The sequence below is a fragment of the Dolosigranulum pigrum ATCC 51524 genome (assembly GCF_000245815.1).
Taxonomy (GTDB): Bacteria; Bacillota; Bacilli; order Lactobacillales; family Carnobacteriaceae_A; genus Dolosigranulum; species Dolosigranulum pigrum.
Window position 1 is genome coordinate 292,924 of the sequence record NZ_JH601104.1, and the last position, 45,686, is coordinate 338,609.

Annotated in this window: 33 protein-coding genes, 4 tRNA genes, 3 rRNA genes and 1 pseudogene (1 of these 41 running past the window's edge); 6 read left to right on the forward strand and 35 right to left on the reverse strand. The window is 41.8% G+C overall.

Annotated elements, in window-relative coordinates; all coding sequences use genetic code 11:
• The 7 genes from HMPREF9703_RS08305 to HMPREF9703_RS08340 all read right to left on the reverse strand — a co-directional run.
• Positions 1-648: the 5' portion of a YeeE/YedE family protein gene (locus tag HMPREF9703_RS08305; RefSeq protein WP_004637010.1), read on the reverse strand. Its footprint begins 378 nt before the window's first position; only the first 648 of its 1,026 coding nucleotides appear in the window; it begins with the start codon at positions 646-648; the stop codon falls past the left edge of the window.
• 181 nt (positions 649-829) lie between these two features.
• Positions 830-1,993, reverse strand: coding sequence for a glycine/sarcosine/betaine reductase complex component C subunit alpha (grdD, locus tag HMPREF9703_RS08310; protein WP_004637011.1), 1,164 nt, complete (start codon positions 1,991-1,993; stop codon positions 830-832).
• 11 nt (positions 1,994-2,004) lie between these two features.
• Positions 2,005-3,543: a glycine/sarcosine/betaine reductase complex component C subunit beta gene (grdC, locus tag HMPREF9703_RS08315; protein WP_004637012.1), complete on the reverse strand. Its 1,539-nt coding sequence runs from the start codon at positions 3,541-3,543 to the stop codon at positions 2,005-2,007.
• A 153-nt stretch (positions 3,544-3,696) separates the two neighbouring features.
• Positions 3,697-4,023, reverse strand: coding sequence for a thioredoxin TrxA (gene trxA, locus HMPREF9703_RS08320; RefSeq protein WP_004637013.1), 327 nt, complete (start codon positions 4,021-4,023; stop codon positions 3,697-3,699).
• Between the two features lie 27 nt (positions 4,024-4,050).
• On the reverse strand, positions 4,051-5,010 hold the full coding sequence (gene trxB, locus HMPREF9703_RS08325; RefSeq protein ID WP_004637014.1) for a thioredoxin-disulfide reductase: 960 nt from the start codon (positions 5,008-5,010) through the stop codon (positions 4,051-4,053).
• Between the two features lie 115 nt (positions 5,011-5,125).
• Positions 5,126-5,593 carry a glycine/sarcosine/betaine reductase complex selenoprotein A gene (gene grdA / locus HMPREF9703_RS08330; protein ID WP_077862897.1) on the reverse strand — a complete coding sequence of 156 codons (468 nt, stop codon included), beginning with the start codon at positions 5,591-5,593 and terminating at the stop codon, positions 5,126-5,128.
• Between the two features lie 142 nt (positions 5,594-5,735).
• Positions 5,736-7,157: an alanine/glycine:cation symporter family protein gene (locus HMPREF9703_RS08340; protein ID WP_050815211.1), complete on the reverse strand. Its 1,422-nt coding sequence runs from the start codon at positions 7,155-7,157 to the stop codon at positions 5,736-5,738.
• A gap of 280 nt (positions 7,158-7,437) precedes the next feature.
• Here HMPREF9703_RS08340 and HMPREF9703_RS09010 point away from each other — a divergent pair.
• Positions 7,438-7,535, forward strand: a tRNA-Sec gene (locus HMPREF9703_RS09010).
• A gap of 312 nt (positions 7,536-7,847) precedes the next feature.
• On the opposite strand, the gene pta is transcribed toward HMPREF9703_RS09010, so the two are convergent.
• The 6 genes from pta to HMPREF9703_RS08370 all read right to left on the reverse strand — a co-directional run bounded on the left by pta (position 7,848) and on the right by HMPREF9703_RS08370 (position 14,988).
• Positions 7,848-8,825 (reverse strand): phosphate acetyltransferase, encoded by a 978-nt coding sequence (gene pta, locus HMPREF9703_RS08345; protein WP_004637018.1) that lies wholly within the window; start codon positions 8,823-8,825, stop codon positions 7,848-7,850.
• Positions 8,826-8,966: 141 nt separating this feature from the next.
• Positions 8,967-9,398 carry an RbsD/FucU family protein gene (locus HMPREF9703_RS08350; RefSeq protein WP_004637019.1) on the reverse strand — a complete coding sequence of 144 codons (432 nt, stop codon included), beginning with the start codon at positions 9,396-9,398 and terminating at the stop codon, positions 8,967-8,969.
• 95 nt (positions 9,399-9,493) lie between these two features.
• Complete coding sequence (locus HMPREF9703_RS08355) at positions 9,494-11,278, reverse strand: L-fucose isomerase (RefSeq protein ID WP_004637020.1); 1,785 nt, start codon at positions 11,276-11,278, stop codon at positions 9,494-9,496.
• A gap of 95 nt (positions 11,279-11,373) precedes the next feature.
• Entirely contained in the window at positions 11,374-12,027 is a 654-nt protein-coding gene (locus HMPREF9703_RS08360) for an L-fuculose-phosphate aldolase (protein ID WP_004637021.1), read from the reverse strand.
• A gap of 1 nt (position 12,028) precedes the next feature.
• The gene (locus HMPREF9703_RS08365) at positions 12,029-13,504 is read right to left on the reverse strand and encodes a rhamnulokinase (RefSeq protein ID WP_004637022.1); all 1,476 of its coding nucleotides are present in this window, start codon (positions 13,502-13,504) and stop codon (positions 12,029-12,031) included.
• Positions 13,505-13,605: 101 nt separating this feature from the next.
• Positions 13,606-14,988, reverse strand: coding sequence for an MFS transporter (locus tag HMPREF9703_RS08370; protein WP_004637023.1), 1,383 nt, complete (start codon positions 14,986-14,988; stop codon positions 13,606-13,608).
• A 184-nt stretch (positions 14,989-15,172) separates the two neighbouring features.
• On the opposite strand from HMPREF9703_RS08370, the gene HMPREF9703_RS08375 reads away from it, so the two are divergent.
• Positions 15,173-16,093 carry an AraC family transcriptional regulator gene (locus HMPREF9703_RS08375; protein WP_004637024.1) on the forward strand — a complete coding sequence of 307 codons (921 nt, stop codon included), beginning with the start codon at positions 15,173-15,175 and terminating at the stop codon, positions 16,091-16,093.
• A gap of 84 nt (positions 16,094-16,177) precedes the next feature.
• Here HMPREF9703_RS08375 and fucO read toward each other — a convergent pair whose 3' ends face one another.
• The 6 genes from fucO to HMPREF9703_RS08405 form a co-directional block, all read right to left on the reverse strand.
• Positions 16,178-17,332 carry a lactaldehyde reductase gene (fucO, locus tag HMPREF9703_RS08380; protein WP_004637025.1) on the reverse strand — a complete coding sequence of 385 codons (1,155 nt, stop codon included), beginning with the start codon at positions 17,330-17,332 and terminating at the stop codon, positions 16,178-16,180.
• 191 nt (positions 17,333-17,523) lie between these two features.
• The gene (locus HMPREF9703_RS08385) at positions 17,524-17,751 is read right to left on the reverse strand and encodes a hypothetical protein (protein WP_004637026.1); all 228 of its coding nucleotides are present in this window, start codon (positions 17,749-17,751) and stop codon (positions 17,524-17,526) included.
• Positions 17,741-18,328 carry a hypothetical protein gene (locus HMPREF9703_RS08390; RefSeq protein WP_004637027.1) on the reverse strand — a complete coding sequence of 196 codons (588 nt, stop codon included), beginning with the start codon at positions 18,326-18,328 and terminating at the stop codon, positions 17,741-17,743. Before HMPREF9703_RS08390 ends, HMPREF9703_RS08385 begins: the two co-directional genes overlap by 11 nt.
• Before the next feature lie 201 nt (positions 18,329-18,529).
• Positions 18,530-19,981: an aldehyde dehydrogenase gene (aldA, locus tag HMPREF9703_RS08395; RefSeq protein WP_004637028.1), complete on the reverse strand. Its 1,452-nt coding sequence runs from the start codon at positions 19,979-19,981 to the stop codon at positions 18,530-18,532.
• Positions 19,982-20,288: 307 nt separating this feature from the next.
• Complete coding sequence (locus tag HMPREF9703_RS08400; RefSeq protein WP_004637029.1) at positions 20,289-20,606, reverse strand: helix-turn-helix domain-containing protein; 318 nt, start codon at positions 20,604-20,606, stop codon at positions 20,289-20,291.
• A gap of 88 nt (positions 20,607-20,694) precedes the next feature.
• On the reverse strand, positions 20,695-21,237 hold the full coding sequence (locus HMPREF9703_RS08405) for an NYN domain-containing protein (RefSeq protein WP_004637030.1): 543 nt from the start codon (positions 21,235-21,237) through the stop codon (positions 20,695-20,697).
• 96 nt (positions 21,238-21,333) lie between these two features.
• Between HMPREF9703_RS08405 and HMPREF9703_RS08655 the strand changes: the two genes are divergently transcribed.
• Positions 21,334-23,238, forward strand: coding sequence for a S8 family serine peptidase (locus HMPREF9703_RS08655; RefSeq protein WP_004637031.1), 1,905 nt, complete (start codon positions 21,334-21,336; stop codon positions 23,236-23,238).
• A 69-nt stretch (positions 23,239-23,307) separates the two neighbouring features.
• The gene (locus HMPREF9703_RS08420; protein ID WP_004637032.1) at positions 23,308-23,706 is read left to right on the forward strand and encodes a (deoxy)nucleoside triphosphate pyrophosphohydrolase; all 399 of its coding nucleotides are present in this window, start codon (positions 23,308-23,310) and stop codon (positions 23,704-23,706) included.
• A gap of 37 nt (positions 23,707-23,743) precedes the next feature.
• Here HMPREF9703_RS08420 and HMPREF9703_RS08425 read toward each other — a convergent pair whose 3' ends face one another.
• The 5 genes from HMPREF9703_RS08425 to HMPREF9703_RS08445 all read right to left on the reverse strand — a co-directional run bounded on the left by HMPREF9703_RS08425 (position 23,744) and on the right by HMPREF9703_RS08445 (position 31,715).
• Positions 23,744-26,635 carry a DEAD/DEAH box helicase gene (locus HMPREF9703_RS08425; protein ID WP_004637033.1) on the reverse strand — a complete coding sequence of 964 codons (2,892 nt, stop codon included), beginning with the start codon at positions 26,633-26,635 and terminating at the stop codon, positions 23,744-23,746.
• A 205-nt stretch (positions 26,636-26,840) separates the two neighbouring features.
• On the reverse strand, positions 26,841-27,413 hold the full coding sequence (locus HMPREF9703_RS08430; protein WP_004637034.1) for a DNA-3-methyladenine glycosylase I: 573 nt from the start codon (positions 27,411-27,413) through the stop codon (positions 26,841-26,843).
• Positions 27,414-27,436: 23 nt separating this feature from the next.
• Positions 27,437-28,522, reverse strand: coding sequence for a hypothetical protein (locus HMPREF9703_RS08435; protein WP_004637035.1), 1,086 nt, complete (start codon positions 28,520-28,522; stop codon positions 27,437-27,439).
• A 179-nt stretch (positions 28,523-28,701) separates the two neighbouring features.
• Positions 28,702-31,173, reverse strand: a complete 2,472-nt coding sequence (locus HMPREF9703_RS08440; protein WP_004637036.1) for a heavy metal translocating P-type ATPase — start codon at positions 31,171-31,173, stop codon at positions 28,702-28,704.
• Positions 31,174-31,289: 116 nt separating this feature from the next.
• On the reverse strand, positions 31,290-31,715 hold the full coding sequence (locus tag HMPREF9703_RS08445) for a CopY/TcrY family copper transport repressor (protein WP_040377077.1): 426 nt from the start codon (positions 31,713-31,715) through the stop codon (positions 31,290-31,292).
• A 306-nt stretch (positions 31,716-32,021) separates the two neighbouring features.
• Here HMPREF9703_RS08445 and HMPREF9703_RS08450 point away from each other — a divergent pair, with 306 nt between their 5' ends.
• Entirely contained in the window at positions 32,022-33,218 is a 1,197-nt protein-coding gene (locus HMPREF9703_RS08450) for a M20 metallopeptidase family protein (protein WP_004637038.1), read from the forward strand.
• A gap of 240 nt (positions 33,219-33,458) precedes the next feature.
• Here HMPREF9703_RS08450 and HMPREF9703_RS08455 read toward each other — a convergent pair whose 3' ends face one another.
• The 5 genes from HMPREF9703_RS08455 to HMPREF9703_RS08475 form a co-directional block, all read right to left on the reverse strand.
• On the reverse strand, positions 33,459-35,243 hold the full coding sequence (locus HMPREF9703_RS08455) for an ABC transporter ATP-binding protein (protein ID WP_004637039.1): 1,785 nt from the start codon (positions 35,241-35,243) through the stop codon (positions 33,459-33,461).
• Positions 35,243-37,036 (reverse strand): ABC transporter ATP-binding protein, encoded by a 1,794-nt coding sequence (locus HMPREF9703_RS08460; protein ID WP_004637040.1) that lies wholly within the window; start codon positions 37,034-37,036, stop codon positions 35,243-35,245. Before HMPREF9703_RS08460 ends, HMPREF9703_RS08455 begins: the two co-directional genes overlap by 1 nt.
• Positions 37,037-37,217: 181 nt before the next feature.
• On the reverse strand, positions 37,218-38,012 hold the full coding sequence (locus HMPREF9703_RS08465; RefSeq protein WP_004637041.1) for an ABC transporter permease: 795 nt from the start codon (positions 38,010-38,012) through the stop codon (positions 37,218-37,220).
• Between the two features lie 2 nt (positions 38,013-38,014).
• Complete coding sequence (locus HMPREF9703_RS08470; RefSeq protein ID WP_004637042.1) at positions 38,015-38,770, reverse strand: ABC transporter permease; 756 nt, start codon at positions 38,768-38,770, stop codon at positions 38,015-38,017.
• Positions 38,767-39,699 (reverse strand): ABC transporter ATP-binding protein, encoded by a 933-nt coding sequence (locus HMPREF9703_RS08475; protein ID WP_004637043.1) that lies wholly within the window; start codon positions 39,697-39,699, stop codon positions 38,767-38,769. The genes HMPREF9703_RS08470 and HMPREF9703_RS08475 overlap by 4 nt, the downstream gene beginning before the upstream one ends.
• A 708-nt stretch (positions 39,700-40,407) precedes the next feature.
• Here HMPREF9703_RS08475 and HMPREF9703_RS09315 point away from each other — a divergent pair.
• Positions 40,408-40,662, forward strand: a pseudogene (locus HMPREF9703_RS09315) (tyrosine-type recombinase/integrase); the annotation flags it as partial.
• Between the two features lie 73 nt (positions 40,663-40,735).
• Here HMPREF9703_RS09315 and HMPREF9703_RS08485 read toward each other — a convergent pair.
• The 6 genes from HMPREF9703_RS08485 to HMPREF9703_RS08510 form a co-directional block, all read right to left on the reverse strand.
• Positions 40,736-40,809 (reverse strand) — tRNA-Arg (locus tag HMPREF9703_RS08485).
• 23 nt (positions 40,810-40,832) lie between these two features.
• Positions 40,833-40,905: transfer RNA gene (locus HMPREF9703_RS08490), tRNA-Lys, on the reverse strand.
• 9 nt (positions 40,906-40,914) lie between these two features.
• Positions 40,915-40,987, reverse strand: a tRNA-Val gene (locus HMPREF9703_RS08495).
• Positions 40,988-41,001: 14 nt separating this feature from the next.
• A 5S ribosomal RNA gene (gene rrf, locus HMPREF9703_RS08500) occupies positions 41,002-41,117 on the reverse strand.
• A 78-nt stretch (positions 41,118-41,195) separates the two neighbouring features.
• A 23S ribosomal RNA gene (locus HMPREF9703_RS08505) occupies positions 41,196-44,099 on the reverse strand.
• A 257-nt stretch (positions 44,100-44,356) separates the two neighbouring features.
• Positions 44,357-45,686, reverse strand: a 16S ribosomal RNA gene (locus HMPREF9703_RS08510); the annotation flags it as partial.

Genomic DNA, 45,686 nt, shown 5'->3' on the forward strand with positions numbered 1-45,686 from the left:
CCAAGCAATACCTGCTAATACTCCAATTAAAATCGCTACTGCTTCTTTAGACCATATTTTCTCGAAGAATAAGTGACGAAAACCTGAATACTCTGGAGGTAATGTCACTGGAGTAGGCCGTTCTTTTTTCTTCTTATACATCCGTCCAATCGCTACACCTGCTCCAATCACCGCTAAAATAATGGGTGAGAATGAGAACCAATCTGTTGCCGCGGGTGTTTCAACCACAGCAATATCACTTAATCGCTCTGATATAGGATGGATCATCCCTTGCTTTGCAGCGGCCGCCGTGAGAACAAAACCGAAGAACGTCATCCATCCCGTCAAGCGTCCATCTCCAAGTTTCACTAATGCAATCCCACAACAACCATTCGCGACTACTGCACCAAAACCAAATAATAAACTCCCTAATGCTACATTAAATAGCGAAAAGCTATCGGCTTCTGGTGCCGGAATGAAGTCAAAATTAACGAGCGTAAAATAAATAATCGCTTGAACAAATATCATCGTTAAAAAAATCCAAATATTTTCGAATCGATGCTCTAAATAAATATCTCGCAAAGTTCCTGTAAAACAAAATCGGGCTCGCTTCAACATAAATCCAAGTAAAAAACCAATGATAATCGGATAAATTATAGCAACGCTCATATAAACTCCTCCTATTTAGTTACTTATTTCACAATAATATGTTAGCTTTAGCCTCCTTCCTAACTATGTATAAGTAGTAGAGGCGAGACGTAGGCAATCTATCTTCTGTACGCTCGCCTCATTACTTTATTAAAATAGAAGTTAACGTTTCATCATTGAGAACGTATCATACATTGTTATGTTAGACTAACCCTTCTGCTTGCATTATATCACGGGCCTTAGCCACATTTGCTTCACTGACTAAGACGATTGGCCCTGCACAACCCATTCCGCTCTCTGCATAGATATCCGCTTTCCACAAGAGTTCGACGGCCAAGTCTAAATCGAGCACATCAATACCACTGATCGATTCAGTCACCACTTCTTTCTCTGGCATCTCAACTGTCTCATCACTCGTTGCAGCTTTTTCTTTTGGCGTTAAACCTTCTAGAATATCTCCTAATTTAGCTTTATGGGCTTTTTCGTACTCTGCCTGACTGACTTGTACAAGCCCACCTTTTGCCACTTGATAAGCATATTCCATCGCGTTGGCAATCACCGCTGCTCCACTTGCTCGAGAAACAATATGAATATTCTTATCGAAGCCTTCACCAATACCTGGTCCATAACCATAGCCCGTTGCTTCCACTCGCCCGCCAGTATTATACGCACTGAATAACTTCATCAAGATATTTCCCGTTAAACTGTCGGTTACAATAACATCGGTACTTCCCACCAGCAAGTCATTTCCACGTAAGACACTGCCCCCATCTGCTCGAATGGACTGACCAAATGTGATCTCATACCCATTATCAGCCAATGCTTTCAAGGCACGTTCAGTTGTGTTCGCTCCATCAACATTCAAGACACCAACAGTTGGCTCTTCAATGCCCGCTGCTTTCGCTGCAATGATCCCATTAATGGTATTTAATACTAACGCTTGATTGCGCACAGTAGCCGTTGTTCCGGTTGTTGTTGCAATAAAGACATCACGATTGGTCGCAGGGGCAAAGATACGTCCCACTGTCGATACACCAATCGGGAAGGCATGATGAAGTGTCACGCCCCCTTGCACCACATCTTCATCGAGTAGGCGGTCTAATGTTGCTTCGACTTCCTCTTCGCTGGTTGCTTCATAGAACTCATAATCAGCTATCCAGTCTTGCTCTTCACCGATTAGAACCACTTCGAACAATTCCTTTGCCCGAGCTTTTTCGGCAGCTTCCTTCATCACATCATAGCCATGTTCACTTCCGTTAATCGTCAGTGCAATTTTTATGTTTGGACCCATCGCACCGGTCTCCAGTGCAGTGGCTAATTCCTCAAATACATCACTTATCGTTTGTTTAATCTCTGCATTAGACACATTATCCCTCCTTACTCTACCTTGAAGTTCTGGGCAAATTCACGTAAGGCTTGAGCCACTTCAGAACGGACTAACTCTTTTGTATCCGCACTTGTGTTGTCTTCAGCACCTTTACCATCATTTCGTTCTAAAATAACGGAAATCCCATCGAATAAGTTGGTCATACGTCCTAAGAAGAGTGATCCTTTCCCGACAATCATGGCTCTATTGAAGTCACCTGTTGTCAAGTCATCGATCGCAAAGCCAAGGTATGGTACACCACTTGGAATATGACCTTGTGTCGGCGCCCAACCTGGAATTAACTTCTCTGATACGAAGGTTGGTAACTCTTTTCGGTCAATCTCTTTACGCATCACACCGATTGCACCGATCATCTTCAAGTTCGCTGTTGGCACATCACCCGCGCCAGCAGGTTTTGTAATATCAGGGTTCTGCATCTCAACAGAGTACGCATCGATTCCTTCAACCGTGATATCCGCTTTATCCAAGGCTGAACCGATTAAAGCTTGGGTAACCGCTTGTGGGCTAGAACCACTAGATACAGTATGACGCCCAATATAATCAGTACGGATCACAGGTGAATGACCATCATCTTGACCAACTAAGAACGCAACACCCGCTAGAGCATCTTCTAAGACTGGCATCTCTTTACCAATATGGCTCTTACCATTCATTCCTAATTTCGCTGTTGATCCACCTGCCACAACAATAACATTTTTGAACGTTTCTGCTTTTACGTGAGAGGCCGCTGTAACTAGTGCGTGCGTTGGTGCCGCACAGAATCCACGCAAGTCTGATCCATTGGCATTCGGCAAGCCAGATAATTCAGCGATCGCTTTTGCCAAGTTTCCGCCTCCACGTTGGTTAATGTCACCCACTGCCTCTTCAGAACATTCAATCACGTAGTCAATTTCTGCTGGATCAATATCATTATCTTTCAACAAGTGACGAACAGACAGAATACCGCTTGCCTTGCTGACTAAGTTCTCTAACATAATATGAGCAGATAAGTTCTCATCTGAATCATGTGCTCGAGTAACAACCCCAACAAGCTGCTCCCCTTCATAGAGCCCTTCTGCTTCATTCTCATCAATCTGTTTTTGTAGCCACTCTGCCGATTCCGTCTTCTTAATCTTGTCTACATCATCCTTGAACAAGTCACTTTCTGCTAGAATCTCCCGCACTTCTTCCGCATAGCTCTCTTCTAAATAAACAAGATCAAACACATCCACAAGAGACAGTAAGCCATAAAACTCTTTCTGAGGCATAATCTCGCCCCGGTTACTGTAGCGTTTCCCTTCGATTGGGTGTTCGTACCAAGGTGTTTGAACATCTTTTAGCTCACTATGATGAGTATTCCCGATATACGTCTGGTTTGGGGCATAATTAACGACTTCTTCATAACTTCTTAAGTGATTGGGTAATTGCTTCAGATAATCACTCTCAGGATTGGCTGCCCGCTCTTGTGTCTGGGTCGTTCCATTATGAATCACCATATCCGGTGTATGCACCAATACATAACTTGCTGCTTTCAAATTAGCAAAGCTCATAAAACTGCTCCTTTACTTTTCTCATCCGATTCATTTCGTGAAAAAGTTAACTTAACATTTTAACAAGTTCCCACAACCGCTTACGAAAAGAATAAACTTAACTCTTCAAGTAGCGGTTGGGAACTTGCCTCTATTGTTAGATGACATCGTGTTTTAAATATGCTTTTTCACGAATGCTTCGATCGCTGCTTCATCCATTTCTTCTTTCGTCAATTCATCGACTTTTTCGCCGTTTTCATAGATACTAATAACCGGCAAGCCTAAGATACGGTGCTTGATGCAGAAACGACGGACACCTTTTTGTGAGGTGTTAAATTTTGTGAACTTTAAGTCATCTCCGTATTTTTCAGCCATCTTCTCAACAGTTGGCATTAAGGCAATACAGTCTGTACAGCTCTCGCCCCACCAGTCAACTAATACTTTCCCATCTGCTTCTACTACTTCTTGATCAAAATTGTCTAAGTTTAATTCTAACATCATCATTCTCCTCCATTTTAAAGTTATCTATTATCTGTGATGTTCAACATATTTTTGGGCTGAGTGAGCAGCTGTTGCTCCATCGCCAGCTGCTGTAATGACTTGGCGTAAGTCTTTTGGTCGAATATCCCCAGCTACGAAAACACCTAGAACGTTTGTCTTCATCGCTTCATCTGACTCCACATATCCCCACTCATCCAAGTCCACTAACTCTTCATAAATGTCGGACTCAGGGATATAACCGATAAAGACGAAGACACCAAATGTACCATCTTCTTCTGCTGCTTCAAACTCAGTTGTTTCCTCAGTTTCAGTATTCTTGATGGTCATCCCTTCCACCAAGCCGTCTCCTTTAATCTCAGTTACCACACTATTGTAGATAATATCGACATTATCACATTTATCTAATTGATCGATTGCAATTGGAGTGGCAGTTAGTTTATCCAAGTTTTGGATAATAGTTACTTTACGGGCCATTGTTGCCAAGAAAGTCGCCTCTTCTACGGCAGAGTTCCCACCACCAACGACATATACTTCCATATCTTCGAAGAACGCCCCATCACATGTTGCACAATAGGATACGCCTTTCCCGCTTAATTCATCTTCACCCGGACAACCAATTTTTCGTGGCACCGCTCCACTCGCAATAATAATTGCACGCGTCTGATATTCTGTGCCATCTTTCGTGCGAACCGTCTTAATATCACCCTCAGTGTCGAAATTAACAACAGTCTTACCCACTACAAGCTCAGCTCCATATTTTTCTGCTTGTTGTACCATACGATCCATTAACTCTGGTCCAGTGGGTTCATCACCTTCACCGAGAACAGCTCCAGGATAGTTAGCGATTTCATGTGTTAACGTAATTTGGCCGCCCAATTTTTTCTTCTCTAGGACGATTGTTTTTAAGTTAGCTCGTGCGTTGTAGAGTGCCGCTGTCAATCCAGCTGGCCCCCCACCGATAATGAGCACATCATAAATCTCAGTCATCGTATCACCTTTTTCTTGTTAATTTTTTAACTTAACTTCTTAAATAAATAAGCGCCAGTGTCTAAAGTAGACACCAGCGCCTGTTAGTGTATCATTTTTATATTGGTGTCAATTGTTAGTATTTACTAAATTGTGATCGGATAGTGGACATTTCCTCTTTAATCTCATCGACTTCTAGGATCATCTCCATCATCCCAATTTGATCCTCGTAGATACTCTCATCAACAAATGTCTTGAACTCATCTTCTAATGCGTGATAGACAGCTAATCCTAGCTGAACATTTGTTAATGGTCCAGCATACGTTGGATCCCCGTTCGAGACGGTCTCAGCGGCTAACCCAGCAGCTTCTGCCTCGGCACCACCTAATATCACAACAACATTCTCTTCTCCATATTTTTCCGCGGCATCTTTAACTCTACGTTGATTTTCCAAATCCATCGCTCCCGCGGCCGTTCAGACAAAACACTCCGTAGAAGAAAAGATAACCTCAGCGCTTGTATCTTCTAAACAAGCTTCAATTGCTTGACCGGGAATTCCATCACGGTCTCCAATAACAACAACTTTTTTATTCTCTAAGCTCATTGTTATCCCTCCAATATCTTTATTTTTTTACAAGCTTTTCACTTGTTAGGTTCATTATATCACATGAAATATCCATGTCAACCATAACCCTTTTTATCTACAAAAAACTTTTATTCGCAACAAAGAAACCGTTTAATCATTTTTAACCCAGCGTCTTCGTATCAGGGTTGATTGTGATATTGTAATCATACGTTAACTCCAACCCATTCTTCTCCTTATACTTGTAGTCGTTATATACTTCTACGACATCTTTGGTTAAGAAGAAGAGCGCTATAATGTTAGGCAGTGCCATCATTCCCATTGCCATATCTGCTAATTCCCAGACAAACTCACCACTAATATATTGACCAGCGAACAGCGCACCAAAAACAATAAGGCGGAACACACGCAACACCCATTTATTACTAGTGATGAACTTCACATTTGCTTCGGCGAAAAAGCTCCATCCTACAATTGTGGTCAACGAGAAGAACGCCAACGCAATCGACAAGAACGGTCCACCTAGCTGTCCGAATACATTGGAGAAACCTGTTTGCGTCATAATAATCTGGTTAATCTCACCATTGACATACTGTCCATAACTCCCAGACATTAAGTTCATCATGACCGTTGTTAAACAAATAACAAATGTACTCATAAAAACACCAATCATCGCAATAAATCCTTGCTTCACAGGGTGGTCAGTTTTTGCGATTGCATGTGAGTGTGGAGTTGAACCCATCCCTGCCTCGTTAGAGAACAATCCGCGTGCCAACCCAAAACGAATCGCTGTCTGCATTCCAATTCCGAGCGCTCCACCATAAATTGCTTCCGGTTTAAACGCCCCCACCACAATATCGCGAAGCACTGGAATTAACAAATCGATATTCAATACAACCGTAATTAACCCACCTAAAATATACAATACTGCCATCGTTGGAACAATCATCTCTGTAAACTTACCAATACGGTTCGCTCCACCAAGAATAACACCACTTACTATCCCGACCAGCACCACTGCTGAAATAAGTGGATTAATTCCCAGTGAATCTCTGAAGGAAGTCACTACCGCATTAGACTGCACCATAACCCCCACGACACCCAAGGCAAAAATACATAAAACAGCAAACGTGTAGGATAAAAACTTACTTACTTTTTTATTTTTAAGCCCTTTTTGAATATAGTAGGCTGGTCCTCCCACTACTTCACCCGCTCTCTCGCCACGGTATTTTTGGGCTAAGACTGCCTCAGAGAATATCACCGTCATTCCGAAGAACCCTGAGATAATCATCCAAAAAGCAGCACCTGGTCCTCCCATCGCCACTGCTGTCGCCACACCGATAATATTCCCTGTTCCCACTTGAGCGGCTACCGCTGTCGAGAGTGATTGGAACGGCGTCATCTCCCCTTCCTCCACCTCAACATCATTCTTAATATCACGAATCAATTGAGCCATCGCTGGAAATAATCGTGTAAATTGTGGGAATTTCAGCTTAATCGTTGTATACACCCCACATCCAATCAATACAATTAACAGAATATAGTTCCACAACACATTATTAAAGCTCTGTACAAAGTTCACCATGTTCATTCATATCCTTTCATATTATGCATTATGCTTAACGCTACTAAAAGAACGGAATAAACTAACCTAGTTTACATGAGAATTTTCTCGATCAAAATACTGTATAACGTCTCATCACGGCACCTCTTTCACTATTAATTTAATTCACTTTATTTGCTCATCAATTCACTAATTACATATTACCATATCCTTAGACTTTTTCCAATAGTCATCCTCTTTTTAAATCACATTTATTTATTTTGACATCTTGCTCACTATCTGATAAACTATTATTGTAGATGGGGATGGATGGGCTACTGGTGTACCCTCTGGTCTTCAAAACCAGTATGAGGAGTTAGGAGCTTCTTGGGTGAGTTCGATTCTCACACATTCCCGCCAGACATTAACCGCTGCTTCGGCAGTGCTAAACAGTTGGAGTCCAGCACTTGCTGGGCTCTTTTTTATCTCCTCATTCATGGCGTAAACATAACTCTTTTATCTAGTAAGGCTTGCCACTTATTCAGCTAGTTTTGCTTGATAACCCCTGCTCTCCTTTAAAGAAAAGGCTTTCATTCTAGTTAATATAAGTATACCATAATGATAATCAGACATGCAAGCTCCATCTTGAACCCCCCCTCTTGGATTCCATAAAAAAAAAGATGGCATCTCTACCTATTCAGCAGACATGCCATCTCTCTGTTATCTAACGTATTACTTACTCATCAATGCTTGGTTAGCCGTAATAATTGCTGTCTTGTAGACATCTTCTTCCACACAACCACGTGAAAGATCAGAGATCGGTTGGTTCAATCCTTGTAAAATTGGACCCACTGCCTCAAATCCACCTAAACGTTGTGCAATTTTATAGCCAATATTTCCAGCTTGTAACTCGGGGAAGACGAAAACTTTCGCTTGACCAGCCACATCTGAGCCTGGAGCTTTTGCCTGCGCTACTGCACTTACAAAGGCTGCATCAAACTGTAATTCTCCATCAATTGCTAAGTCAGGATTTTGCTCCTTCGCTAATTTTGTCGCTTCGATGACTTTATCCGCTTGCTCACCAGACGCTGACCCTTTAGTAGAGAAGCTCAACATCGCAACTTTTGGATCAATATCGAACATTTCAGCCGTACGCGCACTTTCTACCGCAATTTCAGACAATACTTGTGCATCTGGGTTCGGGTTAATCGCACAATCTGCGAACAAGTAACGCTCTTGACCACGCAGCATAATGAACGCTCCTGATGTGCGTGATACTCCTTCGCGTGTCTTAATGATTTGTAGCGCTGGACGCACGGTATCAGCCGTTGAGTGAGCCGCTCCAGATACAAGTCCATCTGCCTTACCCATGTAGACTAGCATTGTTCCGAAGTAATTCACATCAGTCAAGATCTCACGTGCCTGTTCTTCGGTTGCTTTCCCATTCCGACGCTCGACGAAGGCATCCACCATCGCATCAAATTCGGCATAATCTTTTGGATCAAGAATCTCGATTCCATCCAAATTAAAGCGGTAATTTTCCGCAGCTTTATGCACCTCTGCTTCATTCCCGATTAAGATAGGAACAACTAAGCCTTCACTGTGCAAACGCACAACCGCATTCAAGATTCGTGCATCGGTCGCTTCTGGGAAGACAATCCGCATGCCTTTGCCACTAACTTTCTGTTTTAAACTTTCGAATAAATCCAAATTTATCCCTCCATCAATTTATATCTTGCCTTTTCATTGTAACAAAATTCTCACTCAGAATACAGTAATTGCCCCTTTAATCCGCCATCCCGACCGACTAAAGGGGCTAATAGACCTAAAATAGTTTGTTTGGCAACAATATTAGTTAACCACACCTTTTTTCAGCAACAAGTTTGCATATAAGGCGGTCTCGCTCGTCTGAATAACGGCAAATGCCTCTTTCGTTCGATCATAAAAATCAAATCGATCGATATGAGTTAACTTACCCGCATATTCTGGGCTTGCTTGCAATGACTGATGATAGTCTTCCCAAATCTCTGGCTGATTCGCTTCATCTCCTGCTACAACTTGCATGAGAACTGCTTGATCGTCACTATAAGTGTCGAGTGGGAAAAACTCCAATATTGCTTCCAACAACTCTAAGGCACCATGACCCGAACAATCAATCACTTGCGCATTATGTGATGCACTTGGAAAATTTCCATCTGCAATAACAATTTCATCGCCGTGTCCCATCTGCATTAATACTTTCATTAACTCTGGGGATAAAATCGGTGGTATCTTCTTTAACATATTGACACTCCTTTTTATTCATTATTGTATCTCTAATCACCTTATCTTGTTTAAAAAAGAGAGGCTCTGTGCAAGCCTCTCTCTTTTTCTACCACTTAACGAATAGACTTGTATAATGGACCATATGCTTGGCAAGCACGGTAGTCACTACCTTCTTTGTCATCACCAAATTCGACCCATGAGTGAGGACGGAAAATATTTTCTTCATCAATATTGTGCAATGCTACTGGGATACGCAACATAGATGCAAGTGTAATCAGATCTGCGCCAATGTGACCATGTGAGATTGCCGCATGGTTAGATCCCCAGTTATTCATTACTTCATATGCTGAGCGTGCATTCCCTCGCTCACTGACTCGTGGCGCGAACCAAGTTGTTGGCCATGCTGAATCAGAGTTTTCCATCAACTTGTCGTTGACTTCTTCAGGAAGCTCCACAGAGTATCCTTCAATGATCTTAAGCGTTGGTCCAACCCCTTTAACAATATTTAGACGAACCATCGTCATCGGCATTTTATTCTCTGTGACAAAGTTTGAAGAGAAGCCACCGCCACGGAAGTATCCTTTGTTCGCTGGTGACCAGAGTGTCTCATCCAACTTGTCTTGAACATCTTCCTCTGTTACCTCGTAGAATGGTTTCACTTCTCGACTTCCCGCATAATCTAACGCACTTGAGCCTGAGTTGAGTAGTAAGATTAGACCATCTGCTTTTTTAGCGATATCATCTTGTAAGTCGTAATCTGCGACTCGCTTAATTGAATCTGTTGACCAGAACGTACGTAAGTCACTGAATAACTGTGCTTTATTCGTCAGCAAGTTATTAAACACCATACCTAACCCGTTCAAGATATCATTCTCCGTCGCTGTCACAAGCGGTTCACGCGTGCCATTCCAGTCGAAGGTTGAGTTTAGGATAGCTTCCGCGAAATCTGCATTTGGCCAGTGATCTGTCCATTGACGTTGACCTTGGAAGCCACTTGCAATTGCATTATGGCCTAATTGCTCTTCAGAGAATTTATTCTCTAAGTCCGGATTCCCTTGCATTAAGTCACGGATAATCATCGCTGTTTTAACAGAGAATTCCCACTGCTCGTCTTTTTCTTCTTCTGAGAAGCGGTGACCTTCTGGCGTCTGGTCTGGTCCTTCTTTACAGTTCTTACGTGTCCACTCTAATGCTCGCTTGAACTCTTCTTCGTCATAAATGCCTTCATTCATCCGACGAATAATCTCAATCATGTCAATTGATTCTACTCGCAGGCCGAAGTATTGTTCTAATAAGTCATAATCCATAGCTGAACCAGCAATCCCCATACTCATTGACCCAATTTGTAGGTATGATTTTCCTTGCATGGTCTTCACAGCTACTGCTGCTCGAGCAAAGCGTAGAATTTTTTCCTTCACATCAGTTGGAATACTTTCGTCATCTGCATCTTGAACGTCTTGACCATAGATACCAAACGCTGGCAATCCCTTCTGCGCATGCGCAGCAAGAACAGCGGCTAAATAAACAGCTCCCGGACGTTCCGTTCCGTTGAATCCCCAGACAGCTTTCATCGTATGTGGATTCATGTCCATTGTTTCTGAACCGTAGCACCAGCATGGCGTTACAGTTAATGTAATATCCACACCTTCTTTACGGAACTCTTCTTCACAACGCGCTGACTCTGGTACACGAGCAATCGTTGAATCGAAGACAACTACTTCAACGGGATCACCATTACTGTACTTCACTTCACTTCGAATAAGCTCTGCTGCGCGCTTCGCCATATTCATGGTCTGCTCTTCTAGACTCGCTCGTACAGAAAGTGTCCCTTCACGTCCATCAATCGTTGGACGAATTCCAATCTTTGGATAACTATCAGCAAATCTTCCTTTACCCATCGTTCATTCCTCCTATATTTTTTATGCATCATTTATATGATTCCTGTCATTCATGTGCTCTCTCTTACACACTTATCTCATTGAGTAAGATTGATCTAGTCTTTCGCCTTCCGTTGACCGTATGTTTCAAATCGTTCCAGCATATGCGTCATCTCTGCATCATCTAAGATAACCGGCTCTCCTACAGATTTCGCCTTAATATGCACCTCTGAACAGTACTCAACTTCTTCAACAATATTGAAAGCATTCAACAAATCTTGTGCCCCAGCAATAATCCCGTGATTCGCTAGCAGAACTGCTCGCCGATCTTTCATCGCTTCATATGCATTCTCTGCCAATTCCGGCGTACCGTATGTTGCATAGTCAGCTACACGAACATTCTTCCCTGCCACAGCTACCATATAGTGAGAAGGTGGCAAGTCCCAACGTAACGTCGCCATAACTGTTGCATACATCGTGTGGGCATGAATCATTGCATCAATATCTTCGCGATTCTCGTAAAAAATCTTATGCATCACCCACTCACTAGAAGGCGTCCGCTCCCCTTCTACAATATCGCCATCAAGCGTCATAATCACAATATCTTCTGGTTGAATCTCGAAAAAGTCAATCCCAGACGGTGTAATAGCCATATGACCAGCTTCGCGGTCAAAGATACTTAAGTTACCGCCTGTCCCTTTAGTTAAGTTGGTTTCAACTAATTTTTTCCCATACGCGATTAACTGATCGCGCGCTTCCTTCATTAACATATTACCGACTTCCTTTAGCTATAAATTCTTGGTACTTGACTTCCCACTGTGCATTATCTTGTGGCTCGTATATGGCTGAACCAGCTAATTCATCTTGTAGTAACGGTTCGACTAATTGACGCCCGTCCTCTAATGAAGCCACCTCTCCTAAAGCCACTAATTGGAGTAAAATATTCCCGACACCGGTTCCTTCACTAAGACCAATATGGACCGTCTTCTGTGTCGCATTCGCCGTTAATTGATTCAGAATAGTAGCTTTCGTCCCGCCACCAACAATATAGAGCACTTCACCGGTCTGATCATTGTCCAAGCGACTTTCCATCTCTTCCAATACTTGTCGATACGTCAAGGCTAAACTCTCGTATACCACACGGAAGATATCACCTGGTTCGGTAGCAACCGGTTGCTTGGTTTCAGCAAGATAATCTTGTACTTTTTGGATCATCTCCCCTGGTTCTGCAAATCGCTCGTCACTGACATCAATATACGCATGCAAATCTTCTGCTTCACTAGCTAACTGAGCAATTTCTCTATACGTATAATCTTGGCCTTGTTGACTATATGCCTCTCTTAACTGTTGAATAATCCACAATCCGGTCAAATTACTAAGTAGCGTAATATTGCCCGCACCATACTCATTAGAAAATAATCGTTCATCAGTGAGGAATGGTTTACTCAGCTCTTTTCCAATCAGTGACCACGTACCACTGGACAAGAATGTCGCCGGAGTATCGGACGGAATACTGGCGATTGCACTCGCTGTATCATGACTAGCACATGTGAGGACAGGTTTACCTGCCACACCTAACTCTGTTGCTCGGTCCGTATTTAGAACACCCACTTTTTCTCCAGCATCAATCAGTGGCGCAAATAAACTTGGTTTCAAGTCAAATGCTTCCCGGATGTTGTCACTCCATTCTAATGAATGTGGACTAAACAGCTGACTAGTTGATGCCATCGAACGTTCAGCATACTTCTCACCTGTTAGTAAGTAATGAATCAAATCTGGAATGTGCAGATAAGTTTCTGCTCGCTCGTACACATCTGGCTCGTGCCACTTCACCGCCAATAATTGATAGAGCGTATTAATAGCCAGAATCTGAATTCCAGTCTCTTCATATATCTCCGCATGGGATAAAATCTCTGCTGCTCGTTCTGGAATGCCATCCGTCCGCTTATCACGGTAATGCACTGGATTGGCGATTAAATGCCCCTCCTGATCTAACAAGCCAAAATCGACTCCCCACGAATCAACCGATAGACTATCAAACCCGTGAGATGCTTCAGCCTGAGCCATACTCTCATAAATATGATCCATAATAAGCTCAATATCCCAAGACAGATGCCCATCTCCATGATCGATTACATAATCATCGAAGCGATGAATCTCCGTGACAGATAACTCGCCATCATGATACTTACCTAACAGCGCCCGACCGCTCGATGCACCTAAATCAATCGCTAGTACATTGCTCATAGTATCCTCCTTCTATTTATAATGTCCTCACAATAACTTTATCACATAACCGCTTCCAAATAATAGAAAGCCTTTACGTTAATGTGGACATATTTTACGATTTAGTTCTCACCATCTTCTCCAAATAAATCATGAATAATATCTTGATAGATATCATCTAACTTATAGAAGTGAAGTAAGATCATAATAATTATCGCAATAATAATTGGAATATAAATGAACAGTAAGTCAATTACAAAAAATACACCATCTGGCTGAGCCGCCGTTCCACCACCACTAACATAGCCACCAGCGCCTAAAATCCAACCAATCCCTGCCGATCCTAATCCGTGACCAAGTGTAGTGGCAAAAGTACCACCACTGAACGTTAATCCTTCAATTCGCATACCGCTTTTCCATTCACCGTAGTCAATCGTATCAGCTAACATCGCATAAGCATTCCCCATAAGAGCAGAGAATCCAAAGCCTCGTAGAGCAGTGCTTGCTAAGACCAGTGGAACGTTCAGCCCATCAATAATAACAAGTGCACTACCAATAATCATCAGTGTTAACCCTAGATAGAGTGTCTTCATACGCCCAAACCGAGCATTAAAGTACCCCACTGATAAAAATCCAACTAAGAGTGGTATCGTAAAGAACATCGCTAATCGTCCCACAATACTGACATCTTTTAGAATATGTTCTGCATAGTACACATTAATTCCCATTAAGATATCCAACATTGCCCATCCTGATAAGATGATGAAGAAAATCATGACCCAATATTTATTGGTTACAATGGTTTTCAGTGACTCACCTAATGGAACATCTTCTCCGGCTGTTGAACCTTTTGCTGGTTTAACACGTTCAGTTGTCCCGAAGAAGGTGTATGAGAACATTGCAATCATAATCAGCCCATATAAGCCAGCTGTCCATTGCCATGCTGCTGTATCTCCACCGAATAATTCAACCAATGGAATTGTAACGTTAGATACAATCAACATAACGATGAAATAACCTAGCATACGCGCAATATTTAAATTACTTCGTTCCTTTTGATCCCGAGTAATTAATGTTCCTAACGTCCCGTATGGAATATTACTAATCGTATACATCAGGAAATAGAAGTTGTAAGCTAGCACAATATACAGAACTTGATTCCCTATCTCCCAACTGCTCGGAACACTAAAGAGTACAATTAACGAAGCTACTAACGGAATCGTGGCCCCTAATACCCATGGGCGTGCTTTCCCATATTTTGTACGCGTTTTATCTACAATATATCCCATCAGAACGTTAGTGATCCCATCTAACACACGTGAAAGCATCAGAATCGTCCCTAACAGTCCCGCTGCTACTCCGATCACATCTGTAAAGTAATACATGGCGAAACTTGTAACCATTACACCGGCAAAACCTGTCGCTCCATCACCAAAACCGTAAGCTAGCCGCTCCGAAAAATTCAACTTTGCATTTTGCTTGTCTACTGCTGCTCTTTGACCCATTTTATTCCCCTTCCTTTATTCATCAACAACACCTAACACAACTACCCTCCTTCTTTTTCGTTATCGCTTATACCTATTATCTGTTGTAATCGGTTTATTATCTAGTGATTTATTTCATAATACTAGACATATTTTTTGATTATGGGTATACTTAAGACGAAAATTAAAAAAAGGAGATTCCGTTATGGATGCATTTTTTGAGACTAGACAATATGATTCAGGCATTAAGGTATGGCACAAGTCCTATAAGGATTTACACTTTATTCCACATTGGCATCCGGAATATGAATTAATCTATGTCATGAAGGGCCAGGCGAAGATAACCGTGGATGAGAAGACAGTTTTCGCTGAAGCAGGTGATCTTGTGCTATGTAGTAGTGGTGATATTCATTATAGTGACAGTGATTATATGAACAATGAACTAGCTTTTCTAATTTTTGATCCATTAATTATTCATGATAGTTTTAACACGTACCAGCTCACCAGCCCACACCTTTCTCACAAAAAACTTCAACAACTTGGATTAGACGGACTAATTCAGAATACCTTCCAAATGATTGGCCGAGAATTAATGGAGCAACGTGACTACCACGAAGAACTCATTCGATCACAGCTTCAGAAACTATGCTTCAGTTTAATCCGCCAGACGAACCACCTCGTCTTAGATGAACCTAGTCAGAATAAGCATAAAGATAATCTCTTTAAGTTCCAGGAGTTACTATACTATATCGAACAACATTACAATGAAGATATTTCCCTCGATGATGCCGCTGAGATGACAAACTTTAGCCCAAGTTACTTCTCGACGCTCTTCAAGCAACATACTGGCTATACATTTGTGAAATATGTGAATGCGATCCGTATCGAGCGCGCCATTAGTATGTTGCACAAAAATTACAATATGACGGATATTGCCTTTGAGTGTGGGTTTAATAATAGTCGCAACTTTAACCGCGTATTTAAAGAATTTACCGGTGTCACACCGACTGCATACCTGAAGACTTCTGCCACGAACCAAATTACCATCAAGTCCAACATTCGCACGTCAGCTATCCAAGCCCATACAGATAACTTCGTAAACAAAACACTCGTCTCAAGAAACTAATCCATCCCTAATGAGCTGAATAATAAACTATCTCCCTGATAAACGACTTGCTGTAGTCGTCTATCAGGGAGATTATATAATCTATTAGCTAGATAACATGGAGCGGTATAACTCTTTTATGTCTTCCAATGTTGGGTCTTTCGGATTTCCTGGCGTACAAGCGTCATCTAGTGCTGTCTGAGCTAAGAAGTCGATATCTTCTTCCTTCACAATGCCGTCAAGAGTTTCTGGAATACCTACTCGCTTGGCTAAGTCTTTCACCGCTTGAATGGCTGCTTCACGATACTCTGTCTGTGACATCGCATCTACATTCTCAACACCCATAACTCTCGCAATTTCTCGATATTTTTCACCAGTAACATCAGCATTATAGGCCATCACGGTCGGTAATATAATCGCATTAGCTACCCCATGTTGTGTATTGTATACGGCGCCTAATGGGTGAGCCATCGAGTGAACAATCCCTAAACCTACATTAGAGAATCCCATACCCGCTACATATTGTGCTAAAGCCATTTTTTCAAATCCAGACGCCTTCCCATCCACAGCATCTTCAAGATACTGGGCAATTAATTCGATCGATTTAAGATGGAACATATCTGTCAATTCCCAAGCACCTTTTGTAATATATCCTTCAATGGCATGCGTCAGTGCATCTAATCCCGTTGAAGCTGTTAGTTCTTTTGGCATACTCTCCATCATAGTTGGATCAACGATAGCTGCTATCGGCAAGTCATTCGGATCAACACAGACCATCTTCTTCTTCGATTCTTCATCGGTAATCACATAGTTAATCGTTACCTCTGCTGCAGTTCCTGCCGTTGTTGGTATCGCAATAATCGGTGTACATTTATGTTTAGTATCCGCAACACCTTCTAGACTACGAACATCTTCGAAGTCAGGGTTAGTATGAACAATCGCCGCTGCCTTCGCGCAATCGATAACCGATCCGCCTCCGACCGCAATTATAGCGTCCGCCTCAATCTCTTTTAAAGCCGCTAACCCCTCCTGCACATTCTTAATCGTTGGATTAGACTGGATATCAGTGAAGTATTGATAATCTACCGCTAATTCATCTAATTTTGAGGTGACTTTTTCTATATTTTTACTGCTCATCATATACTCATCAGTAAAGACAACAATATTTTGGAAGCCCTCATCGGTTATAACTTCTTTTATGTGATCTAACGCCCCATATCCATGATAACTCAACTTATTTAATATGATTCTATTTCCCATCATTAACCCTCCTATATTTTTTCTTGTTATAAATTTAACATGTATAAACTTAATTATCAATAATTTAACCATTAATGCAAAATAATTGTCTTCATAATCAATAAATACGTCTTATCTATTTGTTATTAAATTCACTAGATGTCCAAAATAAATAGGATGGATTAATCCCGGTCCCATCCTATTTTTTATGATTACATCTCTTTCAATTCTTCTGCATCACGAAAACCACTTGACAGTCGGCTATTCTCTTCCGTAAGTTTTATTCCTGTAAAGTCTAAACCAAAGTGGCCTTGGAACAATTTTTCTAAGTCTATATGCACTCCATTATCATAAAAGCCACTTTTTCCTTCCTCAACCTTAGTTACTTTTACTCCTGCTTTTTCTGCTACTTTAGCAAACTTATCCATATCAATATTCATTGTAATCCTCCTCTGGTATATAATAAATATTATCAAAATCAATGAGTGATTGATCATATATACATATCTGTCTCTCATTATTTAAAATACCCATCTCAGCTAACTCTTTATGTTGTGGTAATGGGTCTCGGTGGAAAGTGAATCTTGTTGCTTTATACCCTCTATATAGGCAATATATTTCAATTATTTTTGCTCTCTTTTTATCTTCCGTCAATCCCTCAAAATCAAAATTATATTCTTCATTTTTATTAATTATTTTAATAGCATCATTTAACTCATTCCTGCTCTGTTCACTGTCTAAATCAAATAATTCATTTGTTTGAGTCTTAAAATTTTTAACCAATAATACCGCTTTGTCTTCTGTATCGCCGTATTTTCTCTTATATCTTTTCTGTGCTTCGCCACTCCACCATATAGCCTTATCTATATCTTCAATGAAAAAGTACACACCATTACCTAGCCAATGATCGTCACGCTCAATTATTTTAAATTCTTTTTCTTCTAATATTTTATCAGCATATTTTTTAATTGTACCATGCGTTAACCAATATACACTTGTTTCAAGTAATCTTAGCATTTAGGAGCCTCCTATGTTGACATCCTGTTTATCTTATTACTTTATCTAAATAATAAAATATTATTCTTCTACTTACCTTAATCATAGCTCAAGCACTGAAAAAACTCAACTATTAATATGAAGTTGCATTCTCTATTTTAAAAAAACACCTCCACACTAAGTCAATCGTGTGAAGGTGCTGATGTATTATTGAATTACTCGTTATACTTCATTGTCATATTCGATGTAGGCAACAGTGGTAGCTAAGAATTCCTCTAGCCCGTGACGACCATCTGCGCCGCCAATACCTGATTTTTTCCATCCGGCATGGAATCCTTGAATAGCTTCGAAGCTATGACGATTAACATACACTTCCCCAGCTTCCATATTGTTAATAAACTTCAGAATAACATTGTAGTCTTGGGCGAAGATAGCTGATGTTAATCCGTAATCAGAGTCATTAGCCAGTTCAAGCGCTTCGTCCAATGTCTTGAAAGTGCCAATCGGTAAGACAGGGCCGAAGATTTCTTGTTGCATAATAGTCATATCATTCGTTGCATCCGCAATAACAGTTGGCTCGAAGAAGTAACCTGATCCTTCTCCCCGCTGCCCACCTGTTAAAATACGCGCACCAGCTGATGTAGCGGCCGAAATCTTCTCTTCAACACTATCCAAACCACTCTGGGTAATGAGCGGCCCCATATCGACAGATTCATCTTCTAGTGGATTCCCGTATTTCACTTGACTCATCGCTTCAGTAATTCTGTCATAGAACTCATCTTTAACCGCTTCATGGACATAGACTCGCTCCGTACAGTTACATACCTGTCCCGAATTAATGACACGACTGGCTACAATTGCCTTAACCGCCACATCAAGATCAGCGTCTTTCCAAACAACAGTAGGCGCCTTCCCACCGAGCTCCAAATTCACATTCGTAATATTCTCTGAAGCAGCTCTCATCACTGCTTGTCCAGCGCGAACTGATCCCGTAATAGAGACTAAATCAACATCCGGGCTACTAGCTAATGCCGAGCCGAACTCGCGATCTCCAGACAGAATATTGACAACTCCAGCTGGTAGATCAACCGCTTCTAACAATTGTGCAAAAATCAGCGCATTATTCGGAGCACTACTGGACGGTTTGACAATCACAGTATTACCCGTTAGAATAGCTGGAGCTACTTTCCGTGCAATAAGGAAGAATGGATAATTCCACGGCAAAATCCCCGCAACAACGCCAACTGGTTTCTTGAAAATCATAATATTTTCATTCGGACTATCGCTTGGCACTATCTCTCCTTCATACTTACGTGCCCACCCAGCATAATACTTGAAATATTCTGCTGTTGCTTCCACTTCACCCATTGCCTGCTCTAAGACCTTCCCGACTTCCGTAGAAATAACCTTCGCAAATATTTCCTTATGCTCTAAAATTAAATCCGATAATAGATACAAGTATTCCGCACGTTCATTGGATGGGACATGTTTCCAAGACTTCTGTGCCCGTCGAGCTGCCTTCAGCGCCCGATCTAAGTCCTCAAGTGAAGCTTGCGGCACTTGATTAAGTACTTCTCCAGTGGATGGATTAATATTATCCCCTAACGTCCCCTCCGAACTCTCTACAAACTGCCCATCAATATACATCTTATACTGATCTAACTTCAATTCCATTCGTTTCACAAATCCTCTCTTCATAAATTATAAACCGTTTACATTATAGTAATAATCTACCATATATTGATCAACGAAAGCAACTCTCTGAACTGATAAAATCACTCGCCAGATACAAATTCAATTAAAAACAAGCGCTAACAAGTTATCATCGCCTCTAACACTTCAATTTTTATATTTTTTGCCCGTTTTTGTGAAATCTTTATTGTGTATATTGAATAAAAAAATAACCCGCTCAGAGATGTCAAACCTATACTACCCCCAAAAGTTAGAATAATTTACTCCAACCTTTGGGGGCAGTACACACCTATGCAAATGTTAACTCTTTTTTATTCTCCGTATAGGAAATATCTGGCGCAAATCCAGTATTGACACCTAATTTAACAAGTGTTGATAAACGTGGATCTACATTCCCATTTTCAATATCAGCTATAGTTGATTGAGCCACTCCAGTTTTTTGAGCAAATTCTCTCTGAGTAAGCCCTAGTTCTTTTCTGAAGTTCATTACTTTACAGGCAATTTTTAGCATATAAACTTCTTTATGAAATTCTTTTTTGTATTCATCTGATTGTTGTGCTAAATCTTCTTGTAAATATGCATCGAATAATACTGGTTTATCTCCCATCTTGAACACTCCTATTTCTTATATCGCCTTAAAATTTTCCTGGCAATTTCTTTTTCACGATCATGTATTGCTCAAGAATCCTCCATGACTACTCTTTTTCATCAGTCTTCTGATTCACCATTTGATGATACAGCTTCCGCAAGCGGTATTGGTCTTCATCTGTAATCGGTGAGTTGCGGCGATATTGACTGAGCCGATATGCCGTCGCTTCGCTCGTAATCGACTGCTTCGTCTGCTTAATATCTTTCCACAGCTCATTCGCTGACTTCCGTGTCGCCCCGCGCTGGAAAATCATCCACTGCTCAGCCAAATCACTCGTCGCCACCTTCACATTCGAAACCAAAAAGTTCTCTTCACCCACCGACCGCTCAATATACTCATCCGCCGTCTCACCCTCCTGCGTGAAGATCACCTCCAGATCATACTGCTCATACCGTTGCGTAATCCCCGGCACCAACTGCGCATCAAACACCACAATCACCTCAATCCCCGCGAATGCCCCATAATTACTCAACTCATGCAACAACTCATCACGAGCCGTCCCAATCTCATCCCGTTGCTGCAGTCGCTTCAAATTTGGCCACGCCCCAATCATATTATAACCATCCACATACAGAATCTCTCGCTTCACCAACTCACCCCTCTCATCATACTGTCTTACTTATTTTAACACATTTATTGTGGTATCATAGAATAAACTATTTATAACACGTTAGGAGCCCCGCTTATGTCAAAAAAATGTCGCTCAGTCCTCTCCCGAATCTTCAGCTTCTGTTGCCTGCTGATCATCACTATTGCCCTATTCCGCCCTGCCAGCGAACCCGTTCATGCAACAGAAGACGTGCAGTTGATTGTTGAATATGACCACGTAGACAACATGCCTAACGAAGACCAACTGCCCCCACAAGTCACCCAAGTCCACACGTCTCGGTATACACCGACACGTGCTCTCACTATTCCCAAACAATACATCCACCTCCTACGAAGCCAAGCCCACATCAAGTCTATCCGCCCCAACCAAACTGTCGTCCCCTTAGAAACGGATGGCACTAAGAGAACTTCCAGCTCCGCCAACTACCCTTGGAACTTACAGACGATTGGCGCGGACATTGCTCACCAACAAGGCATTACAGGAAAAGGAGTCAACATTGCGGTAGTCGATACCGGCTTCTACATCGATCATCCGAATATCACTTTCGCTGGAGGAGCCTCTATCTTCAACGATGATCCTTGGACGAACGACCACATGGGACACGGCACCCACGTCGCTGGTATTATCGCTGCCGCCGCGGATTCAGAATTCCCCGGCGTCGCTCCCGATGTCAACCTATATGGAGTAAAAGTCTACCACAAAGATGTGCTTGATGCTGATAACACGCCTAGCACCACAGTCTACAACTTGACAGAAGGAATCTATGCAGCCATGCGACAAGGTGTGGATATCATTGTCGTCAGTTCCGGCTTCCAAGGCGAAGATGAAGGCATGCGCCAAGCCGTCCAACAAGCCACTGACCAAGGCATCGTCATCTACAGCGCCAGCGGGAACGGGCAGCCAGCTGTGGATTACCCAGCAGCCTACCCTGACGTTATCTCTGTTACGAGCATCGATCAATTCCAGCACGCCGCCTCTGACATTATCGCTGGCCCTGAGAATGACCTCACGGCACCTGGCGTCGAGATTACTAGCCTCTCCTCACCCGATAGTGTCTATGGCTATCCGTTCGCAACCCTGAGTGGCAGTTCCCAAGCAACCCCACATGCAGCGGGCATTACCGCACTTTTAATGCAAAAATATCAAATAACTGCTTCGGAAGCGACCGAACGTTTACTCGAACAAGCACAAGACTTAGATGATGCAGACTTCTTCGGACATGGCTTAGTCCAATTCTTAGCTCCCGAAGACCGACAACAGACTAACAATACCGACCGCAACTCAAACCATACGGATGCCGCAACCAAAGAGCCCTCTGAACTCTATTGGGCTGAACCCGCTGCCCAAGGAACCCGCTCTTTCCTCGCTGACGAATATTTCGCCCAAGTTCAAGCAGAAGGCATCCTTGCTTTAACCTATACAGATACCGGCCCGGATACCTTGCGTCTCACCGAAGCACAAGTCAGAACGATGAAATCGCGCCAGATCACCTTGCGTTTCTATCTAAATGATATCGAATGGGAGGTCCCCGCTGATGCCTTAGATACCGGCGAAGCACTCTTCAAATTCACGGATGTGACCACCCATGATGCTATCGAAACAGCCTCAGCACAGTCTACGGTTGTCAAATTCGAAATCCAGCAGAATGGCGCACCGAAGACCACCTTCACCCAACCGATGACCTATCGCTTCCTCGCCCAAGATAATTGGGAGGATAGCACAGACATCTACATCTTAGATAACGAACAGAACTGGACGGCCCTAGATGCTGAACACAGTGGCCACTACTTACAACGAACCACTAACCAAACCGGCACCTTCGCCGTCTTCAATACCAAAGATATCAACAACACTACCCCAGCTCAATCTAACCCTAACTCCCCAACACGCACACTGTGGATAATCATGGGGATAAGTACTCTCGTGCTAGCTGGATTGATTGTTATCATGAAACACTGGATCAACCCCCGCCAACAGTAGCTTTCCGTCTATGAACATGATAAAATGAAACTGCAAAAAGAGAGGATCTAATTATAGAAAGGAATTAATATGACTGATAAATTAATAAAAGTTGTAGGAGCAGCCATTGTCCGTGACGGTCATATCTTAGCTGTTGAACGTTCAGAGACCATGACTTTGCCAAACTTGTGGGAGTTCCCCGGTGGCAAAATCGAACCCGGCGAAACAAAAGAAGAGGCACTTACTCGCGAAATCCAAGAAGAACTAGGGCTTACAATTGTTGTCGATGAATTTATTAATACAGCACGCTTCCAATATGATTTTGGTATAGTTGAGCTTTCTGTCTTTACTGTTCATATTGAAGCTGGTGAGCTCAGACTAACCGAACATAGCCAACATAAATGGTTAAAGCCAACTGAACTAAACACCCTCACATGGGCACCCGTTGATATCGAAGCTGTTAATATTCTGTCACAAAAATCTGTTTAACCAAAAGGACTAGCCCCCACAGCTAGTCCCCTTTTTTCTATTCATTAATAAAATAATGGAATAACTCATAAGGAACCGATTCTCGTAAGGCCAAGTCCATTGTAACAATGTTTTGGCCATTAACTCGTTCCTGCTGAGGCGTGTCAGGCATCACATCCACTTGCCCTAAATAATAATGATCCGGATCATCTAAGTCACTCTTCTTAATAAATAAATGTAAATCAATTCCCTGCTCTTGGTGCTCAATAATTTTACGTTCCGTTTTTGATTGCAAGGTACGTCGCGATGTGGTGAACCATTTAAGAATACTCTGATTAATGAATGCATCTTCATATTGAATCTCTGCATTAGTCTTATCCGTCTTGTGGTAGTTAACAAAAATAGGCACCATTTGATTATTTAAAGAATACCCAAACATAGTAGATGTTCCGTCACTGTCCCAACACATCAGACGTGAAACATCTTTTCGTGAATATTTTTGACCTATTTTAAGTGGTGATGTTGTGTAACCTGCTGGGAAGTCAGCTGAATTCATCAGCCCGACTTCAATGGCATCCACCATTAATTCAGTAAACCACGCATTATCTGCCAATAATTGCTTGAGTTGATTATTTAATGTATAGCTGTCTGAAGTCACAACAAACCAGTCTCCACCATATTTTTTCTGATCAGTTGATTTAAAAAAGTGGAGTTCTAGTACATTTTCTACCGATTCTAAAATGTCTTGGTTATAAGCAACATTATAATTCTCCAACTCTATGCAATAAGCTTCTTTTTCCACTGCTTGGTCCTGATCTATCAACATTTTCATTAAGATTAATTCGTGTGGTCGCTTCCCATTCATCAATTCCTTTGTCACAAAATATAGAACTTGGCCCGCAAATTCTTTGTAAGAAAACCCATAATTTCTTTCTTTTTCCATATAGGCAATAAATTCACTATGATTTCTGAAGCGCGTATCAAAAATAACTTGTGGTTCCATTGACTGATGAATGACAAAATCTTTCAACATTGGAATTCGACCGATCCGTTGCTTCAAATCAGCATAAGCTTTTTTCAAGTTAGCCATGCTAGATAATTTTGTATTCTGAATCGAATCAAAAATTTGTTTCTTAGCAATTTCTTCAAAGTTGACTGTCGTAATTCCGTCAATTTGGTTACGATTGGCTAAATCTTTTCGGTAATTATCTTTATTGTATGACTGATCTCCAAACAGCGCCATGGGAATCATGTAATTATTTTTATAATTCCCAATAAAATCAATTACAGTAACAAACTCTTTATCGGGATACTTACGCAAACCACGTCCCAGCTGTTGCACAAAAACAATACTGGATTCGGTATTTCGGAGCATCACGACTTGATTCACACTCGGAATATCTACACCTTCGTTAAATATATCAACCGTAATAATATAATCAAGCTGGCCTTGTTCCAACTCTTGCACAACTTCATCTCTAACTGCCTGTGAATCATCGCCGCTCAATGCTCTTGTCTTTAATCCACGATCATTCAACTGCTTCGACAATTCGTGGGCTTCTGCTTTGCGCGAACAAAACATCAAACCGCGTGTTTTTTGAGTCGCTGATTCATAATAATAAATTTTATCTAAGATGTGATCTACTCGCTTAGAGGTTACTAAATCGCTAAAATCGGTCTCTTCGTTCACTAAATATCCATCTGAATCAATCATTTCTGTTACGCCATAGTACATAAATGGTGTTAACATATTCTCATTCAATGCATCCTGCAGACGAATTTCGTAAGCAATATTATAGTCAAATAACTCAAAAATATTCTCATCATCTGTTCGCTCAGGTGTCGCTGTCATGCCTAGATAAAAATCTGGCGTAAAATAATCAAGCACCTTACGATAACCACTTGCTCCTGCTCGGTGTGATTCGTCAATAAGTATATAATCAAAGGCATCTGCTGCAATTTGCGTCATATTATCATTGCGCTGTAATGTTTGGATCGTGGCAAAGATGTATTTTTTATCAGAGATATCCATACCACTCTTATAAATGCACGAATCAGCGGGATCAAACCCAATCACTTTTTGGAATGATGCTTCTGCTTGTCTTAAAATCTGTTCACGGTGTACAATGAATAAAAATTTATCCGGCTGGTATTGACGAACATCAAAAGCTGACATATAGGTCTTCCCGGTCCCTGTTGCACTAATAACTAACGCTCGCTTAGCGCCCTGCTTGCGTAGAGCGGCTAATTCTTTAATCGCCTCTGTTTGCATTTGATTGGGTTGAACTGCGTAATAATTAGGTTGACTACTTGTTTCTTCTAATAAGTTTATTTCTGACCGTACTAAAGGTTGCCGATTACGACCATATGCCTCAATTACCTCAAACGTTAACGGATCAGATGCTTCCCATAATTTATCCAATTCTTGCTTGGTCTGGTAAATATAATCACCATCATGGGCCGATGTCAGCTTCACATTCCACTCATAATTTAATTTCAAGGCTCGACCTGTTAAATTTGAACTTCCTGCAATGACAACATTTTCTTGCTCCTTCTCGAAGAAGTATACCTTCGCATGCATGTTCTTCTCTTTTTTAGTCATTCTCACTTCAATATTATCAAACTTCAACAAGCCTCTTAACACATCAGGATCATTAAAATCCAAATACGGTGAAATAATTAACCGACCGTGGACACCTTTTCGTGATAAATCTGCTAATTGCGTCTTTAGCATCGCAATACCATCTTCGGTAATAAACGCTACATTAAAGGTAAATGTACGACATGTTTCTAACTGCTCTTGAATTTCTGTCAGCACATTTTCACCGGTTTCTCTTTTATTAAGTACTATCTTGGGTGAATATAATTTGTCCTGATATTGTTTATGATTGATAAAGCCATATTGTAATGACTCCCTTAATTGATTTTCAAACTGATTCTTATTCGTCATGGGCGCTTGATCCCTTCTTCTTTAACTATTCATTTATGTATAAGTCCCACTTACAATGAGAAGCGTTAGATTAGCATAATATCAATGTTATTCTCTTCCACTCTATTTCCATTCTAACGGTCTTTTGTTCCGTAAGCAACTATTATTTTGTAGAGGTTTATTTCTCCCTATTTTAAAAACGGCCCCTGGTAAGGGACCGTGTGTGTTATTCACTTAAGGCTTTGACGGGTTCGTAGCACCAGCAACGAGTTAAGTGATCGTTCACTAAACCGGCTGATTGCATGTAGGCATAACAAATGGTCGGGCCGACAAACGAGAAGCCGTCCTTTTTCATTTGTTTACTCATGCGAGTGCTGAGCTCAGTAGTGGCCGGAACTTCTTCTGGATGTTCCCAAGCGTTCTGGATTGGTTCATTCTCTACGAACTGCCAAATGTAAGCTGAGAAAGAGCCACAGCGCTCAGTGACTCGCTCGTATGCTTTCGCATTTTTGATGACACTTTCGATTTTCAAGCGGTTGCGGATGATCCCCTCATTCGCTAAGAGTTGCTCGATTTTGGCCTCATCGTATTGCCTGATCTTGGCTGGGTCGAACTGATCGAAGGCCTCACGGTAAGCGTCGCGTCGCTTCAGAATGTTCCACCAGCTCAGACCTGCTTGGGCACCTTCCAGACAAAGCAATTCGAAGAGCTCACGGTCATCTCGCGTTGGTCGCCCCCATTCCTCGTCATGATAAGCGATATAACGTGCTTGATCCGTTACCCATTGACATCTTTCCATTACAATCCCCCTTATATTAACAATTAACGCCGGTTCGGATTGACCCGATTCCACTTCACATCAACTTCCTGCTTCTCCAGGTCAACGATTTCCATACATTGATGCGACTGGAACCATTCCGTGACTTCATTGTTAGACATCCCTTTAATTAGTTTTGAGTATAGACTATCTTTCTTCGGTCGCCAACTCTCGTGGAACGTTAAGCTAATCGGTGCTTTTTTCTTCTGGCGAGTGACGTTATAGCGGCCCTTCAAGGTACCTAGATTGCCAGCTGGTTCGATGTAGAACTCTCCGAAGTGCGGCTTATGTTCTAATAATTCAGACTTATCTGGAAATGGCGGATCGAATGTAATCGTAATCGGCGCTGTTGGTGAATCTAAGCGAATAGATTGTAGGTGATGATGACCCTCCACATCGACATAACGATATTCCTTGTCCCCTTCTCGCGCTATTCCCTCTTCATCAATCGCAACTTCTTGAATCGCTGTATGTCTGGTTTCATTAAAGATGGTCGCCATCGTATTCATTGAGTATTGAATATTCCAGCGCAATTTTAACATCTTAGGGAACGTACATGGATCAATCTGATGCGTGTTGCCATCAATGATTAGCGAGACATTGCTCTTCTTCTTCCGTACAAAGTCGAACTGATATAAGAAGAATAAGGGGAGTGATTTGGGTTGCTTCATCTGACTACCAATGGACGGAATCCAGGACAGTTCGTGCGGATTTGTCGTCACATCTTCATCGAGTTGGAAGGTAATCGCTCGCCCTTCACTGTCATCGAAGCTAAAGCCTAGACGCACATGATGCGCTTCTTCATAAAAATAAATCATATCAAATTCAGTCGGAATAATCTTACCCAATCCTTGTCCGCCAACAATTAATTCGAGTTCTTGTTCGTTGAAGATAATCCCCGGCTGATGATAGATATCCTTATAGCCGTCACTACGCCAAGCAAGCACTTGAAATTGTTGTTGGTCGTCTACTTCAATTAAGTGCACCTCGAATGCATGGTACTGCACATCAGGATCTTTCTTGAAATTAATTAATGCCACTTGGGTAATCGGAATCCGCCGAAAGCTAAACGGCATATAGGCTGTTGTCATATAATACACCTTCCTCTAATAACTGAGTTGATCATCTAATCAATAAGTAGACTCTTCTTTATTCTACACAATGTTTAAAGCGTTGACAACTATTCTCCCTGGTTAATTCGTATGTAACCCAAAGAACCACCTGCCTGCTCTGACATGTGGTTCTTGGCTAAGTTATTTCGTTTAAGCTATTATTTTGCTTTACTTGGAGTGAAGGTCTTCAAGCGTGAGGCGTTCAGTAAGACGGAGACAGAACTGAAGCTCATCGCAATCGCAGCTATCTCAGGGCTCAACAGCGGGCCACCGAAGAGATAGAGTACCCCCATCGCCACAGGAATGCCTAGTATGTTGTACGCAAAGGCCCAAAATAAATTTTGCTTAATATTTTTTAGCGTGGCATTGGATAATTCGATCGTCGTGTTCACTTCTCGCGTGTCATCTTTCATTAAGACGACATCGGCTGAGTCGACCGCGACATCGGTACCAGAGCCAATCGCAATCCCGATATCTGCTTGAGCTAGAGCTGGTGCGTCGTTAATCCCGTCACCAACCATCGCCACTTTTTTGCCTTGTTCTTGTAGTTCAATGATTTTGTCAGACTTGTCACTCGGTAAGACTTCAGCAAATACGCCGTCAATTCCTGCTTCAGCCGCCACTGCTTGGGCTGTCCGTTCGTTATCACCCGTTAGCATGACCACTTCGATGCCTTTTTTGTGCAAGGAATCAATCGCTTCACGGCTGCTTGGTTTTAAGACATCGGCCACTGCAATAATGGCCAACAAGCCGTCTTCATTAGCCAAGTACATCGGTGTCTTCCCTTCATCGGCTAATTGGTCCGACTGATCTAAGATAGCATCTGATAAATCAATAGTTTGTTCAGTCATCAGTTTTTGGTTTCCGAAGTAAATCAATTGTCCGTCCACACGTGCTTGAATCCCACGTCCCGGAATGGCCTCGAAATCTGTAGTGTCTTGTAGTGTCAAGTTGCGTTCTTTAGCAGCGTCTACAATCGCTTGTGCTAAGGAATGTTCTGAGCCTTTTTCAGCAGAGGCTGCAAGGCTTAGCAATTCTGCTTCACTTACGTTAACTGGCTCAGCCGGGATAATATCGGTCAGTTCTGGTTCCCCTTTGGTCAATGTTCCGGTCTTATCGAACACAACGGTATCGACATCGTGAATGTTCTCAAGCGCTTCTCCCGACTTAATGAGGACGCCATGTTCAGCACCTTTACCCGTTCCAACCATAATAGCAGTAGGTGTAGCCAAGCCAAGTGCACATGGACAAGCAATCACTAAAACTGAAATCGCGATCGATAATGAGAAGATAAAACTTTGACCCGCGAAGAACCAGAGTAGACTGCTGATTAAGGCCAGTGCTATCACAGTCGGCACGAAATACTTGGTCACAATATCCGCCATGTTCGCAATCGGTGCTTTCGAGCCTTGTGCTTCTTCGACTAACGTAATAATCTGACTTAGAGCGGTATCATCGCCTACTTTGGTCGCACGGTAATCGATTGAGCCGTTCTGGTTGATACTAGCTCCGATGACTTCCGAGCCGGCTTCTTTCTCAACAGGGATGCTTTCGCCGGTTAACATCGATTCATCAACCGCAGTCCGTCCCTCAACCACAATTCCGTCAACGGGAAGCTTCTCTCCCGGACGAACACGAATAATATCACCCGGAGCAACTTGCTCGACGGGGACTTCCTCTTCTTGATCATCATGAACGATGCGAGCTGTCTTAGCTGCCAAATTCATCAATGATTGGACTGCTTCGTTCATTTTACCTTTCGATCGCTCTTCCATATATTTGCCTAGTGAGTGCAAGGCTAGAATCATCGTCGTCGTCTCGAAGTACAGACCCATTGCTAATTCATGATTGCCGTACATCCAGATACCCATTGTTGCACCGAGCGAGTACAGGAAGGCTGCCCCAGTTCCCAAGCCGATCAGCGCATTCATATTCGGGTGGCCGGCTAGCAGCGTCTTGAACCCTTGTTTATAATAAGGAATACCAGTATACATCACCGGTAGTGTCATCACGAGTTGCACCAGCGCGAAGTTCAACGGACTGGTCATGGGATTAACAGCTGACGGCAAGTTAACACCGAACATCGGTGCCATTGAAAAAATCATCAACGGAATCATGAATAAGAAGCCAATAATGGTCCGTTTTTTGTAGTCTGCTTCTTTTGAAAATTTCGCTTCAGATGTTTCTTCATCAGCGGTATCTTTTTGTTGGATTTTGGCATGATAGCCGGTGTTGTCCACTTCATCGATAATATCACGCACCGATACTTTCAGCGGATCATAGGTCACCGTCATCTTCTCACTCGCTAAGTTGACTGAGGCTTCCGTTACACCGTCTATATCACTCACGGCACCTTCGATTGATTGCGCACAAGAAGCACACGTCATCCCTTCAATGAGGAAAATTTTCGTCGCATCTTGAGGTACAACTAATGTATACCCCGCCTCATCAACAGCCGCCTCCAACGCGTCAATCGTGAAGCTCTCATCATACTCCACCTTAATCTTCTCACTGGCGAAGTTGACAGTCGCTTCGATCACACCACTTAACTTATTCGCCGCGTCTTGAATCGTCTGCGCACACGACGCACAATTCATTCCCTCAATCTCATATGTTTTTGTCTCTGACATAATTATTCTCCTTTCAGTCGTTATACTGTATGAGTAATCCTCTAAAGTTGATTTTTATTTCGTTTACATTTGTAGTTTTATTGTTTAAAAAATTTTATGCTAATCGCTCTGTCATCCTAACAGCTACACTGACCTGGAATACACTGGCAAGTTATCTTTTTTGGTGCATCTGCTTTTTTCGCCTGAGCTACTTGGATGATCTGGTCTAAGTCATCTTGACTCAACTCAGAAGTTTTGATCAATTCTGCTAGTACACCGCCTACTTTTGTACTGCAGATACGATCTAGCCACTGCTCTCCAGATTTCAATATCATATCCTGCTGACTCACTGTCGGTCGGTAGACAAAGCCTCGACCATCACGCTCAGCATCCAATAATCCTTTATCCTTGAGCCGTCCAATCAGCGTCTTAATCGTCGAATCTTTCCAATTCATCTCTTGTGATAATACCTTAATAATAGTCGCACTCGTTGTCTGTTCTTTTGCCCAGACGACGCGCATCACTTCCCATTCTGAAGCAGTAATATCAACTGCAAGCATCATTCTTCGCTCCTCTCTCATCTAACGTTACATATAGTATAACACGTTTGTCTACATTTGTAAACAATAAATTAATTTATACATCACTTCCCATTCTGAAGCAGTAATATCAACTGGCTGCATAACTAATCGCTCCTTCTTTATCAACTTCAATTCTAGTATAACACATTCGTCTACATTCGTAAACAATAAATCGATTTATATGTGTTTCTTCTCCTTTTCGCTAACAACTCCTATTAGTTCAATAGAGCCACGATAGAATTTTTCCTCATGCTATGATACAATAGGCATAATATAGGAGATGATTTTATGGGAACAATTGATATCTTAGCAGAAACAAGACAAATCGAGTCAGATATTATTCAGTGGCGCCGCGCCTTACACCAAATCCCTGAATTAGGCTTAGAATTGCCTCAGACTGTCGGATTTGTAACGCATATTTTGGACAAATTAGAAGTGACCTATGACGACTCTTACGTAAACGGCAATGCCATTGTCGCAACCATCGTAGGCACGAAGAATGCACCGTCTGAGCGGGTTTTAGCGATTCGGGCTGACATGGATGGTCTGCCGATTAAAGAAGAGACAGGACTAGCATTTAGCTCGATCAATGATAACATGCATGCTTGCGGACATGACGGACACACAGCTGTCTTGCTTGGTGTCGCTAAGCTACTCCAAGCTCACCGTGATCAATTCAGTGGTACCGTTAAATTATTATTCCAACCCGGCGAAGAGAGTCCAGGTGGGGCCCAGCCGATGATTGATGAAGGAGTCATGGAGAATCCCACTGTTACTCGGGTCATTGGCGCACATCAAGGTGCCATATCTCCTGAAAGCACCGGAACCTTTAACTTGAAATCAGGCCCATTGATGGCAGCACCTGATATTTTTTCAATCGAAATAACTGGTCAAGGGTACCACGGCGCCTATCCTGAGAGCTCACATGATCCCATTGCTGCTCTAGGACAATTAATCACCGCTATTCAAACCATTAAATCTCGAAACATTCCCGCCATTGAACCTGCTGTTATCTCCATTACTCGCGTGCAAGGCGGCACCAATCATAACATCATTCCCGAGCGTGTGTTCGTGGAAGGAACTGTTCGTACGCTGAATGAAACAGTTCGCCAACGCATTAAAGATCGCTTAAAACAAATCTGTCTAGGCATCGGAGCAACAATGGACCTTGACTGTAATCTCACCTATACCGATATGTATCCCGCTTTAATTAATGATAATCAAGTCACTGAAGACGTCTACCATTCACTAGCCGAATTATTCAGTGAAACTCATCTCAACCGATTAGAGAAACCACTCATGGGAGGCGAAGACATGGCTTGCTTCTTACAACAAGCCCCTGGAACTTATTTCTTCATCCACAATCCGGGGATCATTGACGGCAAATTTCACGGCCATCACCATCCCAAGTTCGATATCGACGAATCTAAACTCCACCTAGCCGTTGCCGCCTTCATCAAAATCACCTTCGATTACTTAAATTAACACGCAAAAAACCAAGCTTTAGTAGCTTGGTTTTTTATTACCTATACACATCTCTTCTATCCCTCTTCAACTAATATACAATAACTCTCTAATCGATAATACTTTTGCAATTGTAACTGCTACACTTGGCTTTTCTGCTATTACTAACTTCATTAATACCTCCATTTATTTTCATTAAATAGATAGTCTAAGATAAAAGTAACCCAATAGTCTTTTTCAATTACATATTATTGAACAACTCTAAGTTATTGTATTCCCATGCTCATACCAGCTGGCTTGCGCATCCCACATATGGGCATATTTTCCTTGTTTAGCTATTAACTCTGAATGGGTTCCGATATCATCTATACGTCCATGATGCATGACGATAATACGATCAGCTAATTTAACGGACCCTAATCGATGCGTCACTAATATAGCGGTTTTCCCTTGAGACACCTTGTCAAACATACGATACAGTTTGGCCTCTTCGATCGGATCAATCGCTGCTGTCGGTTCGTCCAGTACAATTAAATTATGATGTCTATACAGACCTCGTGCGATTGATAATCGTTGCCATAATCCTCCCGACAAGTCAATTCCTCCAAACTCTGGAGACAACATTTGTTCATGTCGTATATGTTGTGGAAAATCGACCTCTTGGAGTACTTTTTGTACTTGATCTGTATTCAGCTCACCATTTAGATCACTTATTCGAACATTTTCTTCTAGCGTTAATTTATATCGACCATAATTTTGGAAGATAGCACTTATTTGACTAAATAACATAGTCGGTTCCACTAGACGGGTATCACAACCCCCTACTTCAACGCTTCCACTCGTCGGTAGATACAGTCCTGTCATCAATTTAACCAATGTTGATTTCCCTGAACCATTTTCGCCAACAATTGCGATTGTTTCTCCTGGATTGACAGTTAGTGATAGATTCTCTACTGCATATCGCTTCGTATGCGGATAAGAAAAACTGACCGCTTTTAACTGAATGCCTTCCTCTAGATTAGGGACCCTCTTTTCTTTTTGAGGTTCATTGATATCCATAAATCGATAAAAATTAGCGACTTCAACCATTAATTTATTCCCATTTTTAAGATACACAGACAACATCTCATCAATAATCGAAAAAATATGGGTTAACGCTATAAAAACAGATGCAAATGCTCCAATAGTCATCTGCCCATCTAAGGTAAAGATGACGAGTATATACAGTGATAGCCCTAATCCCAAAAAAGAAACGATATCTAACCCCATCTGTTTCACTGCAATGTTTCGTTCAGTGTACCATTTATTTTGAGTCATCACTGTCAGTGTTTGGACAAACCGTTTTCTAAAATAATTAGCTGCTCCTAATAACCGTGTTTCTTGATAAGCGGCAGTACCAACTAATGTTTTTTTATAATAATCATATTGTCTACGGGTACGTACATTTTTTTCTTCTAATTGCTCAAAGGCATTACGTTGACTAAATTTTCCCCATATTGCAGGCACAAACCCTAGAAGGATTACAATAAGAAGTACAGGAGATAATGAAAATAAATAAATCCCTACAGCTACTAAAAAGACACTATAATACGTGATCACTTGCAAACAAATAGATGAAAAATGCCCTAGACTTTCATATTCAATACATTCTTTTGCCTTATTTAATTGATCTAGAAATACTGAATCCTCAAATTTTTCAGGCGGTATTTGCCCAATTTTCTGCTGAAATTCTACCATATATTTCCCCATATTAGTATAAGACACATGGCTTAATAAATAGCTACTCAGGCCACCCAGTAGTTGTTGCAGAAATAAAATCATGATCACCACGATAAACCAACTCATTATTATCCGATAAGACTGTGCTTCATAGTTTAGGAGTGAATCAAATAATTTTTGAGTGGTATAGATACTACCGCCCCACAATAACCCACGGATAAGGGCGACACTTTGCTCAACAAGCCCCATCAACGGTGCTTTATTAAAATAATCAAAGATAGATCGTACAATAATAGATCGATTATTATATGGGTTATTCGTCTTCACTACTGATACCACCCTTCCTGTTCATTAAACATGTACCGGTATAATCCCTGATGCTGCATTAATTGCGAATGCGTACCGTGTTCGACCAAACGTCCCGCCTCGAGTACAAAGATTTTATCTACTAATTTAACAGATCCTAACCGATGAGTAATTAAAATAGTCGTTTTCCCTTCCATCAATTGTGCAAATGTTTGATATAACTGGTTTTCTGATAATGGATCTAATGCTGCTGTCGGTTCATCCATAATTTTAATCGGTGCTGGACTTATTAACGATCTTGCAATTGCTAATTTTTGCCACTGCCCTCCCGAAAGATCAACACCATTTTCATGAATTTTTCCTAACAACGTACTCATCTCTTGATTTAACTGATGGAGGGTTTCTTCCAAGCCAGCTTGAATGGCTGTCTGTTGGATATGAGCATCCGTCACATCCTGTGAAATACGTCCTAATGCAATATTATCTTTCAATGAAATTTGATATTTTGAAAACTGTTGATAGACGACCGAAAACAAAGATTTTATAGTGGATGGTTTATACAATCGAAGCTGCTTCCCATTAATTAAAATGTCTCCCTCATATTCATCATATAATCCTGTTAATAATTTTGTGAGGGTTGTTTTTCCCGCACCATTCGCCCCAACAAATGCATACCGTTGACCACTTTCTAATTTGAATGACACATTCTTTAGCACGTATTTATCTGTTTTCGGATATTTAAAACTAACATTTATGAACTCTAACGTATTAAATGTTAACGGGTCCTTATCTGGTAAGTCCAGTACCCCCGCTACACTCTCCCATGTCATCAAAGTAGTCAAATCATTCATAAATTCTCTTGCTTCGGCAAGATGCTTGACTGCTTCTTGCAAACCTTCTCCTAAAATATCAACCAACCCAAATAATGCGGCAATAATCCCGATAAATATTCCTGGATTCATTTGCCCGGCTATCACAAGTGGTATAAATAATCCGCCAGTTATCCCAGCAACTATTATAGGAAGTGTCCCGGTTAGTTTCATTACTACTTTAGTTTTTAACAGAACGGCTAATTGGATATCACGAGCTTTTTCAAAAAAATGATAATAGTGATCGGTTATCTTTTGTGTATAATCAAAAAGAGTTCGTTCTTCCACAACTTCTCGATTCGTCAACATCTCGTCAGAATAATAACTATAGCGGTGCTCATATTCCTTCGTTGCCACTTTAGCGGCATAGTTATGCCGGCCTGCCCACATGGCTACCACAATAAGTGGACAAGAAAACATCAATACAATGATTCCCGCCCACCACAATTGCTGGGTAATTAGTAGTATAATTGACGACATAGCTACACCAACATGTATTAAACTCATATAAGCTGAAATGCCATCCATCACGTATTCAGACATCTCATTTAATAGTCGATCACTTAATTCCCAATAGTCATCAGTTTCTACGTATTTGTATGCAAGCGTTATTTGCTTATCTATGATTAGTGGCAGCATCTCTTGTTCTAACTTATTTTTTATGCTTGAATGGATAAGTGCCACGAGGTTCCCCGAAAACGTCATAACACCTAATGTCGCCAACAAAATAATCATTGACGGATAAATACTTGTCATCTCTACTCTCCCTGAAAAAATTAACTCGGCACGCTCAATAAAATTCGCTGTTGTCAGTGCAACGACAAACGTTGATACGATAGCTTCAACAATAGTAAAGAATAACAAACATAGTATCAGGGGTTTACTCACATCATAGCCTATTTTCAATACATCAATAGCTTTATATTGCCTTTGTTTTAATTGCATGATCTAATCCTTATCATTGTTAATGTTAAAGTTAATGTTGGTAGTGTCCCATAAATAATTCCTCATAAGATGTTTTTTGATCACTGTATCCACAATTAATACCAAACTCAAACATCCTCTTACTTACTGATATAACATGGATATTTCTTAGATTAAAGGTTTGGCTCGTATTATGCTTTAACTATGTTCCTGTGCTGCGATAATGCTTTAAGTAAGAAGACCATATGACATAACACAAGACAAAGAGCCCCAATGATATCCCTATACTTATACCTGAAAACAAAATCCCTTGACTTTGATCGGTGATTAAGGCTTTGGCCGGTAAGTAACTAATCCAGGCGATGGGGAAAAAGAACACAAATACGTTGTACATCGCTTGGCCGTAAATTGAAATTGGATATCTAATTAAGTCAAACACAATGTACGGCATATCGGATAAATCACTACCGCGGGCAACTTTAAGCGATAAAAGCGAGCCCATTATAGAAAAGCTGGCAAAGATTAGACTTGAAAACAGACCGGTAATAACCACAAGTAAGAAGACCCACCATGGCAGTTGCAGTTGTGCCATAGCCATCATGCATACAATAAATCCTACTAGCAAGTCACCCCAAGCATCATCATCGAACCCTTCCATAAATATTTGAAACAACGGATCAATGGGTTTAATTAAAAAAGAATCCAGTTCACCATTCCTCACATAGTACGACACATTTAATGTATTCATAAAGAGACAGCGCCAAAATGAAAAACTAATCGTTGAGAAGGCATATAAAAATAATAACTCTGGCAAGGACCACCCATTAATGACCGGAATAATCTCATAAATCATAAATACCCCAATGATATTGGCTATATTTTTTATAATCATCGCAATAATACCGACGAAAAAATCTTGTCCATATGACTTCAAGCCCTTAATATTGATACGAAGCATGCAAAAAAATAAACGTGTATAATCTTTAATAACAGACATCTCTATCCTCCGTTAATTGATAACTGACGTAGCCCATATCGCAAAATCATCTGAGCTCCTAACATAAATACCACCACATAAATCACTTGAATCCCTAATATCGAAAACAATGTGCGTTCTCCATTAAAGTAGGCAGCGATATTCCCTTGTGTATAGGAAAAAGGAAGTAAATTTGCAATCTGAACTAACCACTTCGGGTAATAATAAATCGGAACGATACTGCCGGCAAAGATCACTTTAACCGCAGATTTTAATGACTCAATGCCCCAAATACTCTGTGTAAAAAAAGCAATCGAGCCAAATAGTAATTCGATTGAAAAATTAAGCAGGTATCCGGCAATTATTAAGAGGAATAGACCTAATAATTTAGTGCCCGATATAGATTGGGCAAAAAAGATTAGCGCAATAAAATTAACCCCTACTACTGTACAAAACTTGGTGATAGATGACCCGAATGCTTCATAAAAATATTGTTGAACCAGCGAGACCGGCTTACATAACTTATTAATAATATCGCCACTTTTAATATCATCACTAACATCCATACTTGTATACGGATAGAGGGTCTCTAACCCTTGAACGATCAAAAAATAACTCATTATTGAGTGAATGCTTCCTAAACTATCATCATATCTTAAAATAGTTGTCCACAATGCCCACTGAACAAGTAAATAAATTATATTTTTAAGCAGCAAAATAGTTAAGTAGTCCGTATAATTCGTAATTTTTTTGATGCCTATTTTGATTAACTGCTTCATACATTCGCTCCTTCTAATTGATTCAGTATCGCCTCCAAATTATTGTTTTGAATAGATAATTCTTCTATCGTGTTACGTTCATACAAGTCATTTAGCACTTTTTTCAGCTGTTCTTTAGGGATATCTTCAATCCTATATTCATAATCATTTGCTTTTGTAATAGAAAAGTTTGCGGGTTCAAAATTTAAAGTACTTTCCGCAATAGTGACCTGAATAGACACAAAACCGATCCGTTGACTGATGACTGATTTTTTCTCATCGATGACAACTTGCCCATGATTTAAAATAACAAATCGATCACATAATTCGTATACATCTGATAAATTGTGCGAAGTAAATAGGATGGTGACTTGTTGTTTTAATTCTTTTATTAATTCTAACATGACATTTCTACTGACTACATCCATCCCAATCGTGGGCTCATCCAAAATCAATAAGGATGGATTGTGGAGCAGCGCCGCCAATAGATCTGCCCGCATTTTTTGTCCTAAACTCAATGTCCGCACAGGCCGATCCCAAAAATCCTTCACCCGCAATTTATCAGCATAGTAATGTAAGTTTTTCTGGTATTGTTCTGTATCAATTTTGTAGATTTCCTTATTTAAATCATAGGCATCTTTCGGTGAGACATCCCATCTTAATTGGGGTCTTTGTCCAAAAACCACTCCGACATCTTTCATAAGTAATTTCCGATGATCCACTGGCGTCTTTCCAAATAGCTTCACCGAACCATCATTAGGCGTTAAAATACCCAATATTAATTTCAATAGTGTCGACTTACCGGCACCATTTAGGCCAATTAACCCGATTGTTTCGCCTTTATCGATCGTTAAGTTAATATGTTTTAATGCATCTACCGTTTGGATATTTTTATGAATAAAACCGGACTTGATTGTATATTGTTTATTGACATTCTCAAGAATGATCATTCTGTTGTTCTCCTTTTTGTAATATGTTTTCTATTTCTCTAAGTACGATAAACATCCTCTCCCTCTTATTAGAATTATGTTGTTCATAATAATTCTTTCTAATTAAACTTAATCTACAGTATACTTTTTACTCGTACATTTTTTAGAAATATATTTCTAAATCTATCATAAACTATTAATAATTGTTTATCAACTTTTATTTTAAATTAATTTTTTCTTAAAATAAACTAAATAAAAAAATAAATCGGCAACAATTTATCAATGAATTAGGTGATGGACGTACTACTGCAACAGTTAAAAAAAAGACACTCATTAATTAATGAATGTCTATCTTTTGTCGTCGCATAAAATTTAATTATAAAAAATCCGACGTATAAAGTAAAGCTTAGAGGAACTAAACCAAGAAAACCAGAAATAGAAAAATATATTAGTTATGAAGAATCAATACGTCTAATCAAAGAGCTTAAAAAATCTCAAACTCACTTGGGATTCTCGTTATATGTGTTTAATTGGTTTGGCAGCAGGATTAAGATTTAGTAAGGTGTTAGGACTATCTTGGGAAGGCATAAACTTTAATCAAAAAATATTACGAGTCAATCGATCTTTTGATCATTCATATTCCAGGAAATTCAAAGATACTAAAAGTGATACATCAAAAAGAACTATAGTCATAGATGAACCAACTATTAATTTACTTATAATGCAGTTAACAAAGTATTGCGTCGTGCATGTGCTCGAGCAAATATACAAGAAATAAGCTTTCACTCTTTACGTCATATACACTGCTCAATATTATTATTTCAAGGAATAAGTATTCATTATATCTCTAAAAGATTAGGTTATTCACGAGTTAGTATTACATTGGATCATTATAGTCATATTTTAGATGAAATGGGTCAAGTAGAAAGTAACAAAGCTAGTGAAATAATAGGTGAGATAAATGAATATACAATGCAAAATTAATACAAAACTTCTTACATTTCCCTCTTATAAATACAGAAAAACCTTACAACCATAAAGATTGTAAGGTCTCAAGCGCACCGTAAAGGATTCGAACCCTTAACCCTCTGATCCGAAGTCAGATGCTCTATCCAGTTGAGCCAACGGTGCGTAATAATATGGTCTTATTAGAATGAGCCATGCTGGATTCGAACCAGCGACCCTTTGATTAAAAGTCAAATGCTCTGCCAGCTGAGCTAATGGCCCTTATTAGGATGGAGGTTACAGGACTTGAACCTGTGACCCTCTGCTTGTAAGGCAGATGCTCTCCCAACTGAGCTAAACCTCCGTAATATATAGAGTGCGTGGCAACGTCCGGCTTTCACAACGGGAAACCCGTCACTATCCTCGGCGCTAAGAAGCTTAACTTCTGTGTTCGGTATGGGAACAGGTGGGTCCTTCTTGCCATCATCACCACACACTCATATTGCTCTCTCAAAACTAAATAGTTGAATCACTCTTTGAATCCTTCACCGATCCTATGCTTAACCAACCATTTGGTTAAGTCCTCGACCGATTAGTACTCGTCCGCTCCGTATGTCACCACACTTCCACTTCGAGCCTATCGACCTGATCTTCTTTCAGGGGTCTTACTTCCTTATAGGAATGGGAAATCTCATCTTAAAGGGGGCTTCACGCTTAGATGCTTTCAGCGCTTATCCTTCCCGCACATAGCTACCCAGCTATGCCATTGGCATGACAACTGGTACACCAGCGGTGCGTCCATCCCGGTCCTCTCGTACTAAGGATGGCTATCTTCAAATTTCCAACGCCCGCGACGGATAGAGACCGAACTGTCTCACGACGTTCTGAACCCAGCTCGCGTACCGCTTTAATGGGCGAACAGCCCAACCCTTGGGACCAACTCCAGCCCCAGGATGCGATGAGCCGACATCGAGGTGCCAAACCTCCCCGTCGATGTGAACTCTTGGGGGAGATAAGCCTGTTATCCCCAGGGTAGCTTTTATCCGTTGAGCGATGGCCCTTCCATGCGGAACCACCGGATCACTAAGCCCGACTTTCGTCCCTGCTCGACTTGTAAGTCTCGCAGTCAAGCTCCCTTCTGCCTTTACACTCTACGAATGATTTCCAACCATTCTGAGGGAACCTTTGGGCGCCTCCGTTACTGTTTAGGAGGCGACCGCCCCAGTCAAACTGCCCACCTGACACTGTCTTCCACCCCGTTAAGGGGCGCGAGTTAGAGTGGCCATACGGTGAGGGTAGTATCCCACCAATGCCTCCCTCTAGACTGGCGTCCAGAGTTCAATGGCTCCTACCTATCCTGTACAAACCGTACAGACACTCAATATCAAGCTACAGTAAAGCTCCATGGGGTCTTTTCGTCCTGTCGCGGGTAACCTGCATCTTCACAGGTACTATAATTTCACCGAGTCTCTCGTTGAGACAGTGCCCAGATCGTTACACCTTTCGTGCGGGTCGGAACTTACCCGACAAGGAATTTCGCTACCTTAGGACCGTTATAGTTACGGCCGCCGTTTACTGGGGCTTCAATTCAAAGCTTCGCATACGCTAACTTGTCCTCTTAACCTTCCAGCACCGGGCAGGTGTCAGCCCCTATACATCTTCTTTCGAATTAGCAGAGACCTGTGTTTTTGGTAAACAGTCGCCTGGGCCTATTCACTGCGGCTAACTTGCGTTAGCACCCCTTCTCCCTAAGTTACGGGGTCATTTTGCCGAGTTCCTTAACGAGAGTTCGCTCGCTCACCTTAGAATTCTCATCTCGACTACCTGTGTCGGTTTGCGGTACGGGCAGTTGCTTTCTCCCTAGAAGCTTTTCTTGGCAGTGTGACGTCAGATACTTCGGTACTGTACTTCCCTCCGCGTCATAACTTCTCCTTAGCGATAAGCATTTGACTCATCGCCAGACTTATTATTTGCACCCACATCCATCAGTGGGCATATCTTAGCCTGCTGCGTCCCTCCATCGGTCAAACAAAAGAAACTGGTACAGGAATATCAACCTGTTGACCATCGCCTACGCCGTTCGGCCTCAGCTTAGGTCCCGACTAACCCTGGGAGGACGAGCCTTCCCCAGGAAACCTTAGTCATTCGGTGGACAGGATTCTCACCTGTCTTTCGCTACTCATACCGGCATTCTCACTTCTAATCGCTCCACCTGTCTTCACAGTCAGGCTTCTATGCTGATTAGAACGCTCTCCTACCATAGAACCAAAGGTTCTATCCGTGGCTTCGGTACCTTGTTTAGCCCCGGTAAATTTTCGGCGCAGGGCCACTCGACTAGTGAGCTATTACGCACTCTTTAAATGATGGCTGCTTCTAAGCCAACATCCTAGTTGTCTAAGCAGCCCCACATCCTTTTCCACTTAACAAGGATTTGGGGACCTTAGCCGACGGTCTGGGTTGTTTCCCTTTCCACTACGGATCTTATCACTCGCAGTGTGACTCCCGGATTAACATCTGTGGCATTCGGAGTTTATCAGGATTCGGTACCCCGCAAGGGGCCCTCGTCCAAACAGTCGCTCTACCTCCACGATGCATCATCCGAGGCTAGCCCTAAAGCTATTTCGGAGAGAACCAGCTATCTCCAGGTTCGATTGGAATTTCACCGCTACCCACACGTCATCCCCGCATTTTTCAACATACGTGGGTTCGGGCCTCCAGTGCGTTTCACCGCACCTTCACCCTGCACATGGGTAGGTCACCTGGTTTCGGGTCGACGACCTCATACTGCACGCCCTATTCAGACTCGCTTTCGCTGCGGCTCCTCTTCTTCAGATTAACCTTGCATGAAATCGTCACTCGCCGGTCCATTCTACAAAAGGTACGCCATCACCCATTAACGGGCTCTGACTACTTGTAAGCATACGGTTTCAAGTGCTTTTCACTCCCCTTCCGGGGTTCTTTTCACCTTTCCCTCACGGTACTGGTTCACTATCGGTCACTAGGTAGTATTTAGGCTTGCCGGATGGTCCCGGCTGATTCCGACGGAATTTCTCGTGTTCCGCCGTACTCAGGATCCTCATTGGTTCATGTTGTTTTCACCTACAGGGCTGTCACCTTCTTTGGCCACGCTCTCCAACGTGTTCAACTAACAACAATCGTCCATTCTTGAGTCCTACAACCCGATCATGCAAGCATGATCGTTTGGCCTCTTCCCATTTCGCTCGCCGCTACTATGGGAATCACATTTGTTTTCTCTTCCTGCAGCTACTGAGATGTTTCAGTTCACCGCGTGTCCCTTACACTAAGCTATGTATTCACTTAGTATATACCATACTTCTCAATATGGTGGGTTGCCCCATTCGGAAATCTCCGGATCAAAACTTACTTACAGTTCCCCGGAGCATATCGGTGTTCGTCCCGTCCTTCATCGGCTCCTAGTACCAAGGCATTCACCGTACGCCCTTATTCACTTAACCGTCTGGTTAAGTTAAGCATATGTGTAGCGTTAAAAAATTGTTACTCTCATTTATTAAACTTAATAAATAGACTCTTTTCAACGTTTTAAATCAAACTAATGATTATGTCTCGGTGTTGTCTTCAAATAATTTATAAATTAAATGTCGATTCAACTATTCAGTTTTCAAAGAACAATTTTGAAGGCATACATCCTTCAAAACTAAACAAAAGAACACGATGTACAAGGTTCCGTCTGCCCTAATGGCAGTATCCTTAGAAAGGAGGTGATCCAGCCGCACCTTCCGATACGGCTACCTTGTTACGACTTCACCCCAATCATTCAACCCACCTTCGACGGCTGCCTCCCATAGGGTTGGCCGGCCGACTTCGGGTGTTTCAAACTCTCGTGGTGTGACGGGCGGTGTGTACAAGACCCGGGAACGGATTCACCGCGACATTCTGATTCGCGATTACTAGCGATTCCGACTTCATGCACTCGAGTTGCAGAGTGCAATCCGAACTGAGAATGGCTTTGAAAGATTAGCTAGCCCTTGCGGGATCGCTGCTCGTTGTACCATCCATTGTAGCACGTGTGTAGCCCAGCTCATAAGGGGCATGATGATTTGACGTCATCCCCGCCTTCCTCCGGTTTATCACCGGCAGTCTCGTTAAAGTGCCCAACTTAATGCTGGCAACTAACAACAAGGGTTGCGCTCGTTACGGGACTTAACCCAACATCTCACGACACGAGCTGACGACAACCATGCACCACCTGTCATTCTGTCCCCGAAGGGAACGCTCTATCTCTAGAGTTGTCAGAAGATGTCAAGAGCTGGTAAGGTTCTTCGCGTTGCTTCGAATTAAACCACATGCTCCACCGCTTGTGCGGGTCCCCGTCAATTCTTTTGAGTTTCAACCTTGCGGTCGTAATCCCCAGGCGGAGTGCTTAATACGTTAGCTCCAGCACCGAGGGCCGGAAAGCCCCCAACACTTAGCACTCATCGTTTACAGCGTGGACTACCAGGGTATCTAATCCTGTTCGCTCCCCACGCTTTCGAGCCTCAGCGTCAATGTTAGACCAGAAAATCGCCTTCGCCACTGGTGTTCCTCCAAATATCTACGCATTCCACCGCTACACTTGGAATTCCATTTTCCTCTTCTACATTCAAGTCTGTCAGTTTCCAATGCCGTTCCACGGTTAAGCCGTGGGCTTTCACATTAGACTAAACAGACCGCCTGCGCTCCCTTTACGCCCAATAAATCCGGACAACGCTTGTCACCTACGTATTACCGCGGCTGCTGGCACGTAGTTAGCCGTGACTTTCTGGTTAGATACCGTCAAGGCGCTAGTAGTTACCTAGCACGTGTTCTTCTCTAACAACAGAGCTTTACGATCCGAAGACCTTCTTCACTCACGCGGCATTGCTCCATCAGGTTTGCACCCATTGTGGAAGATTCCCTACTGCTGCCTCCCGTAGGAGTCTGGGCCGTGTCTCAGTCCCAGTGTGGCCGATCACCCTCTCAAGTCGGCTACGTATCACTGCCTTGGTAAGCCATTACCTTACCAACTAGCTAATACGCCGCGAGGCTATCCATGAGTGGTAGCA

Excerpts from the sequence above, each read along its gene's own strand:
- HMPREF9703_RS08430 (WP_004637034.1), bottom strand. The coding sequence starts at position 27,413 with ATGGAAAGATGTCAATGGGTAACGGATCAAGCACGTTATATCGCTTAT.
- HMPREF9703_RS08460 (WP_004637040.1), bottom strand. The coding sequence starts at position 37,036 with ATGCAATTAAAACAAAGGCAATATAAAGCTATTGATGTATTGAAAATA.
- HMPREF9703_RS08450 (WP_004637038.1), top strand. The coding sequence starts at position 32,022 with ATGGGAACAATTGATATCTTAGCAGAAACAAGACAAATCGAGTCAGAT.
- HMPREF9703_RS08425 (WP_004637033.1), bottom strand. The coding sequence starts at position 26,635 with ATGACGAATAAGAATCAGTTTGAAAATCAATTAAGGGAGTCATTACAA.
- fucO (WP_004637025.1), bottom strand. The coding sequence starts at position 17,332 with ATGGGAAATAGAATCATATTAAATAAGTTGAGTTATCATGGATATGGG.
- HMPREF9703_RS08435 (WP_004637035.1), bottom strand. The coding sequence starts at position 28,522 with ATGACAACAGCCTATATGCCGTTTAGCTTTCGGCGGATTCCGATTACC.
- HMPREF9703_RS08440 (WP_004637036.1), bottom strand. The coding sequence starts at position 31,173 with ATGTCAGAGACAAAAACATATGAGATTGAGGGAATGAATTGTGCGTCG.
- aldA (WP_004637028.1), bottom strand. The coding sequence starts at position 19,981 with ATGGAATTGAAGTTAGATCAGTATAAGATGTATATTGATGGGCAGTTT.
- HMPREF9703_RS08355 (WP_004637020.1), bottom strand. The coding sequence starts at position 11,278 with ATGGGTAAAGGAAGATTTGCTGATAGTTATCCAAAGATTGGAATTCGT.
- HMPREF9703_RS08400 (WP_004637029.1), bottom strand. The coding sequence starts at position 20,606 with ATGGGAGATAAACCAGTATTATTCGATGCATATTTACAAGAAGATTTA.
- HMPREF9703_RS08465 (WP_004637041.1), bottom strand. The coding sequence starts at position 38,012 with ATGTCTGTTATTAAAGATTATACACGTTTATTTTTTTGCATGCTTCGT.
- HMPREF9703_RS08385 (WP_004637026.1), bottom strand. The coding sequence starts at position 17,751 with ATGAATATTGATATGGATAAGTTTGCTAAAGTAGCAGAAAAAGCAGGA.
- HMPREF9703_RS08655 (WP_004637031.1), top strand. The coding sequence starts at position 21,334 with ATGTCAAAAAAATGTCGCTCAGTCCTCTCCCGAATCTTCAGCTTCTGT.
- HMPREF9703_RS08390 (WP_004637027.1), bottom strand. The coding sequence starts at position 18,328 with ATGCTAAGATTACTTGAAACAAGTGTATATTGGTTAACGCATGGTACA.
- HMPREF9703_RS08375 (WP_004637024.1), top strand. The coding sequence starts at position 15,173 with ATGGATGCATTTTTTGAGACTAGACAATATGATTCAGGCATTAAGGTA.
- HMPREF9703_RS08445 (WP_040377077.1), bottom strand. The coding sequence starts at position 31,715 with ATGATGCTTGCAGTTGATATTACTGCTTCAGAATGGGAAGTGATGCGC.
- trxA (WP_004637013.1), bottom strand. The coding sequence starts at position 4,023 with ATGATGTTAGAATTAAACTTAGACAATTTTGATCAAGAAGTAGTAGAA.
- HMPREF9703_RS08470 (WP_004637042.1), bottom strand. The coding sequence starts at position 38,770 with ATGAAGCAGTTAATCAAAATAGGCATCAAAAAAATTACGAATTATACG.
- HMPREF9703_RS08350 (WP_004637019.1), bottom strand. The coding sequence starts at position 9,398 with ATGTTAAAGAAGATACCACCGATTTTATCCCCAGAGTTAATGAAAGTA.
- HMPREF9703_RS08475 (WP_004637043.1), bottom strand. The coding sequence starts at position 39,699 with ATGATCATTCTTGAGAATGTCAATAAACAATATACAATCAAGTCCGGT.
- HMPREF9703_RS08340 (WP_050815211.1), bottom strand. The coding sequence starts at position 7,157 with ATGGTGAACTTTGTACAGAGCTTTAATAATGTGTTGTGGAACTATATT.
- HMPREF9703_RS08365 (WP_004637022.1), bottom strand. The coding sequence starts at position 13,504 with ATGAGCAATGTACTAGCGATTGATTTAGGTGCATCGAGCGGTCGGGCG.
- grdC (WP_004637012.1), bottom strand. The coding sequence starts at position 3,543 with ATGAGCTTTGCTAATTTGAAAGCAGCAAGTTATGTATTGGTGCATACA.
- HMPREF9703_RS08370 (WP_004637023.1), bottom strand. The coding sequence starts at position 14,988 with ATGGGTCAAAGAGCAGCAGTAGACAAGCAAAATGCAAAGTTGAATTTT.
- HMPREF9703_RS08420 (WP_004637032.1), top strand. The coding sequence starts at position 23,308 with ATGACTGATAAATTAATAAAAGTTGTAGGAGCAGCCATTGTCCGTGAC.
- HMPREF9703_RS08360 (WP_004637021.1), bottom strand. The coding sequence starts at position 12,027 with ATGTTAATGAAGGAAGCGCGCGATCAGTTAATCGCGTATGGGAAAAAA.
- trxB (WP_004637014.1), bottom strand. The coding sequence starts at position 5,010 with ATGACTGAGATTTATGATGTGCTCATTATCGGTGGGGGGCCAGCTGGA.